The sequence below is a fragment of the Prevotella sp. 10(H) genome (assembly GCF_000711235.1).
Classification (GTDB): Bacteria; Bacteroidota; Bacteroidia; order Bacteroidales; family Dysgonomonadaceae; genus Dysgonomonas.
Genome location: NZ_JOMI01000003.1, coordinates 403,701 through 461,371 on the forward strand (window position 1 = coordinate 403,701; position 57,671 = coordinate 461,371).

At 40.3% G+C, this 57,671-nt stretch carries 50 protein-coding genes (2 of these 50 cut by a window edge); 35 read left to right on the forward strand and 15 right to left on the reverse strand.

All coding sequences use genetic code 11. The features are described from left to right. Positions 1-149: the 3' portion of a DUF1080 domain-containing protein gene (locus tag K348_RS0107265; protein WP_029904302.1), read on the forward strand. It extends 580 nt beyond the left edge of the window; the window shows 149 of its 729 coding nt (coding positions 581-729); the start codon falls outside the window, past its left edge; its stop codon occupies positions 147-149. A 60-nt stretch (positions 150-209) separates the two neighbouring features. Here the strand turns inward: K348_RS0107265 and K348_RS0107270 are convergent, their stop codons facing one another. Continuing rightward, positions 210-1,160, reverse strand: coding sequence for an NAD(P)-dependent oxidoreductase (locus K348_RS0107270; RefSeq protein WP_029904303.1), 951 nt, complete (start codon positions 1,158-1,160; stop codon positions 210-212). 551 nt (positions 1,161-1,711) lie between these two features. Between K348_RS0107270 and aldA the strand changes: the two genes are divergently transcribed. From aldA to K348_RS0107290, 4 genes are all read left to right on the forward strand, one after another. Then, a complete protein-coding gene (aldA, locus tag K348_RS0107275; RefSeq protein ID WP_029904304.1) occupies positions 1,712-3,148 on the forward strand; it encodes an aldehyde dehydrogenase in 1,437 nt (478 codons plus the stop codon). A 188-nt stretch (positions 3,149-3,336) separates the two neighbouring features. Continuing rightward, positions 3,337-4,077: a (Fe-S)-binding protein gene (locus K348_RS0107280; protein WP_029904305.1), complete on the forward strand. Its 741-nt coding sequence runs from the start codon at positions 3,337-3,339 to the stop codon at positions 4,075-4,077. Then, positions 4,074-5,450: a lactate utilization protein B gene (locus tag K348_RS0107285; protein ID WP_029904306.1), complete on the forward strand. Its 1,377-nt coding sequence runs from the start codon at positions 4,074-4,076 to the stop codon at positions 5,448-5,450. Before K348_RS0107280 ends, K348_RS0107285 begins: the two co-directional genes overlap by 4 nt. Positions 5,451-5,456: 6 nt before the next feature. Then, positions 5,457-6,035 carry an LUD domain-containing protein gene (locus K348_RS0107290; RefSeq protein WP_029904307.1) on the forward strand — a complete coding sequence of 193 codons (579 nt, stop codon included), beginning with the start codon at positions 5,457-5,459 and terminating at the stop codon, positions 6,033-6,035. A 91-nt stretch (positions 6,036-6,126) separates the two neighbouring features. Here the strand turns inward: K348_RS0107290 and K348_RS0107295 are convergent, their stop codons facing one another. Further along, positions 6,127-6,552, reverse strand: a complete 426-nt coding sequence (locus tag K348_RS0107295; RefSeq protein ID WP_029904308.1) for an organic hydroperoxide resistance protein — start codon at positions 6,550-6,552, stop codon at positions 6,127-6,129. Positions 6,553-6,716: 164 nt separating this feature from the next. Here K348_RS0107295 and K348_RS0107300 point away from each other — a divergent pair, with 164 nt between their 5' ends. Then, a complete protein-coding gene (locus K348_RS0107300; protein ID WP_156032813.1) occupies positions 6,717-7,196 on the forward strand; it encodes a hypothetical protein in 480 nt (159 codons plus the stop codon). 131 nt (positions 7,197-7,327) lie between these two features. Here K348_RS0107300 and K348_RS0107305 read toward each other — a convergent pair whose 3' ends face one another. Next, entirely contained in the window at positions 7,328-7,549 is a 222-nt protein-coding gene (locus K348_RS0107305) for a hypothetical protein (RefSeq protein WP_156032815.1), read from the reverse strand. 458 nt (positions 7,550-8,007) lie between these two features. Then, positions 8,008-10,551, reverse strand: coding sequence for a S9 family peptidase (locus K348_RS0107310; RefSeq protein ID WP_029904311.1), 2,544 nt, complete (start codon positions 10,549-10,551; stop codon positions 8,008-8,010). A 188-nt stretch (positions 10,552-10,739) separates the two neighbouring features. Here K348_RS0107310 and K348_RS0107315 point away from each other — a divergent pair, with 188 nt between their 5' ends. Further along, positions 10,740-11,720, forward strand: a complete 981-nt coding sequence (locus K348_RS0107315; RefSeq protein ID WP_029904312.1) for a hypothetical protein — start codon at positions 10,740-10,742, stop codon at positions 11,718-11,720. Between the two features lie 154 nt (positions 11,721-11,874). Here the strand turns inward: K348_RS0107315 and K348_RS0107320 are convergent, their stop codons facing one another. Together K348_RS0107320 and K348_RS0107325 are read right to left on the reverse strand one after the other, a co-directional pair. After that, entirely contained in the window at positions 11,875-12,201 is a 327-nt protein-coding gene (locus tag K348_RS0107320) for a hypothetical protein (protein WP_156032817.1), read from the reverse strand. 146 nt (positions 12,202-12,347) lie between these two features. Further along, a complete protein-coding gene (locus K348_RS0107325; protein WP_029904314.1) occupies positions 12,348-13,379 on the reverse strand; it encodes a glycerophosphodiester phosphodiesterase family protein in 1,032 nt (343 codons plus the stop codon). 459 nt (positions 13,380-13,838) lie between these two features. On the opposite strand from K348_RS0107325, the gene kbl reads away from it, so the two are divergent. Both kbl and K348_RS0107335 read left to right on the forward strand, forming a co-directional pair. Next, on the forward strand, positions 13,839-15,035 hold the full coding sequence (gene kbl / locus K348_RS0107330) for a glycine C-acetyltransferase (RefSeq protein ID WP_029904315.1): 1,197 nt from the start codon (positions 13,839-13,841) through the stop codon (positions 15,033-15,035). A 4-nt stretch (positions 15,036-15,039) separates the two neighbouring features. Next, entirely contained in the window at positions 15,040-16,005 is a 966-nt protein-coding gene (locus K348_RS0107335; protein ID WP_029904316.1) for an NAD-dependent epimerase/dehydratase family protein, read from the forward strand. Positions 16,006-16,061: 56 nt separating this feature from the next. On the opposite strand, the gene K348_RS0107340 is transcribed toward K348_RS0107335, so the two are convergent. The 4 genes from K348_RS0107340 to K348_RS0107355 are packed head-to-tail and all read right to left on the reverse strand — an operon-like array spanning position 16,062 to position 20,337. Next, positions 16,062-16,676: a porin family protein gene (locus K348_RS0107340; RefSeq protein WP_029904317.1), complete on the reverse strand. Its 615-nt coding sequence runs from the start codon at positions 16,674-16,676 to the stop codon at positions 16,062-16,064. Positions 16,677-16,707: 31 nt separating this feature from the next. Beyond that, positions 16,708-17,580, reverse strand: coding sequence for a TolB family protein (locus K348_RS0107345; RefSeq protein WP_029904318.1), 873 nt, complete (start codon positions 17,578-17,580; stop codon positions 16,708-16,710). Positions 17,581-17,612: 32 nt separating this feature from the next. Further along, entirely contained in the window at positions 17,613-17,861 is a 249-nt protein-coding gene (locus K348_RS0107350) for a hypothetical protein (RefSeq protein ID WP_029904319.1), read from the reverse strand. A 13-nt stretch (positions 17,862-17,874) separates the two neighbouring features. Beyond that, the gene (locus K348_RS0107355; RefSeq protein WP_029904320.1) at positions 17,875-20,337 is read right to left on the reverse strand and encodes an endonuclease MutS2; all 2,463 of its coding nucleotides are present in this window, start codon (positions 20,335-20,337) and stop codon (positions 17,875-17,877) included. Between the two features lie 651 nt (positions 20,338-20,988). Between K348_RS0107355 and feoB the strand changes: the two genes are divergently transcribed. From feoB to serB, 9 genes are all read left to right on the forward strand, one after another. Continuing rightward, entirely contained in the window at positions 20,989-23,472 is a 2,484-nt protein-coding gene (feoB, locus tag K348_RS0107365; RefSeq protein WP_029904321.1) for a ferrous iron transport protein B, read from the forward strand. A 438-nt stretch (positions 23,473-23,910) separates the two neighbouring features. Continuing rightward, entirely contained in the window at positions 23,911-27,072 is a 3,162-nt protein-coding gene (locus K348_RS0107370; protein WP_029904322.1) for a SusC/RagA family TonB-linked outer membrane protein, read from the forward strand. A 28-nt stretch (positions 27,073-27,100) separates the two neighbouring features. Further along, positions 27,101-28,576: a SusD/RagB family nutrient-binding outer membrane lipoprotein gene (locus K348_RS0107375; protein WP_029904323.1), complete on the forward strand. Its 1,476-nt coding sequence runs from the start codon at positions 27,101-27,103 to the stop codon at positions 28,574-28,576. A gap of 22 nt (positions 28,577-28,598) precedes the next feature. Then, positions 28,599-29,405 (forward strand): lipid-binding protein, encoded by an 807-nt coding sequence (locus tag K348_RS0107380; protein WP_081852535.1) that lies wholly within the window; start codon positions 28,599-28,601, stop codon positions 29,403-29,405. A gap of 145 nt (positions 29,406-29,550) precedes the next feature. Further along, on the forward strand, positions 29,551-29,694 hold the full coding sequence (locus tag K348_RS19185) for a FeoB-associated Cys-rich membrane protein (RefSeq protein ID WP_231496765.1): 144 nt from the start codon (positions 29,551-29,553) through the stop codon (positions 29,692-29,694). Between the two features lie 402 nt (positions 29,695-30,096). Continuing rightward, positions 30,097-30,726, forward strand: a complete 630-nt coding sequence (pyrE, locus tag K348_RS0107390; RefSeq protein WP_029904325.1) for an orotate phosphoribosyltransferase — start codon at positions 30,097-30,099, stop codon at positions 30,724-30,726. Positions 30,727-30,740: 14 nt separating this feature from the next. After that, positions 30,741-31,181, forward strand: coding sequence for an SRPBCC family protein (locus K348_RS0107395; protein ID WP_029904326.1), 441 nt, complete (start codon positions 30,741-30,743; stop codon positions 31,179-31,181). 3 nt (positions 31,182-31,184) lie between these two features. After that, complete coding sequence (argH, locus tag K348_RS0107400; protein WP_029904327.1) at positions 31,185-32,525, forward strand: argininosuccinate lyase; 1,341 nt, start codon at positions 31,185-31,187, stop codon at positions 32,523-32,525. Positions 32,526-32,556: 31 nt separating this feature from the next. Then, positions 32,557-33,777 (forward strand): phosphoserine phosphatase SerB, encoded by a 1,221-nt coding sequence (gene serB / locus K348_RS0107405; protein ID WP_029904328.1) that lies wholly within the window; start codon positions 32,557-32,559, stop codon positions 33,775-33,777. A 491-nt stretch (positions 33,778-34,268) separates the two neighbouring features. Here serB and K348_RS0107410 read toward each other — a convergent pair whose 3' ends face one another. Both K348_RS0107410 and K348_RS0107415 read right to left on the reverse strand, forming a co-directional pair. Then, complete coding sequence (locus tag K348_RS0107410; RefSeq protein WP_029904329.1) at positions 34,269-35,882, reverse strand: ABC-F family ATP-binding cassette domain-containing protein; 1,614 nt, start codon at positions 35,880-35,882, stop codon at positions 34,269-34,271. Positions 35,883-36,048: 166 nt separating this feature from the next. Further along, positions 36,049-37,485, reverse strand: a complete 1,437-nt coding sequence (locus K348_RS0107415) for a PDZ domain-containing protein (RefSeq protein WP_029904330.1) — start codon at positions 37,483-37,485, stop codon at positions 36,049-36,051. A 177-nt stretch (positions 37,486-37,662) separates the two neighbouring features. Between K348_RS0107415 and K348_RS0107420 the strand changes: the two genes are divergently transcribed. From K348_RS0107420 to K348_RS0107480, 13 genes are all read left to right on the forward strand, one after another. Continuing rightward, a complete protein-coding gene (locus K348_RS0107420; protein ID WP_051697693.1) occupies positions 37,663-38,550 on the forward strand; it encodes a VIT1/CCC1 transporter family protein in 888 nt (295 codons plus the stop codon). Between the two features lie 168 nt (positions 38,551-38,718). After that, positions 38,719-39,102: a nuclear transport factor 2 family protein gene (locus tag K348_RS0107425; RefSeq protein ID WP_029904332.1), complete on the forward strand. Its 384-nt coding sequence runs from the start codon at positions 38,719-38,721 to the stop codon at positions 39,100-39,102. Between the two features lie 182 nt (positions 39,103-39,284). Next, positions 39,285-39,884 carry a riboflavin synthase gene (locus K348_RS0107430; protein WP_029904333.1) on the forward strand — a complete coding sequence of 200 codons (600 nt, stop codon included), beginning with the start codon at positions 39,285-39,287 and terminating at the stop codon, positions 39,882-39,884. A gap of 22 nt (positions 39,885-39,906) precedes the next feature. Next, entirely contained in the window at positions 39,907-40,554 is a 648-nt protein-coding gene (locus K348_RS0107435; protein WP_029904334.1) for a DUF6624 domain-containing protein, read from the forward strand. A 19-nt stretch (positions 40,555-40,573) separates the two neighbouring features. Next, positions 40,574-41,119 carry a nitroreductase family protein gene (locus tag K348_RS0107440; RefSeq protein WP_029904335.1) on the forward strand — a complete coding sequence of 182 codons (546 nt, stop codon included), beginning with the start codon at positions 40,574-40,576 and terminating at the stop codon, positions 41,117-41,119. Between the two features lie 12 nt (positions 41,120-41,131). Next, entirely contained in the window at positions 41,132-41,737 is a 606-nt protein-coding gene (locus K348_RS0107445; protein ID WP_029904336.1) for a DUF2238 domain-containing protein, read from the forward strand. A gap of 69 nt (positions 41,738-41,806) precedes the next feature. After that, entirely contained in the window at positions 41,807-42,736 is a 930-nt protein-coding gene (locus tag K348_RS0107450; RefSeq protein ID WP_029904337.1) for a DMT family transporter, read from the forward strand. Between the two features lie 70 nt (positions 42,737-42,806). Then, complete coding sequence (locus K348_RS0107455) at positions 42,807-44,000, forward strand: hypothetical protein (protein WP_051697696.1); 1,194 nt, start codon at positions 42,807-42,809, stop codon at positions 43,998-44,000. A gap of 65 nt (positions 44,001-44,065) precedes the next feature. Next, positions 44,066-44,575 carry a hypothetical protein gene (locus K348_RS0107460; protein WP_029904339.1) on the forward strand — a complete coding sequence of 170 codons (510 nt, stop codon included), beginning with the start codon at positions 44,066-44,068 and terminating at the stop codon, positions 44,573-44,575. 10 nt (positions 44,576-44,585) lie between these two features. Beyond that, positions 44,586-45,671: a tRNA 2-thiouridine(34) synthase MnmA gene (gene mnmA, locus K348_RS0107465; protein WP_029904340.1), complete on the forward strand. Its 1,086-nt coding sequence runs from the start codon at positions 44,586-44,588 to the stop codon at positions 45,669-45,671. A gap of 112 nt (positions 45,672-45,783) precedes the next feature. Next, positions 45,784-46,419, forward strand: a complete 636-nt coding sequence (locus tag K348_RS0107470; RefSeq protein ID WP_029904341.1) for a trimeric intracellular cation channel family protein — start codon at positions 45,784-45,786, stop codon at positions 46,417-46,419. An 89-nt stretch (positions 46,420-46,508) separates the two neighbouring features. Then, a complete protein-coding gene (locus K348_RS0107475; protein WP_029904342.1) occupies positions 46,509-48,494 on the forward strand; it encodes an OmpA family protein in 1,986 nt (661 codons plus the stop codon). Beyond that, a complete protein-coding gene (locus K348_RS0107480) occupies positions 48,495-49,391 on the forward strand; it encodes a DUF4835 family protein (protein WP_029904343.1) in 897 nt (298 codons plus the stop codon). Between the two features lie 384 nt (positions 49,392-49,775). Here the strand turns inward: K348_RS0107480 and K348_RS0107485 are convergent, their stop codons facing one another. Together K348_RS0107485 and K348_RS0107490 are read right to left on the reverse strand one after the other, a co-directional pair. Then, positions 49,776-50,603: a tetratricopeptide repeat protein gene (locus tag K348_RS0107485; RefSeq protein WP_029904344.1), complete on the reverse strand. Its 828-nt coding sequence runs from the start codon at positions 50,601-50,603 to the stop codon at positions 49,776-49,778. Between the two features lie 126 nt (positions 50,604-50,729). Continuing rightward, positions 50,730-53,135 carry a BamA/TamA family outer membrane protein gene (locus K348_RS0107490; RefSeq protein WP_051697698.1) on the reverse strand — a complete coding sequence of 802 codons (2,406 nt, stop codon included), beginning with the start codon at positions 53,133-53,135 and terminating at the stop codon, positions 50,730-50,732. A gap of 113 nt (positions 53,136-53,248) precedes the next feature. On the opposite strand from K348_RS0107490, the gene K348_RS0107495 reads away from it, so the two are divergent. Next, on the forward strand, positions 53,249-53,641 hold the full coding sequence (locus K348_RS0107495; RefSeq protein WP_029904346.1) for a VOC family protein: 393 nt from the start codon (positions 53,249-53,251) through the stop codon (positions 53,639-53,641). A 5-nt stretch (positions 53,642-53,646) separates the two neighbouring features. Further along, positions 53,647-54,399: an RNA methyltransferase gene (locus K348_RS0107500; protein WP_029904347.1), complete on the forward strand. Its 753-nt coding sequence runs from the start codon at positions 53,647-53,649 to the stop codon at positions 54,397-54,399. Here the strand turns inward: K348_RS0107500 and K348_RS0107505 are convergent. Then, positions 54,396-55,583, reverse strand: coding sequence for a hypothetical protein (locus tag K348_RS0107505; RefSeq protein ID WP_029904348.1), 1,188 nt, complete (start codon positions 55,581-55,583; stop codon positions 54,396-54,398). The genes K348_RS0107500 and K348_RS0107505 overlap by 4 nt on opposite strands. 205 nt (positions 55,584-55,788) lie before the next feature. Between K348_RS0107505 and K348_RS0107510 the strand changes: the two genes are divergently transcribed. After that, a complete protein-coding gene (locus K348_RS0107510) occupies positions 55,789-56,424 on the forward strand; it encodes a peroxiredoxin (RefSeq protein ID WP_029904349.1) in 636 nt (211 codons plus the stop codon). 503 nt (positions 56,425-56,927) lie between these two features. After that, positions 56,928-57,671, forward strand: the 5' portion of a protein-coding gene (locus tag K348_RS0107515; protein WP_029904350.1) for a MalY/PatB family protein. The gene runs 438 nt beyond the window's last position; the window shows 744 of its 1,182 coding nt (coding positions 1-744); its start codon is at positions 56,928-56,930; its stop codon lies beyond the right edge, outside the window.

The following is a 57,671-nucleotide window of genomic DNA, read 5'->3' on the forward strand; positions in this document are numbered from 1 at the left end:
GGATATTGATACAGAACAATTATATCCTAAAAGGAGATACCCCATATATCGGTTTCCCTAAATATGAAGCTCACGGTCGTCTGCCGCTTATGTTGCAAGACCATGGAACGGGAGTCGCATTCCGTAATATATGGATAAGAAATCTTTAAGTAATTGCTTAATTATATAATAGAAGAAGGATGCTGTAAATTACGGCATCCTTTCTTTTTTCAGAAGAGTTCCATACCTTCTTTATATGTCCTGTATTTTAGTTCGGGTAGTAATTCTTCCCGCATACGATTGGTGTCGCCATAATAAGAAACCATTCCTATTTTGACAAAATCTACTGTTAGCGGGCTTCGTGTACCAAATATCGCAGAGAATAATTCAAATGCCCGTGCGGCTGTCATTATCATCCATACAGGCATGCGCCACGGCTTGTGGTTGCCTTTATATACAGTGATATCATCGAGAAATTGTTGTAATGTCTGCACACCCTCATCTCCTATATGATATATGCCTTTGATATCCGTCTTTAAAGCGGCAGCAATAGTTGCATCTACGAAGTCGGTTTTCGAAATCAGATGTATATAAGTCGGCTTCTTCCATATGCCCAGCAGCCAGTGACGGGCAAACCATTGTCCGGCGTCTATCATCAATATACCTTTCCCATAAACCATGCCTACACGCAACGAAACAGCCTCAAAGCCGTATTGATCGCCATACTCGAATAATAACTTTTCTTCTTCGAGCCGTGTACGGGCATGCATCGATTCTGGTTTTCCGCTGAGTATTCCGGTAGCGGGTTTTTCGGGAGTACATTCTCCTTCTACATGCGGAAAACTGATTAGGATAATGCGTTTTACCTTTTGCTTTACAGCGACATTTAACAGGTTGTTGAAATAACGGGTATTTGTTGTCGGCAGGAACTTTTCGGGATTCGCTTTGAATAAAATGCCTGCAAAATGTACGATTACATCGACATTTTCGACTGCGTCAGTAAGAGTTTCTTCTTTTGCTAAATCGACTTTAAAGACAGATATGCTTTCTTTGTTTTTAAGGTTATCCGCTACATACTTTTTGTGTATAAGCAGATTGAGATTCACATTCATATCCTTCATTCCCTGAGCCAGTATTCCGCCCAGATTACCGGCAGCTCCGGTTATTGCGATTCGTGTCATAGTCCTGTTTTAAGAGTGTAAATATAGGTATAATCTTTTTATATGGGCGATTGCGAATCAATAGTTCAAATTAATTGTTCCATCATTTTTCGCATGATTCCTATCCTGATTTATTACCGGAAGACTTAGCTCATGCCTGTCGCGCCCTTTCGGGCTTGCCCTTACTTTTGGCATTGCCCAAAAGTAAGCAAAAAGCTAGCGCTTCGCTTCTCGGCGACCCAAAACCGTTTTGTCGGTTGAATCAAACGACGAGCTATCGCTCCGTTTGATTCCATACCGTCTTCAACGGATTGGGTGCCCCGCCTGTGTCACTAATGCGCGGGAGGCTGACGCCAGACTAGACTTTGTCTGACACTATTCTCTAGACTTTTTGCGTCTTTGCGTCTTTGCGAGAGAATCACTTTATATTCAATACAGATTCGCTTTATTATAATCAATTATTAAAACTATAATATCAATTTGTTAAATACCTTCATATTGCTTTTTTGTAATTTTAAAATCCGATTTTGGCATAGAATACCTATATAATAACCATATAAAGATTAAAAACCATGAAAGATCTAAAAATGTTTATCGACGGTAAGTTCGTAGAAAACACATCCGGAGAATGGATAAACGTACTGAATCCGTCGACAGAAGAAGTTACTTCACGACAACCGGCAGGCACGGTCGAAGATGCCAGAAAGGCAATCGATGCTGCTGAAAAAGCACAGGACAAATGGGCGGCAACTCCTGCCGTAGAAAGAGCAAGCTACTTGATAAAAATGGCTGCAGGCATCCGTAAAAGAGAAAAAGAACTGACAGATATTATCGTTCGAGAGGGTGGAAAAACACAGGGATTGGCAAATGTAGAAGTCCTTTTCACTGCCGATTATCTTGAATATATGGCCGGCTGGGCGCGCCGCTATGAAGGTGAAATTATCCAGAGTGACCGTCCGCACGAAAGCATTTTCTTATTTAAAAAACCTATCGGGGTAACAACAGGTATCTTGCCGTGGAATTTCCCATTCTTCCTGATTGCCCGTAAAGCTGCTCCGGCATTAGTTACAGGAAATACGATCGTGGTTAAGCCTAGCCAGATTACACCGGAGAATGCTTATGTATTTGCACAGATAGTAGAAGAAACCGGTTTGCCTGCAGGTGTATTCAACCTGATTATGGGACGCGGTTCTGTTATCGGCCACGAACTCGCTGCTAATCCAAAAGTTGGTATGGTGAGTCTTACCGGAAGTGTAGGCGCAGGTATTCAGACAATGGAAGCAGCTTCTGCAAATGTTACTAAGGTTTCTCTCGAACTGGGAGGCAAAGCTCCGGCTATCGTTATGGACGATGCAGACCTTGATTTGGCGGTGAAATCGATAATTGCATCGCGTGTAATCAATACAGGACAGGTTTGTAACTGCGCCGAACGTGTGTATGTACACAAGAATGTGAAAGATGCCTTTGTTGAAAAAATGGTTGCAGGCATGAAAGCCGTTAAAGTGGGTAATCCGTCGGAAATAGCCGATCTGGATATGGGGCCTCTTGTAGAAGCCAATGCACTGAAATCGGTTGAGGAAAAAGTCGCTAAAGCAGTTAGCCAAGGTTGTAAACTTCTGTGTGGCGGTAAACGTATCGGTACTAAAGGATATTTCTTTGAGCCGACTCTTCTGGATAATGCCACTCAGAAAATGGATATCATACAGGAAGAAACTTTTGGGCCTGTACTACCGATTGTCGAGTTCTCCGATATAAACGATGCTATCGAATGGGCAAATGATTGTGAATATGGTTTGACATCGTCCGTCTATACGCAGAATCTGGATACGGCCTTCAAATTGGTGAGAGCGCTTAAGTTCGGCGAAACGTACATCAATCGCGAGAACTTCGAAGCTATGCAGGGCTTCCATGCAGGCTGGCGTAAATCGGGCATCGGTGGCGCAGACGGCAAACATGGTCTTGAAGAATATCTCCAGACACATGTCGTATATCTGGAAACAAAAGGCTGATAAGCTTAAGACAATAAGAAAACTCAAGGCCGGAAGGCTTTGAGTTTTTTATATTACTATTTTTATCGCATCAACTAAGAGTCTGTTTTTGTTTTATATTTTCTTTTAAACCTTTTGTATGGAAAATGAGTTAACAAAAGGAGTCCTGAAATATAGAACTGATTTTTTACCGATTTATTAATTAAAAAATGAAAGTAGGATTATTTATTCCCTGCTATGTAAATGCCATTTATCCCGAAGTGGGAGTGGCATCATACAAATTGCTCGATTATCTGGGGGTGGATGTAGATTATCCCATCGACCAGACTTGTTGCGGTCAGCCTATGGCGAATGCAGGTTTTGAAGATAAGGCTATTCCTTTAGCCAAACATTTTGAAGAACTGTTTGCCAGATATGACTACATTGTTGCGCCTTCGGGTAGCTGCGCCGCATTTGTAAAAGAAAATTATCCCCGCCTGCTGGAAAAAGAACAACATATTTGCCAGACAAGCGGTAAAATATATGACCTCACTGAGTTTCTCCACGATATACTGAAAGTTGATAAACTGCCGGGTAAATTTCCCCATAAAGTAAGTGTGCATAATAGTTGCCACGGAGTGCGCGAGTTGCATTTGTCTTCTGCCAGTGAACTCAATATTCCCCGCTACTCGAAAGTGAAGGATCTACTTTCGTTAGTCGAAGGTATTCAGATATTCGAACCGCAAAAGCTCGATGAATGCTGCGGATTCGGTGGTATGTTTGCTATCGAGGAACCCTCTGTATCGGTATGTATGGGGCAGGATAAGGTTAAAAACCATATGGCAACCGGAGCCGAATATATTACCGGAGCCGACAGTTCGTGCCTGATGCATATGCAGGGAGTGGTGAACAGGGAAAAGCTTCCGGTAAAATTTATACATGTTATTGAAATTTTAGCTGCAGGACTATGAGTACAAAACATGCGAAAGCGGCAGACCGCTTTATTGCCGATAAGAAGCAGGAAGAATGGCATAACGAAACCCTTTGGCTGGTGCGTGCAAAGCGCGACAATATGGCTATGGGAATTCCTGAATGGGAAAAGCTCCGGGAACTGGCTGCACAGGTAAAGATGCATACCATAACTCATCTCGACCGCTATATCGAACAATTCGCCGATAAAGCCGAATCCAACGGGGTTATTGTACATTGGGCGAAAGATGCGGCAGAACATAACCAGATTGTTTACGAAATTCTCTCAAAGCACGATGTGAAGAAGCTGATAAAGAGCAAATCGATGCTTACCGAAGAGTGTGACCTGAATCCTTATCTGCTGGATAAAGGTATCGATGTAGTCGAAAGCGATTTGGGAGAACGTATTCTTCAACTGATGCACGAGCCGCCGAGCCATATAGTAATGCCTGCCATCCATCTGAAACGTGAGCAGGTAGGCAAGCTCTTCGAAGAAAAACTGCATACCGAGAAAGATAACAGCGACCCTACGTATCTTACACGCGCCGCACGTAAATATTTGCGGAGCGAATTCCTTACTGCCGATGCCAGCATGACGGGTGCAAACTTCGGCGTGGCGGAAACGGGTGATGTTGTCGTGTGCACCAATGAGGGGAATGCCGATATGGGAACTTCATTGCCGAAAATACATATTGTATCCATGGGTTTAGAAAAGGTTATACCCAATCAGAAGGCATTGAGTATCTATACCCGTTTATTGGCGCGTTCTGCAACAGGACAACCTGTAACAACCTATACATCGCATTTCCGCAAGCCGCGGAAAGGATGTGAGATGCACCTTGTACTTGTCGACAACGGCAGAAGCGAAATAATGGCAAATAAGGAACATATACAGACGTTGAAATGCATCCGTTGCGGTGCCTGTATGAATACTTGTCCAGTCTATCGTAGGAGTGGCGGTTATTCCTATACCTATTTCATACCGGGGCCGATTGGGATTAATCTCGGCATGTTGAAATCGCCGGAGAAGTATTTCGATAATGTGTCGGCATGTTCCCTGTGTTATTCCTGCAATAATGTTTGTCCTGTAAAGATAGACTTGGCAGACCAGATATACCGCTGGCGGCAGAATCTCGATTCTTTCCATAAAGCCGATAAGATGAAAAAAGTGATGTCGACAGGGATGCGGTTCCTGTTTGTACATCCCGGACTGTATAATACCAGCCTGCGCTTTGCTCCGATTGTAAATCATCTGCCGCGCTTTATGTTATACAATGGATTAAATGATTGGGGTAAAGGCCGTGAACTGCCGCGTTTTGCCGGCGAATCGTTCACCCTGATGTGGAAAAGAGGAAAAGTAAAAACTAAAAAGTAAACGGGCATGAGTAATAAAAACGATATATTAGCAACTATAAAACAGCATATAACCGACAGGTACGAAATGCCGGATATCGATATACAAGGTATTCAATATCCCGATAAAATCGCACAATTTATGCATATCAGCAAATTTGTGGGAGGGGAAGCTGTTGTATTGAAAGAGAATGAAGATATAAACGATGTCATCAAATCATTATATACAGAGGCAAAAACAATAGCATCCAATCTGCCGGAGATTTCTATTGCTACCATTAATCCTGATAATGTAGACGACCCCCACGAACTGAACGGGATAGACTTAGGTGTGATAAAAGGTGAGGTAGGCGTGGCAGAGAACGGTTGTGTGTGGATACCTCAGAATGTGAAAGAAAAAGTATTGTATTTTATTTCCGATTACCTGGTGATAATACTTGATAAAAGCAATCTAGTAAATAATATGCATGAAGCTTATGATAAACTGACTTTCAGTGAACTCGGCTTCGGAACGTTTATTTCAGGCCCTTCAAAGACTGCTGATATAGAGCAGGCATTAGTAGTAGGGGCGCACGGAGCAAAGGGAGTTTCGGTAATACTCGTGTAATGATCTCAAAATAAAAAGTGTGAGCCGACGGCTCACACTCTTATCCAAAAAATCAATCCATATGTAATAATAAATAGGCAGTTGTACTGCATTATTTATCGCTGACCGTCACGTTTAATGTTACTTCAACATTTCCTCTCGTTGCATTCGAGTAAGGGCATGTCTGATGTGCTTCTTTTACCAGTTCTTCCGCTTCCTGCTGGCTCATACCTGTCATATGTACGTCCATTTCTACGGCAAGCTGGAATCCTCCGCCTTCTTTTTTACCGATAGATACCTTAGCTGTTACTTCGGGGCGTATATGTATTTTCTTTTCCAGCGATACATGGCTCAAAGCGCTGCCGAAGCATGCTGAATAACCTGCTGCAAACAGTTGCTCTGGGTTTGTATAGTTTCCGCCTGGGCCGCCCATTTCTTTTGGTGGTCTTACTTCGAGATCCAAAACTCCGTCCGAAGACTTTACATGTCCGCTTCTTCCACCTGTAGAAGTAGCAACCGCAGTATATAATTTTTCCATACGAATGTTTTTATAATTTGCTTTAATACTAATTTTAACAATAAGAAGAGCAGAATTGTTCAAGGATAATAATATTCGGTTATATACCACGTTTTCCTTATCAAGAATAGAATATATTTTTAAAAAGCTTATCTTTGCGAAGTTAAAAAGGCAAATATCACTATATGAGAACTGTAAAGCTATTGTGCGTTTTAATTATTTTCAGTTGCGTATCTTTGACGGCATCTGCCCAGCTACTCGGTGCCGGGGCACAAATGACAGAAAAAGGAAAATTCGAGTTTGCCATAAATGCACATTCCCGTTATCTTTTGAATAAAGGCGCAGTAAATTTCTTCTTGTTTGGTGCTGTAGACTATACAAGTGGAAGCACAAAACTTTCAGGATTGAATATCAAACCTGTTTCTGCGACTTTAGATTTTGCTGGATTAGTTTTCGGAGATCATGCGGATAAGGGCCTTTTGTGGCTGTCATGTGATGCCGGATATCTTTTGAATTTCTCTAAAAAGGATACGGACGGGGTTGTTATAACTCCTAATATAATGTGTTCATATAGTTTGTTTTATGTAAAAACAGGTTATGATTTCAATGTAATGGAGAATAATAGGCAGTTTTTTGTGCGCCTGGGACTGATACTTTCGCTATAATATGGTTTAAAATATAAGAAGAAAGCTCCGGATGAATTTATCCGGAGCTTTCTCTTTAAAACAATAGTTTTCCGTTCTTAAAATTGTAAACAACTATAGGAAATGGTAGTTATTGTTCTATAATTTAATGACTATTTCTTTTTGTCATCTTTGCTTTCGAAACGTCCTTGAGAATCTCTCTGTTCGTTTTTCGCATTCTCACCCCTGTGAGTACTTGATTGAGAATGTGAAGAAGACTGAGAAGAAGAATGCTCATTTTTAGCATCTTTTTTCTCTAATTTGCCCTCAGCATCTCTTGGTCCGTTTTCGGCATAACTGCCACGGGTGTGAGATTGATTACCGCTTGATTTCATACCTTGGCTCTGATCTTTCGATTCAAATCTACCCTGAGAATCTCTTGATTCGTTACGAGCATTTTCGCTCCTTGAATCATGTGAATTGCTACTTTTCATGATTTCTTTTTTTTTAATTTGTAATAATTTATTTGGGACCTATTTCTCTTCCTTTTACTTAAAATAGTGATTGTATAAAAATGGTGGGGGAGGGTAATCACTCAAAGCTTAAAGCTTTTGTATATAAACGAATAGCGGTATATTTAGTTCTCAGGTAAATTCGGATTATAATAATTTTTAAACTCTTTTGCTTAAAGTGCTTCGTTTTTTAAGGCTTTATTAGAAATTTTATCTTAAAACGCTTTGTTAATGCCCGATTCGACCGAACTAATAAAAAGAAATAATGCATGAGAGTTGAGATAATAGAATAAAAATAGCCGGAAGAAATCTTCCGGCTATTTAATTATATAAATCGTTTATTATAGTTTACTTTCAGGATAAAGGCCTTTCCACCAGCCGTTGTCATCTTTCAGCCATTTGGCGAACCATGCCATTATGGAATTATTCCATTCCACACGGCGCTTGTAGTTCATCACACCATGGTTTTCATCCTTTACCTGAATAAATTCGGTAGGACGGCCTAATAGCTTCAAGGCAGTATACATCTGGATACTTTCACCGATAGGTACATTTGTATCTACTGTTCCGTGTGTGAATAGGATAGGGGTGTGTACCTTGTCGGCACTGAAGAGCGGACTTTGTTTTACGTACAGATCATGATTATTCCATGGATAGCTATGTGCACTCGCTCCCGAACTGTAAGTATAGCCCCAATAACCTTCACCCCAATAACTGCTTATTGAACTGATACCTGCATGTGAAACCGCAGCTGCAAACATATCGGTCTGAGTTTGCAGGTACATAGTCATAAAACCGCCGTATGAAGCACCGATACATCCGATTTTCTTATCGTTTACATAAGAATGCTCCTGTGTAAATTTTTTCACTCCTTCAATGATATCTTCTGCAGTACGTTTACCCCATGCATTTACATGCAGAGCGGCAAATTTCTGCCCGAATCCTGTTGCGCCGGCAGGTTGTATGACATATACCACATAGCCTTGCGAGGCAAATACCTGTGCCGGGTAAGGGCCTTCGAAAGTGCGGGATGTAGGGCTTGTACCACCATAGTAATATACAATCATAGGATATTTCTTCGAAGCGTCGAAGTTTGGTGGCAGATAGTAAGTTCCTTTAATTTCTGTACCTACAGAGTTTGTGAAATTCCAGTCTTCTGCTTTTCCCAAAGTCATTTGGGATAGCCTATCATTGTAAGGGTCTGCAATCAGATTTGATTTTTCGCTTTTAAGGTCATACAGGTATGCGCGGGTAGAATTTGACTGGCTCACACCGAAATATACGGCTGACAGCGCATTGTCTGCTATGGAGAAATTGCGGATAACTTCTTCGCTCAACGGTAATTTAGTGAATTTCTTATTCGACGGATTATAGCTGTACATATTTACATAATCCTGATCTGTAGTGCGGAAATAGATAAGATTATCCTTTTTGTTCCATAGACTGTTGTCAATGCTCGGATCGAAATCTTTTGTTATTGCTTCTACTTTTTTAGTGGACAAATCCATAATGAAAGCCAAGCCGTTATAGCTGTTTGCTATCTGTCCCGGATCGATATTCTGTCCTATACCGCCGAATGCTTCACCTGAACCGGAAACAAGGAGTTTCTTACCATCAGGTGAAAATGAAGCGCCATGTGCAAAACTCTCATTTGACCATATGGTATCTATTGTCATTGTCGCTAAATCAAGTTTCAGCAAGGTGTTTTTACGGAAAGGACGTTCGGTCAGCACTTCATCGGAATAGGAGAATAATATTTGCTTTGAATCCGGACTGATATCGTTCAACCATGTGGAATGAGAGCCATAAGTCAACTGCTGGCTCAGGCCTGTCCTCACATCATATTTGTAGATAAAAGAGCGGTTTGTATATCCCGGTTGGCGGTCTTCGGGTGAAAGCAAAAGCTTGAGATCGCCTTTTCTTTCTTCTCCATTTTCCTGTTTACTGTAAAAGATTGTACGTTCGTCGGGAGAGAAAGTTATGTATTCATCGGGAATATTTTTGGCGAATACGCTTTCTTCTAATGTAGCCGGATCGATAGTTATCAGGTCGGTACCGTCTTCCGTTTTAAATCGGTAGAACAGTTTTTCGCTTAGCGGCATCCAACTCAATTGCTGTTTGCTTCCTTCTTTGTCGATAAGAACTTGTTTACCTGTAGACGTATTATACAATTCAGTCGTGGAAATGCCTTTTTCGGGGAATGTATTTCTGTAGGATATCAGCGCATACCGGCCGTTCGGGGACATACTCGTATTTGTTACCCGTTTCCCTAAAAGCATATCGGTGAAGTTGACTGTTCTTTTATTTGTATTGAGTGTTGTGTATATTGTCTGTGTATCGTTTTTCTCATTTTCCAGTTCGATTTTGAATATCGGCGAAGCTTTGTAATTAGCCGAAGCCAGCAGCTTTATTACTACACGGCTCGAAATCGGGTAGGGGGCAAAAGTGGCAGTGACTTCTTTCTCGTTACGGAAGTTTTCTTCCTTTGTAGTTTTTGAAGTACTGAGTTTACCGTCTACATATAATTCAAACATATTAGGCGAAGTTATCTTCAAAGATAATTTTGCATATCGGTTTGCTTCCACATAGAAAGAAAAAAGTTGCAGTGTATATCCGTTCTGAGGTTTTTCGGCATAGAAGTATCCGGCTGTGTCGGATTTTAACGGTCTTACGAATGCTGATTGTTCGGGAATTGTCAGATTCATTTTCAATAAATCTTTTTCCGAGTATTTCTCTCCTTTCAGGTTGGCAGAGTCTACAATTACCGGATCGGTAATGGCAACGGGCGGCGCGGCAAATATCTGTGGTAGTTTTTGTTTGGTCTGGGAGTGCAAACAAAGTACCGAGATAAGACAGATAATGAGGGCAGATAGTCGTGATTTCATATTATTTTAGAAAAAATTTAGTTTAGGGAAGTAAAGATATGAAATCTGATACACACGGGCTACAATAAATATGAAAAGCTTTTATTTAACATTATGTTTTATAGCAGTCGCCATTTTGTTTAAGGATAAAGTATTATCTTTGACCATATAAACTAAACATCGAACAGAAATCTATCTATAATCACACGATGAAACTACTGGTTTACTGCGTAATATTTGCCCTCACTATAACATCTTTTTCATGTTCAGGGGATGATGTGATGCTTTATCACGAAAAAGAAGAGGATCCCGATCCGGGGCCACCCACTCCGCCCGAACCAACCTATTACTGGCTGCTTGAGAGTGTCGATTATCCACAACTGAAAGGTAATGACAAACTTAATATGCAGGAACGGGATGATTTTGTTCTTACATATAACGAAGCTGATTCTATCATTGTTATTGATAACGACGGTGGCGACTATATCAAAATAGATTATAAGGGAAACAACTATATGGCTTTTTCGCGTATAAGGAGTGGTGCCACAGCCAAACAGCGGACAGTCGATAGCTTATTGATATACCTGAATGAAAACAGGCAGATAGATTATGCGCTGCATGTGACGCATACCGAAACTTTTTCGCAGGACGGAGACTTGACTTCCAACAGACAGACATGGAATGATTCCACAGCATTTAAATACGATGCGGAAGGATATATGACCGATATGTTGCATTATGACTATAGCGGTAATAATAATTCATTGTCTTACAGCGAGAAATATACTATTGTCGACGGCAATATAACGGAGGCGATTTCGGCTGATTATCATCATATTTATACTTATGATGATACTGAAAATATCAAATCGTCCAGTTATGTGTACGAAATGCCGCTTAATACAATCAGTATAAAGAGTCGTGGTGGTTGCTGGTTCATGTCGAGCCTGCCGTTTTTATCGGCGAAGTATCTGGGTAAAGCCAGTAAAAATAACGTAGTAAAAACAGTAATAAAGAAGATCGATCCGAAAGGAGGAGATTCTTATGACTATGCAGATATAAATTATGAGTATACACTCGATGAAAATGAAATGCTGAGTGAAGTAAAACTTAAGGGAACAGTGAATGGGAAAGATATACCTGACGATTTTATTTCCTATTTCAGTCATTTCAAAAAAGAGAAGAAATAGAAAAAAGTCCGGTGATTCCGGACTTTTTTATTTTCATTAGTTTGTAAATAAAAACCCCGGCTCTGTTAGGGGCGATGAAGAAGAATAGAGAGATAGTCATCATCCGGTAAACCGAGCCGGGGAGGCTAAGGGGGCAGCCTTAGGTCTTTTAATGTTATCGATTTCGGGTAGCCTCCAACACTTCACCCGTTGCTTTACTTATATTGATAATCCTACCCTCCGTTCCTGTTACCGACCAGATTCCGTTATGGAGGTTAACCGACAATAATTTCTCCCCTTTTAATAGTGGTTCAGCTAATGCAACGGCTGACATAATAGTCGGTGTGGCATCTTTATTAATGATTTTCGTAGATTGTCCAAATCGGGCAGGCACTTCAATCTTGTAACCTACTTTATCTCTCGGATTGCCTTTGACTTGATACAGAATAGCCGAGACTATCATCGATACCAGACAAATAGGATATATTACAGTCTTGCTCATAATCGTCAGTTTTTATTGGTTACACTATATAGAGCGATCTGTAATAAATATTCCATAAGCGGAATTAATTATTTTTCTTGAAAAAATAAAAAGCGCTGAAACATAAGTGTTTCAGCGCTTTTTAGGCTATTTGGCTATTCTTTATTTTATTTTAGGTTCGCTATTATTTTCATCAGCAATTCCGGTTCATCTGTTGTAATATAGTCCAGACCTTGACGAAGCATAGTTTTCATATCTTCTTCCTTATTTACTGTCCATGCATTCGTAAGTAGTCCGGCAGCTTTCGCCTTATTTACCAGTTCGGTATCTTTCAGGAAATTGCTATAGTGATAATCAATCCCTGACATTTTTGCCTCTTTCACTTCTTCGATGCTTTTATCAGCTTCGAGATATAGAACTTTTGCAGTAGGATCGAGTTCTCTTATTCTTTTTGCTGCATCGAAACTGAAAGTAATGTAATCCGTCCATGCCTGAGCTTTCATCCTGTGCACTATTTGTACACACGAGTCGGCAACCGCTTCACTGCGAGCCTTTCCCATTCTGGATGTTTTTACTTCCAGTACAAGGCGTGTTTTATTTTGCTCTTTAATGCATTTTATATATTCTTCGAGGCTGGGGAGGTGGTCGCCGTCTTTCAACTCTATTGTGAACAATTCGGCAGCCGTTGTTTCCTCCACTGTTTTTCCTCCGATAGTAGGATCATGTGATAGCACCACCTTATTATCAGATGACAACCATACATCGAATTCCGAGCCTTCACAACCTGTTTCTATTGCTTTCTTCAATGCTTTAAGCGAATTCTGGCTGGCGCTATGGTTTTTCCATGCGCCGCGATGGGCAATGACCTTATTGCGGATAAAATCGTCTTTGACCAGTTCGAATGATTTTTCACCGTCTTTGGTTTTTAAAGTGATTTCGTATCTGTATGGAGATGAATCGTTTATTGCGGCATCTTTTTTCAACGATATATTTCCTTGCTTGTCGATAGTGAATAATTTCGAATTATCTTTTACCAGTGACACTTTTTCTCCTTTGGGAACTATGACCTTACCGATAACGGCACCTTTTTTATTTTTAGGAATGAGGTAATTGTCCAGTGTCAATAATTCTTTACCGGATTGAGAAAACATAACGGATGTAACTAATAGAGTTAATAATAAAAAAAACAGCTTTTTCATGATTACATTTTTAGACGTTAATCGTATATAATATAAGGCAGGATAAACAGGAGAAATTATAATGATACAGCAAGCTGAAAAATGTATATTCCTACAGTGTTTTTATCTATGCTTTATAAAACAAGTACATTAAGAATTCAAAGATAAGGAGTATGAATAAAAAACATGTGTAGAAAATGTTACTTTTGTTACTTTTTTGCAGATATTTGCCGATCGGTCTGTATTACAGATTTTTGTAATTTATATCATTATATCGGACGAATGAAAATATCTCTGAAAAGTGTAACTTTTGTTACCTTTTTTGATTATTAACATACTATATATTACACTAAGTTGAGATACTTTTACACTTTCATTTTCCGGTATATTTTCCGGATATTTTGAGAGAAAAATATTTCCATTTAAACACTCTTTTATCTTTTGGCATTTTAGTACCTTTACGTCAAAAAATTAAAAACTATGAACACCTATTCTACTTTTCAGGAATACCTACAAAAAGAATTGGCTGATATCAAATCGGCAGGGTTATACAAAAGCGAACGCATAATAGTTTCTCCGCAAGGGGCTGCTATCCGTGTAAGCACAGGTCAGGAAGTATTGAACTTCTGCGCCAATAATTATCTGGGATTGTCAGATAACAAAGAGTTGATAGAAGCGGCAAAAGAAGCTATGGATTCCCGCGGGTTCGGTATGTCTTCCGTACGCTTTATTTGCGGTACGCAGGATTTACATAAAGAACTGGAAGCTGCTATCGCTAAGTTCTTCGGTACAGAAGATTCTATCCTGTATGCTGCCTGCTTCGATGCTAACGGTGGTGTTTTCGAGCCGTTGCTGAGCGATCAGGATGCAATAATCTCCGATTCGTTGAACCATGCTTCTATTATCGACGGTGTGCGACTGTGTAAGGCCGTGCGTTACCGTTATGCAAACGCGGATATGGAAGACTTGGAAAAACAACTTAAGCTGGCACAATCGCAGCGTTTCCGCCTGATTGTGACCGACGGTGTATTCTCTATGGACGGTAATGTGGCTCCGATGGACAAGATTTATGAACTGGCACAGAAATACGACGCCATGATTATGATAGACGAGTCGCACTCGGCCGGAGTAGTAGGAAAGACCGGACGCGGAACAACCGAACTGTTCAACCTGAAAGGAAAAGTAGAAATCATTACTGGTACATTAGGTAAGGCTTTCGGCGGTGCTATCGGCGGATTTACTACCGGTAAGAAAGAAATTATAGATATGCTTCGCCAGCGTTCTCGCCCTTATCTGTTCTCTAACTCTATCCCGCCTGCCATTACAGCTGCCGGTATTAAGATGTTCGAGATGATGGACAGAACAAACGAGTTACAGGATAAACTGCATGCAAATACAGACTACTTCGTAGAGAAAATGAAGGCGGCAGGATTCGATATCAAGCCTACGCAATCGTCTATTTGTGCAGTGATGCTTTACGATGCGAAACTTTCGCAGGATATGGCTGCAAAAATGCTGGATGAAGGCATTTATGTGACAGGCTTCTATTATCCTGTGGTGCCTAAAGATTTGGCGCGCATCCGCGTACAGATTTCGGCAGGACACGAGAAGGAGCATCTCGACAAGTGTGTGGCGGCATTTACGAAAATAGGTAAAGAATTAGGTGTAATAAAATAAATAAATGAAAAACATTCTTATCGTAGGTAGTACGGGCCAGATAGGCTCTGAACTAAGTATAAAATTGCGCTCTATTTACGGAGACAGTAATGTAATCTGCGGTTACTACAAGCCACCATATCCGGAAGGATTCTTCGACTGGGGGCCAACTGTGGAAATAGATGCGACCGATGCGCAACAAATTGCAGAAGCAGTTAAGAAATATAAGATTGACACTATTTACAATTTGGCGGCTATATTGTCTGCTACAGCCGAAAAGAACCCGAAGCTGGGTTGGGATGTAGGTGTAGGCAGCCTCATGAACTGCCTCGATGTAGCCCGCGAATATAACTGCGCTGTTTTTACACCAAGCTCTATAGGTGCTTTCGGGCCTAATACGCCGAAAGATAAAACGCCACAGGATACTATTCAGCGCCCGAAAACGATATATGGTATTACCAAAGTAATGGGCGAAATGCTGAGCGATTATTATTACAATCGCTGGGGAGTTGATACCCGTTCGGTACGTTTTCCCGGTATTATTTCCAACCTGACGCTTCCGGGTGGAGGAACTACCGACTATGCTGTAGAAATATACTATAATGCAGTAAGGGAAGAGAAATTTGTATGCCCTATCAAAGCGGGTACATTTATGGATATGATGTATATGCCTGATGCGCTGAACGCAGCCATAAATATTATGGAGGCTAATCCTGATACACTGATACATCGCAATTCATTTAATATTGCGTCTATGAGTTTCGATCCGGAAATGCTGTATGCTGCGATTAAGAAGCATTACCCTAACTTTGTAATGGAATATGACGTCGATCCGTTGAAACAGGCAATTGCCGATTCATGGCCGAATTCACTGGATGATACCTGTGCCCGTCAGGAATGGGGCTGGGCTCCGGAATACGATCTGGAAAAGATGACGGTAGATATGATCAAAGTATTGAAAGGCAGAGAAGTTCATCTTGCTGAGAAATAAATAAGAAAGGACGGATTCAGAGCGAATCCGTCCTTTCTTTTATGCACTTATCAGTATTATATTATACGGTAACCTATTGTCAGATAGAGGTTATTGTTATAAGAAGAAAACTCGGTTCTGGAATAGTCGATAAGTCCGAAATCATATCCTATATTTAAGAGGCATCTTCTGTATTCTACGCCGACGTTTCCGGATAATCCCATATCGAAGCGTTTGTACGTATTATCAGAGAAGGTATCCACATCGATAGTATTTATCTTTCCCCCGACGCCCAATCCAAAATAAGTACCGAATGACAGATTCATTCTTACATCATCCGATACGGAAAGTCTGTATCCCCCTCTTAAAGGCAGGATGAGATATGACATCTTTGTCTTGGTTTTTTTCGCTATAATCATCCCTGTTACATCGGATATTGCTATATCGCTTTTTGTTCCTTTCGTTGCAAAATCCAATCCCGTTTGGATGAAGAATTTTTTAGGCAGATTGAATTCAACACCCACACCACCTCTGTAGCTGAACAGGGGATCCGTTTTAAGATCTTGCGCATCTATCTCGGAAATACCTACTCCGGCGTGTGCTGTTATTGAAAATGTGAGGTCCTGAGCATAAAGTTGACTTCCTGCGATAATAAGAGAAATGATCAGGAACGCTTTTCTTATTGTTTTCATAACGGTAATTATTAGGTGGTTAATAAGTTACTTATTCTTCTATGGTATAGCTGACAAATGCGAATCGACTGCTGTCGGGCGCCCATGGGTTTACATTAAAACTCCCTTGCCCGCCAAATAGTTCAACCAGAGTTTCGGGTTTACCTCCTGAAGCGGGCATTATTCGTATCTCTACATGCTTGTAGCGCAGATGTTCATGAGGCTCGACATCACCCTTTTTGTAAGCGATATATACAACATGTGTGCCGTCAGGCGACAGATGAGGAAACCACGAGTTACGGTCTTCGTCGAATGTCATTTGGGTTTGTTCGCTTCCATCGGTTTTCATTCGCCATATCTGCATCAGTCCTGTACGCATGGAATTAAACCAGATATATTTCCCGTCAGGGGAATATTCAGGCCCGTCATTCAATCCCTCGGCTGTTGTGAGGCGCATTTCACCTATTCCGTCGATAGATATCGTATATACATCCATTTCACCGTTGCGGTTAGCGCAGTAGGTGAGGTGTTTCCCGTCAGGGCTCCATCCGTGCATGTAGCTGGGTTGCGACGGGGTTAGCTGTTTTGGCTCACCTCCTTCGGCAGGAAGCACAAATATGGTCGGGCGTCCTTCGGGTAAAGAGCGGTGGCTTACGGCTAGCAGTTTTCCGTCGGGGGAAATCAGGTGGTCGTTGTTGCATCTTGTCGCGAAACCTGTATCGATAAGTTCGGATTCACCGAAAGAATCTGTAGAGAGCTTATAAATCAGACCTTCGCTGTTATATACCAGATATTTGCCGTCGGCAGTCCAGTCGGGTGCTTCCATTAGATAGGGGAATTTTTTGACTACCGTGCGTTCACCGGTGATAATATCAAATATTTCGAGGATGCTGGTCACTTTGGATGGTTCTTGTTGTAGGCTCATCTTTTCCGGGCTATTTTGTTCAAAACCTAAAGTTATGATAAATACAGCAGCTTTATTAATAAATAACAAAGAATTATTATCAGAGCATATATTATAGGTGTGGTAATAATAGTGGCTAAGGCTATAAGCAGTTTGTTAGGTTTATGCGGTTTTGCTCTTTCTCTGAATACACGCCAGCATATAAACCATACAGGTATGGCAATTACCAGCAGGGCTATAATAGTGCCATAACCGAAACTTAAAGACAATATTCCTCCGTCAGGGTCTATGTTTATATCCATAATACCTGTTTGTTTAGTCTAAATCGACAACTGTAATTCCCGTTCCGCCAAATTGCACATGCTCATCCTGATAATTCCGTACACCGGGAACTGTACGAAGATAGTCGCGTATGATCTGCCGCAATGCTCCTGTTCCTGTCCCGTGCAGAATACGCACACGCGACATTCCTACTAAGATAGCATCGTCAATGAAATACATCACCGCCTGTAAAGCCTCGTCGCCACGCATCCCGCGCACATCGATGTCCTGTTTGAAGTTGAGTTTCTTCTCGCGTACATCGTCGCTCGCAGCTGCGCTAACGCGGGTGCTTTTAGTTTCGCGTTTTATCTGGTTCCTGCTCACATATTCCAAGGTCGCCAATTTAGCAGTTGATTTTATCATACCGAAAGCTACCGTTGCATTGCCTTTTTGTATATCCAATACTTCACCTACAGAAGTTTGCCCTTTGATGCGGACATTATCTCCGATAGATATTTCAGGTTGTTTTGCCTTTTCAGGAGTTTTCTCTTTCTGCTTTTTGTTCTTCTCTTTGTCTTTTAGCTTCTGTATCTTGCGGGCAATTTTATCATCCGTTTGATTGGCTTCGTTTTCCAATCCGGCTTTGAATTCACTTAAAGACTGTCGAGCCAGCTTGGTCTTTTCCTTATCGGCCTGTGCTTCGCGGATAGTCCGTATCGTATTTTCTATCTTGGCATTAGCTTCTGCAAGAATGCGTTCGGCATCCGCTTTTGCTTGCTTAAGGATTTCTTTTCGTTGCTTACCAACTTCCAGTAGGTCGGTTTCGTATGTTTCGGTAATTTCTTCGAGGCGTTTTTCTTTTTGGCGGATATTCTGCCTTTTGCTTTCCCAATAACGTTTATCGCGGACGATATCCTGCAGATATTTATCCATATTGATATAATCGCTGCCTACTATTTCGGAAGCATCCGCAATGACATCTTCCGGTAAGCCGATTTTACGTGCAATTTCTATCGCAAACGAACTTCCCGGATTTCCGATGGAAAGGGTAAATAGCGGTTGCATCAGATGGCGGTCGTAAAGCATGGCACCATTGATAACACCTTTGTTTTCATTCGCAAAATGTTTCAGATTCTGATAATGGGTAGTAATAACGCCGAAAGCTCCTTTTTCGTTGAAGCGTTTCAATAGTGATTCGGCTATCGCTCCTCCGATCTGAGGTTCCGTTCCTCCTCCGAATTCGTCGATCAGCAGGATGGTTTTTTTATCGCAGTTCCTGACAAAGAACTTCATATTTGTCAAGTGGGAACTATATGTACTCAGGTCGTTTTCGATAGATTGCTCATCACCTATGTCGATAAATATCTTATCGAAGATGCCGACTTTCGAATTCTCGTCTAATGGGATAGGCATGCCGCATTGCACCATATATTGCAGCAATCCGACCGTTTTCAGACATACAGATTTTCCTCCGGCATTCGGCCCGGATATGATCAACAGGCGGTTGTCTTCTTCCAACTCGATATCGAGAGGCACAATCTGCTTATTCTGCTTGCGATGAGAAATAAACAGGAGCGGATGCTTTGCCCTGTACCAACGTATCAGCTGTTTGTCTTCGAGCGACGGCTTTATAGCATTGATATCGATAGAGAAAGTGGCTTTAGCCCTTATAAAGTCTATCGTAGCTAGGAATTCATAGGATTGCAATATTTCCGGTACCAGTGGACGTAGAATATCTGTAAAAGCAATAAGTATTTTGACTATCTCGCGCCGTTCTTCGCTTTCCAACTCACGAATATGATTATTTGCTTCCACAACTTCGGCAGGCTCGATGAAAACTGTTTTACCAGATGCCGATTCGTCATGTACTATACCCTTTATTTTCCGCTTAAATGCTGGTGCAACAGGAATGACAAGCCTTCCGTCGCGCATAGTCGGACTTACATCTTTTTCTACCAGCCCTTCACTTTGTGCCATGCGCAGGATAGCATTCAGGCTTTTGGATATGCCGCCCGATACACGGGCTATTTCTCTGCGTATACGGCTGAGTTCGGGTGATGCATTATCTTTTATCCGACCAAACTTATCGAGTATAGCATCAATTTTTGTTATGAGCTGAGGAAATACAGCGACTTCGCCCGCCAACCTGTAAAGGTGCGGATATGGCGTATTGTCTTCATCTTCCTTTTTCAGGAAAGAGACTATGTCGCGGATTGTCTGCAAGGAACGTCTGAGATCGAAGAGAACCGGCTCGTCTATCCATGTACCTACTACTTTGATACCGCGCAATGAAGGACGTACATCGAGGAAATAATTTACAGGGAAATTATCTTCCTCCTGTGTGATGCGGATGAATTCCTCTGTCTGTGAAAGACTTTCAATAATATATAAATAGTCGGAAGAAAAAACCATATCTTCCACTTTTTCTTCTCCGAGCGGGCTCAGGCATCGCGCCGAAAGCAACTCACGTATTTTGTCGAATCCTATTTTCGATTCGAAATTTTCAGGATAAATCACTCTGTATTTGTTTTAGAATGCAAAGATAATGATTTGAACGACACATGTGAGGAATTGTTTTTTAGAAATATAGGCTTAAAAATTTGTCAGATTAAAACAAAATTGTAATTTTACCGCTGGAAGAAATATCAATTGACGTAAAGTGGTTGATTATTTTGTATTTAATTAAAAATATACTGTATCAAACTAAACATTATTAACATCCTTAGCGAATAAATTTGCCCGAAAATAAGATGTGTATCTTTCTACAAAATTACTAAAGTACTATTTGAATTGTATCTGTAACCAGATATTGTGATTTTGTTGTGCGAAGCGGGCTCTGAGGATGTTGTTGATAATTTTAGGAAAAGATAGTTGATATAATTGTATACAAAACCAATGCGGCAGAGAAACAATCGGATATATTGGGCATTTATTACTCCGACGATGGTTTTATTCTAAAGATATAATTTCTTGTTTTTGCTTGTGAAAGTAGTTACATGAAATCCAGCCATTGAAGTATAACCTCTAATGCATTGGTTTTTGTTATGTCTATACCTCCCGTTTTTTTATCCTTTTTTATATTCATTCTAAATAATAAGTGCGAAAAATTTCTTCTGTGTGCTAAAAAATACGCATCTTTGTATCCCTAATTAATTAGAATATTGCTGTATGTTTTTATCTGATCTTAAGACAGGAGAGAAAGGTGTAATAGTCCGTGTAAACGGTAGCGGAGCTTTCCGCAAACGTATTCTCGAAATGGGATTTATAAAAGGAAAGACCATAAAAGTAATACTGAATGCCCCACTTAAAGATCCTATCAAATATAAAATAATGGATTATGAAGTTTCGCTTCGCCGCAGTGAAGCCAGACTTATAGAAGTGGTATATTCCGATCCTGCTACAGAGATAGATTTGCCTGACGAATCCCATTATGATCGGGAATCACCGAAAGAAACAATAACAGAAGAACAATCACCGGCGCACAAAAATCATACGAATAATAAAAAAATCATTACAGTTGCATTGGTCGGGAATCCGAATGCAGGAAAAACATCCTTGTTTAATATTGCATCGGGAGCCCATGAGCATGTCGGTAATTATGGAGGGGTAACTGTAGATTCGAAAGAAGGGCGCTTTAAGCACAACGGATATACTTTCCAGATTGTTGACTTGCCAGGTACCTATTCATTGTCGGCATATACACCGGAAGAACTTTTTGTGAGGCGACATATCGTTGAAGACAGGCCGGATGTGATAATAAACATAGTGGCAGCTTCGAATTTAGAACGTAACCTTTACCTGACAACGGAACTGATAGATATGGAAGTTCCGGTAGTGATGGCCCTGAATATGTATGACGAGTTGAAAGACAGCGGAAGTGAATTCGATTATCAGCGGCTGTCTAAAATGATCGGTATACCGATGGTACCCACTGTAGCTAAGACAGGGGCGGGAATAGACGAACTTTTCGATACAGTCATACGTATGTATGAAGATCGCGAGCCTGTTGTGCGCCATGTAAATATTTATTATGGCAACACAATCGAGAATTCAATCAGTAAACTGAATATACAACTTGAGAAAGATAAAGACCAGCAACTCGTTTTCCCAAGACGTTATATTTCTGTCAAATTAATTGAGAAAGACAAGGATATTGAGTCTTATGTTTCTACTTTCCCTAATAATAAGGAATTGTTTGAAACAAGAGATACGGAAATAGAATATATTGAAGAAACGCTTAACGAAGATACTGAATCTGCATTAACAAATGCCCGTTACGGATTTATAGCCGGAGGACTGAAAGAAACTCTGAAAGAGAAAACAAATGAATCGGATATAACACGCGTAATAGATTCTATCGTTACAAATAAATATGTGGGCTTCCCTATATTTTTCTTTTTCATGTGGATCATGTTCGAGTGTACATTCCGCTTTGGCGAATATCCGAAGGAATGGATCGAGAGTGGGGTAGGGCTTTTGGGTGATTTTGTACGGGGAGCAATGTCGGAAGGAATGCTCAAAGATCTAATTGTGGATGGTGTTATCGGAGGGGTAGGAGGTGTTATAGTTTTCTTACCTAATATACTTATATTATATGCATTCATTTCATTTATGGAAGATTCGGGCTATATGGCCCGTGCCGCATTTATAATGGATAAGGTGATGCATAAGATGGGATTGCATGGTAAATCCTTTATCCCGTTGGTAATGGGATTCGGTTGTAATGTGCCTGCTATAATGGCTACGCGCACTATCGAAAGCCGGAATAGCCGTATGATTACGATGCTGATCAATCCGTTTATGTCATGCAGCGCACGTTTACCTGTGTATCTGCTTTTTGTCGGAGTATTTTTTGAGTCATATGCAAGCTTTGTGCTTTTCGGGCTTTACTTTACAGGGATCCTGATTGCGGTTATATCAGCCCGGTTATTCAAGAGGTTTTTGTTTCCTAAAGAGGATACGCCATTCGTTATGGAGTTGCCGCCTTATCGTATGCCTACACTGCGTGCGGTGACGATACATATGTGGGATAAGTCACGTCAATATTTGCGTAAGATGGGAGGGGTGATACTTATTGCATCTATCATTATCTGGTTTCTGGGCTATTTTCCGATGAATAATGAAAAGAATGAATCCTTTAATCAGCAAATAGCGCAAATTGAATCGCAGTATGAAAGCAAAATAATAAGTGAAGAGCAAAGAACGGGACAAATAGAAGAAATAGAAGAGCAGCGCAATATAACACATCAGGAAGATTCCTATATCGGACGTATAGGTAAAACCATCGAACCTGTAATGCGTCCTTTGGGCTTCGACTGGAAAATAAGTGTCAGTTTGCTTTCGGGTATGGCAGCTAAAGAAGTGGTAGTAAGCACGCTCGGAGTATTGTATACCGGAAATTCCGAAAATCAGGAATCATTGGAAACACGTTTAACTGCAGAAACAAACGCAGATGGAACACCTCTCTTTACACCATTGGTAGTTGTCAGTTTGTTACTTTTTGTATTAATTTACTTTCCTTGTGTCGCCACTATTGCTGCAATTAAAGAAGAATCGGGCTCATGGAAATGGGGGATATTCAGTATCATTTATACTACCTTGTTAGCATGGGTTGTTTCATTTTTAGTTTATCAAATTGGAAATATTCTTTAATCTTTTTATTTTTTATTTCATATTGATACATAATTAAAGGTTTATATATGTTAATATCAAAAAGGGTAACTTGTGTTATCCTTTTTTTGTTTATGCGAAAACGAGAAGCAAAAGTGTTAAAATGGAGATTTTAGATATATAATATCGGTTCTTTTTCAACATGTAATAAGTTCTTAATGGCATATTATCTTTCAAAATGTAATTGTTGAAATCAAAATTAACATATTTTTCCTATTTTTCCAAATTAGTTATCCTCAATTCATTGCATATTGTCATATTTTATATAATTTAATTCAAAATTTTTTTTTTCGTGAAAAATGCCTAAATTTGCAAGTCAAAAATCAAACTGATGCTAAATTGCCCAATAAAGTGTTAATTTGTTAAATTGATAGTATTAGATTAAATAAGTTGTTTTAATTTTAATAAAGTAGTGTTTGTATGAAGAAAAGAGTGATGTTAATTCTATCCTGCTTATTTCTAAGCATAGGATTTATCGTAGCACAAACAACTAGAATTTCCGGTGTTGTCGTTGACAATAACGGAGAGCCTGTTATTAGTGCTTCTGTAGTGGTGAAAGGGACTACAGTCGGTACTGTTACCGGTCTGGATGGAGAATTCTCTATTAACGTACCTAGTGGAAACAATACATTGGTGTTTACACTGGTAGGTATGAAACCTGTTGAAGCAAAGCCTGTGCAAGGTATGAAGGTTGTAATGGAGAACGACGAGCAGATATTGGCAGATGTTGTAGTTACCGCATTAGGTATCTCAAGAGATGCTAAAGCTTTGGGTTATGGATCAACAACCATAAAAAATGATGAAATAACTGCTGCCAAGTCCGGATCATTGATGTCTGGTCTGGTTGGTAAAGTAGCGGGTGTAAATATATCTACAACCGGGGCTACAGGTACATCCCAGAAAGTAATTGTACGAGGATTTTCATCTTTTTCTGAAAATCAGCCTTTGTATATTGTAGATGGTGTGCCTATTCAGAATACTTTTTCTGGAAATAAGGATACAAATAATTCTGTTGACTTTGGTAACCTTGCAGGTGATATTAACCCGGATGATGTTGAATCTGTAACAGTGCTTAAAGGTGCATCGGCAACTGCCTTGTACGGTACACGTGCAGCTAGTGGGGTTATTATGATTACCACTAAAAAAGCACAGAAAAATCAAAAGCCGACTATTACTTATTCAGGTACATTCTCTGCTTCGAATGTATTGCGTGCTCCTCAGACACAGGATATGTTCGGTCAGGGTTGGCCATTATGGGATAATGCAGAGAACGGTTCATGGGGACCTAAACTCGATGGCAGAATGCATGAGTGGGGTGCCGGTATCAATGGCGTTTTGAGAGAAAAGCCTTTCACATATGTAAAAGATAATGTGAAGAAATTTTATGAAACAGGTTTTGAAATGAATAATAATATTTCTTATGCAGCCAGTGGGGAGCATACAGGTATTATGATTTCTTACGGAAACCTGACGTCTGATGGCATTATCCCGTCTAATGCAGATAAATATACGCGTAATACAATTTCGTTCAGAGGTAATACTGTATATGACAAATTAAACCTAAGTTACAATATAAATTATTCGCGCAAGCATATCAAAGCGGTATCTGCAGGACAGGGTAGTGATGGAGCAGCATTATTTCAGGAAGTTTTACAAAATCCTGTAGATATTAACTTGCAAGATCTGAAAGATTTGAATAATCCGTATAACAGCCCTGATAATTATTATACATGGTATGCTGAAAATCCGTATTGGGTTATTGCAAATAATGGCAATGAATATACAGACAACCATACATACGGAAATATCGATGTCAGCTATGAACTCATTCCGGGATTGAAAGCAATCGGCCGTTTAGGAGGTGACTTTAATGATTCACGTCGTAAGGCATGGAATGGTGTAGCCCGTTTTGCTCCGGGTTCTTACAGTTATGGACACAAATCGAATGCCGAAGGTTCTTATCTTGAACATAATGAGTCAAGGACACAGTTGGAAGCAACAGGTTTACTGGATGCCAATTATACTCTCAGTGAGGACTTTAGTCTATCAGGTATGGTGGGATGGAACTATAACTACAGAGATCTGAACCTCATCGATTCATATTTGTATGGTTTGAACGTACCGGGATGGTATAGTCTGGAAAACGGTAGTACCGATCCTGCAACATATTCCCGAAAATATCAACGACGTTTGTACGGAGCATTAGCTCAGGCTGAATTAGGATATAGAAATTACTTGTATTTGACATTGTCAGGACGTAATGACTGGTCATCTACATTACCGAAAGATAACCGTAGTTTCTTTTATTGGGGGGCAAATGCCAGCCTCATCGTAACAGATATGGTTCCTTCTATAAAGAATGATATATTGAATTATCTCAAGGTTAGACTTGCTTATGGTAAGACCGGTAAGGATGCTAACTGGTATCTGATTTCAAATGAATATCAACCGACAAAGATTATTCTTGGTTTTGGTAACCTGAATTTTCCATTAAACGGAGTGCCGGGACTTACAATGGGTAATACCCGTGGTAATGATAATCTGAAACCAGAAATTACCCGTGAAGCAGAATTTGGATTCGACCTGCGTCTGTTCGATAGCCGTCTGACAGTAGATTTTGCATATTATGACAGAAATACCAAAGATCAGATTATCGCTGCTACACAGCCTTTCGAAACCGGATATAGTTTATATACCCGAAATGTAGGGGAAATACAAAACCGTGGAGTTGAAGTATCCTTAGGGATAGTACCTGTCCGCACAAAAGACTGGAACTGGAACCTTGGTGTTACTTTTGCTAAGAACAATAGCGAGGTGAAAAAACTTTGGGAGGTTGACGGTAAAAAGATTAATGAATATGTTCTTACATCTGCATATCAAGTAGACTTTGTAGCCGAAGTAGGAAAACCTTTGGGAGTATTTAAAGTGCCGAAAGTACAACGTTCCGAAGACGGAAGAATTGTAGTAAGCAGTAGTTCTGGTTTACCGTTGATCGTAAGTGGAGAAAAAGAAGAGGTAGGAACATCTGCTCCGGATTTTACAATGGGTTTTGTAAACCGTGTAACATGGAAAAATCTGACATTCGGTGCCGTAATAGACTGGAGAAGCGGAGGCGAATTCTGGAGTAATACAGCTGAAATGATGACATGGAACGGTAATGCTACCGCAACAATGTATAACGAGCGTCAGCCGTTTGTAGTGCCGAATTCGGTAAAACTTGTTGGTGGCAAATATGTCGATAATGATGTGCCGGTTACCTGGGAAAATACATATGCCTATTATAATCACTCAAGTAACTATTATATGTACAGGGATTTCATATTGCCAAAAGGATATGTGAAATTGAGAGAGGTAAGCCTTACATATAATTTCCCTAAAAATCTTATATCGAAACTTGGAATAGTAAAAGAACTTGAAGTAGCCGTTATAGGACGTAACCTTCTGATGTGGACACCAAAGGCAAATAATTTCGTAGACCCTGAAGCTACAAACTATGGTAATGATATTACTTCAGAATTAGGTGAGTTTACTGCAGCTCCTACAACCAGAAGTATTGGTGGAAGCATCAAAGTTACTTTCTAAGTGTATACAACTAAAAATAATAAGAAAAATGAAGAAACTTATATATAAATACCTAATCGCTGCTTCTCTGATATTTTCAGCAACATCCTGCGATTTGGATATAAATGAAAATCCGAATTTTCCGAAAGATGCAGATCCTTCGATGCTGTTATCTTCGGCAATGGCCTGGTCGGTTTCTGCTTTTGGAGTAGAAACACAGATCACAACTAGCATGTGGGCTCAGTATTATGCTCAGAATAATGCATCGAACCAGTATACAAATTATGATAGGTATAATATTTCCAATACATCTTTTAATAGACTGTGGCAGCACGAATATGCAGGTGCATTGCAAGACTTATATCTTGCGCGTTCTAAGTCAGAAGCTCAGTCGGAATGGCAATACTGGATTACTTCACAGGTATTGATAGCTTTCGACTATCATATTCTTAACGATTTATTTGGTACTATACCTTTCACTCAGGCTGTAGATTTCGATAATCATCCTGCGCCAAAATATGACGACAGCAAGACTGTAAATGCCGGAATAATAGCCATATTAGATGCAGCTATAGCAAAACAGGCAGATGCAGCCGATAAATCTTCTATGGGAAGTAATGATTTAATCTATGCTGGTAATATCGATAGATGGGTTGAATTTGCGAAAACACTGAAACTCAAAATCCTTATGCGTGATTTCGAGACAAATAAAAATGAAATCCAGGCTTTGCTCACAGCAGGCGGTTTACTTACTGCTGATGCAAGTGTTAAAGGTTTTGAGGACAAAGAAAACAAATCGAATCCGTTGTATGAATTCGACCGCCGTAAACTGAATACACAGGAAAATATTAAAGCGAGTGCAACTATGATAACTTTCCTCAAGGAATATAATGATCCGCGTATCGAAGCATATTATGAACCGAACCAAAGCGGTGAGTATCAAGGTTTACCTCAGGGGGGATATAACATAACGCAGAAAGTTATTCCATCTGCATCGCTTTCGAGAGCACGTCTGGCAGCAACTGATCCTGTATATCTTATGTCGGTAGCTGAGAGCCATTTCTTGCAGGCAGAAGCTTATGCCCGTCTTGCGAATGAAGCTGGTGCTAAAGCGTCTTATGAGGCCGGAGTAACTGCGGCATTCGATCGTTGGGGATATGATGCTTCAAGCTTTATTGCAGCAGGTGGTGCCTACGAGTTTAAAGATACAGATCTGGAAACAATGATTAAATGTATCATTACTCAGAAATGGGTAGCTGCAGTTCGTTGCCAGGGATTTGATGCTTTCTTCGACATCAACCGTACAGGATATCCAAAACTGGGTACAGAATATACAGTTGTACAGGATCTTTGGACTCTGCCAAATGCAAATTATGTTGTGGGTGAACTTACACCAAGTGCCACTTCGGTATTGGGCAAAGGTGAATACCCAAAGAGATTTATATTACCAAAGAATTCCACTGATAATAATCCGAATGCTCCGGCAGTTATAAATATAACTGAAAAAATGTGGTGGCATAAATAAACAATAAATAAATATACTGATTATGAAAATTTATAAAATATGTTTGTTACTTTTTTGCATAACTGCAGCTTTCTCTTCATGTGAAACATATGGAGATGCCGACGTAGATCACTCATCGGTCTTTCCTCTGGCAGGAGAATGGGTTGTGCAATTGAAAGATGTAGCTACAGGAGAAATATTCAATGTGCCTACAGTAAGAGATGATAGATTAAATATATACACATATAATACATCAAAAGAAAGTACAACTCAGATGTGGTTGAGGATTGGCGGTGTTTCAGTTAGCAGCACAAGTCCTTATGTCTCTTTTGCAGTGAAAGGTATTGTAGATATTGATTTAGCAAATAAAACATTCAATGTAAAAGACGCAACTAATGATTTTTACACAGATGGTAAAAAGTTTAGTATCTCTGAAGGTAAAGTAGTTCTAGACGGAACCACAACGGCATCTGGAGGAAAAGCCGATTTTATTTCTTTCAAGCTGACTTCAGACCTGCATCCAAACCTGACGTATGAAGTGTTCGGTTACAGAAGAACTGGTTGGGCGGAAGATGAGCCTAATCCGGCAAATACTATTTCATTGTCTCAAACAACTGCCTCGTTAGCTGTAGGAGAGAAAGTTACTATAGATATTAGGAGAGGAAACGGTCAATACACAATTACATCAGATGATCCGACTATAGCAACTGCTGTTATAGATAGTGAAATAGATGATGATAATGTATATCCGGGCAAGCTAACTATCACTGCTCATAAGGCAGGTGGTACCAAAGTAGTGCTTACAGATTATGAAGGCCGCTCTGAAAATATTGTTGTAGCTGTACAATAAAAAACATACATAATTTAGAAAAAACCTCCGGACTGATGTCTTGGAGGTTTTTCATTTCTTTTAACCGCAATTAACGCTATGTTCCCGATTTCTTATGTAACTTTGATATCAGAAAAGGAGGAACTATAATATGTTTCAGGAAATAATGGTGGGATTGATTGGTTTGGTAGTAGCCACATTGGTTATTTACAAAATTTACGGATTTTTCTTTTCCAAAAATGAACAAAAGAGAAGCTGCGGATGTTCAAATTGCGGATGTAGCACAAAACATAAGTCAGTTAAATATTAAAATATTTGTTGCATATTCAGATAATTCTGTATATATTTGATATAAATATTTACTGAGAGCAAGTTTAAGTCGTGTTGGTCGATTGGGAAGCTCATCAATTAATAAAATATCCGAGACACGCGTTTGTTTCTAATGGCGGGCCACACCTCCGGGTTGCATAGCACAGTGGATTACAAAGGAATCAAAGCACTCAAATCCTGTTTTATGGAGTTTCGGCTATATCCACCAATACGACTTTTATATACAAAGGGGATTACTTCACAAAGTGATTCCCTTTGATTTTGTATTGGTCTTTTCTCTTTTATTCACATTTTCTTTCCCCTCTCTTTTATTTAATTATACCTATTTAATTGTATATTTGTAACCGAATATATTGATTGTTATTATTTAGAAAAGATAAAAATGAACACTTTAGAAAAACTGACAGCTGAGAAGCTTCTTAGTATCAGAGCCATCAAACTGCAGCCGTCTAACCCTTTCACATGGGCGTCGGGATGGAAATCACCCATCTATTGCGATAACCGGAAACTGATATCCTATCCCAAAATACGTACATTTATAAAGATAGAATTATCACGTCTTATTATAGAAAATTTTACAGATGTAGATGCTATTGCCGGAGTGGCTACAGGTGCTATTGCGCCGGGTGCATTGGTTGCCGATGCATTAGGCTTGCCTTTTGTATACATCCGCGCGACACCGAAAGATCACGGTTTGGAAAATCTGATTGAAGGAGAACTTAAGCCGGGAAGTAAAGTGGTCGTTGTAGAAGATTTAGTTTCGACTGGTTCCAGCAGTCTAAAAGCAGTAGAAGCAATCCGCAGGGATAGTTCTGAAGTTATAGGTATGGTGGCCAATTTTACATACGGTTTCCCTATAGCTACTGAGAAATTCAAAGCTGCCGACGTTAAATTATTAACATTGACTAATTACGATGCCGTCCTCGATGAAGCATTACGTATCGATTATATAGCAGAATCTGATCTGGAAACATTGCAGGAATGGCGTAAAGCTCCTGCAGATTGGAAATAAACTAATAAGTGCCCATGACAGAATTTGTTAGTGAAGTAAAAACTATTCCGCATTCGGATGCGGATGTATATGCCGTGCTTTCCGATTTGAATAATTTGGAATTGGCCAAAGGAATTATCCCGGAAGATAAAATTAAAGATTTTACCTTCGATACCGATTCATGTACCGTTTCGGTTGATCCGGTAGGTAAGATCCGTTTTGTAGTAATAGAGCGCGAACCTAATAAGACAATTAAGTTTGAGGCAGAGCAATTACCATTCGGTGTCAATATGTGGATACAACTGGTATCGAAAGGCGAAGCCGAAACAAAGATGAAACTGACAATCAAGGCAGACCTCAATCCGTTTATCAAGCCGATGGTGGGTAAACCCTTGCAGGCCGGACTCGATAAAGTTGCAGAAGGATTAGCGGGATTGCCATACGATAAAATTTTGAATAAAGGAACTATAGAATAGCCGATGAAACTTTGGGAAAAAAGTGTTCAGGTAAATAAAGACGTAGAATCTTATACAGTAGGGAAAGACCGTGAGATGGACTTGTATCTCGCTCCCTATGACGTATTGGGTTCTATGGCCCATATCACGATGCTCGAATCGATAGGGCTGCTGACAAAAGAAGAGCTAAATATCCTTCTGAAAGAACTGAAAGAAATATATAAGGTGACTGTCAGTGGCAAATTCGAGATAGAAGAAGGGATCGAAGATGTACATTCGCAGGTAGAACTGATGCTTACCCGCAAACTTGGCGATGTAGGCAAAAAAATTCATAGCGGACGTTCGCGTAACGATCAGGTACTGGTCGATTTGAAACTATTTACCCGCGATCAGATACATGTACTTGTGGATACTGTATCTAAATTGATCGATGTCCTTCTATCTCAGAGCGAGAAGTACAAAGATGTACTTATGCCCGGCTATACTCACTTGCAGATAGCTATGCCGTCTTCGTTCGGTTTATGGTTCGGAGCGTATGCCGAAAGCCTTGTGGATGATTTGCAGCTATTGCTGGCAGCATACAAGGTTTGTAACCGTAACCCGTTGGGTTCGGCTGCCGGATATGGCTCGTCATTTCCGCTCGATAGGCAAATGACTACCGATCTGCTGGGTTTCGACTCAATGGATTATAATGTAGTTTATGCCCAGATGGGACGCGGAAAGATGGAGCGTGTAGTTGCCTTTGCTATTGCAGGAATTGCAGGAACATTATCCAAACTTTCTTATGATGCATGCCTCTATAATAGCCAGAACTTCGGATTTATTAAACTTGCCGACGAATATACTACCGGATCGAGCATAATGCCTCACAAGAAAAATCCTGATGTTTTCGAACTGACACGTGCCAAATGTAATAAACTGCAGGCATTGCCGAATGATATAACATTAATCATTAATAATCTGCCTTCGGGTTATTTCCGTGATTTGCAGATAATCAAGGAATTATTTATTCCTTCGTTTGAAGAGATGGACGACTGCCTGAATATGGTAACACGTATGATGGCAGAAGTGAAAATAAATGAGCACATTCTTGACGATCCTAAGTATATGCTGATATTCAGTGTCGAAGAAGTTAACCGCCTTGTACTACAGGGAGTACCGTTCCGCGATGCATATAAACAGGTGGGACTGGATATAGAAAAAGGTAACTTTGTTCACGATAAAAAGGTGCATCATACGCATCAGGGAAGTATAGGAAATCTTTACAATGATCATATAGATCTGCTCAGGCAGCAAATTATAGGACAATTTAATTTCGATAAAGTAATGCGAGCCCAGAATGCATTACTCGATTCTGTTTATTAACCTTCATATTATAGAAACAAGTTCTCTTTGTATGGAAGATTCAGAAATAATACTAGCCAGTCTGTCCGGAGAGGACAAGCCGGGTGTAACTGCGGCACTTACCGCAGTGTTGGCAAAGCATAATGCCAATATTCTTGACCTTGGACAAGCAAATATACATCACTCATTGTCGCTGGCAATAATGTTCGAGGCAACCAATGCCGGAGAAGTAATCAAAGACCTGTTGTTTAAGGCGACGGAAGTAGGGGTGATCATCCGCTTTTCACCTATCAGCAAAGAAGAGTATATGCGTTGGGTTTGCCTGCAGGGGACAAAGAACCGCTATATTGTTACCATGCTCGGTCGCACTTTAAAGCCCAGCCAGATATCGGCCGTTGCGGAAATCAGCCAGAAGTATAAACTGAATATAGAAAAAATAATACGCCTCACCGGGCGTGTGCCCTTGGAAGCAGAAGAACGTCCGAGCCGTTCGTGTATAGAGTTATCGATCAGGGGAACTGTAGACGATGTGCAGCAATTGAAGCACGACTTCATGAAAATGGCTGACGAACAGTGTATAGATATAGCTTTTCAGGTAGAAAGCATGTATCGCCGTATGCGTCGCCTTGTCTGCTTCGATATGGATTCTACGCTGATTCAGACGGAGGTAATCGATGAACTGGCAGAACGCGCCGGAGTAGGAGAGGAAGTAAAAGCTATTACCGAATCGGCTATGCGTGGAGAAATCGATTTTTCGGAAAGCTTCAAAAAGCGTGTAAGCCTCTTGAAAGGCCTTGATGAATCGGTAATGAAAGAGATCGCAGAAAATCTGCCGATAACAGAGGGCATGACACGCCTTATCCGCATATTAAAAAAGAGTGGTTGTAAGCTCGCTATCCTTTCGGGTGGATTTACATATTTCGGTAATTATCTGAAAGATAAATATGGCTTCGATTACGTATATGCCAATGAGCTCGAAATCGTAGACGGAAAGCTTACCGGAAACTATATAGGAGATATTGTCGACGGTAAACGCAAGGCCGAACTGCTGCGCTTGCTTGCTCAGGTAGAAAAAGTAGATATGCGTCAGACCGTAGCAGTAGGTGACGGGGCCAACGACCTGCCTATGCTGGGAATAGCCGGTCTCGGTATTGCTTTCCATGCCAAGCCCAAAGTAAAAGCAAATGCTAAGCAATCATTATCGACAGTGGGATTGGATGGTATCCTTTACTTTTTGGGATATCGCGATTCTATGCTGGTCGGTGAAGAATGATATAAATTTCGTGAACAACCGCCTATTATTAAGATTCAATAATAGGCGGTTATTTTATTAATAAATAAATATCGTAAAACGTTAGTATATACTCGGTTTAATATCTTAAGGAGGAGCTATTTTCCAATAACCATATTGATCAATATCAACTTTCGCAAGCAAATGATTGAACTGTAAGATCGGTAAAAAGTAAGGAGACTTACATGGTTGTTGGCGGTTTAAATGCCCAGAACACCCTATGAATAACTCCTCCTTGATATTAATTTTTTTGTTATATTTGTACTGTGAAGTTGATTTAGTTTTATAAATTAAAAAATAAATGTTTCGCTAAATTCATGTTTTATAGTGTAAATATAACACAATAAATTGATTAATCATAATTATTGAGTGATAATAATACAGATTTTAACTATTTATTGTTAAAATAAATAACGTACAGAGATAAAAAAACGGGAGTGTAATGCTCCCGTTTTCTTTTTATATGAAAAGAATTATTTATACATTTTTTCTCTCAATGCTTTCACTTCATCGGAGGTAATATAATCATCATAATCCATGATTTTATCAATCGTGCCGTTCGGTGTGAGTTCGATTACCCTGTTACATACAGTCTGGATAAATTCGTGGTCATGCGATGACATCAATATATTTCCTTTAAACTGGATGAGTGTATTGTTAAATGCCTGTATCGACTCAAGATCGAGGTGATTGGTCGGTGAATCCAATATCAGGCAGTTTGCACTCTTCATCATCATGCGGGCAATCATACAGCGCATTTTCTCTCCTCCTGAAAGCACTTTGGTATTCTTAAGCACTTCTTCACCTGAGAACAACATCCTACCCAAGAATCCTTTGATGTATATCTCACTCGTATCGTCTGAGAACTGCGAAAGCCAGTCGATAAGATTAAGATCGTCTTTGAAATAATCGCTGTTGTCCAGCGGAAGATAGGCTGAGGTAATGGTCTGCCCCCAGCTGAAAGTTCCGGCATCGGGCTGCATATAATCATTAATAATCTCAAAGAACGCAGTCATGGCACGCGGGTCTTTCGACAGGAAGACAACCTTGTCGTCTTTTTCTATATTGAAGTTTACATTATCAAATAATACCTTTCCTTCTATGGATTTACTCAGCCCGTTAACTTCGAGTATCTTATTACCCGGTTCGCGGTCGGGAGTAAAGATAATTCCCGGATATTTACGAGACGACGGCTTAATCTCTTCGATGTTGAGCTTCTCAATCATTTTTTTACGGCTGGTAGTCTGCTTCGATTTAGCAACATTGGCACTGAAACGGCGAATAAATTCTTCCAGCTCCTTTTTCTTTTCCTCGGCCTTTTTGTTCTGTTGCTGTTGCTGGCGGAGAGCGAGTTGGCTGGATTCGTACCAGAAGCTGTAGTTACCCGCAAACATTGTTACCTTACCGAAATCGATATCTACGGTGTGTGTACATACCGAGTCGAGGAAGTGACGGTCATGCGAAACTATCAGGATTGTATTTTCTGCATTAGCCAGATAGTTTTCCAGCCACATTACGGTTTCTATATCGAGGTCGTTGGTAGGCTCATCGAGTAGCAGGTTGTCAGGATTCCCGAACAGTGCGCGTGCAAGCAGGATACGTACTTTCTGTTTCCCGCTAATATCACCCATTATCTGATAATGCAGGTCTTCGGATACTCCTAGCCCGCTTAAAAGCATGGCTGCATCGTTCTCTGCATTCCAACCTTCCAGTTCTGCGAACCTCTCTTCCAGCTCGGAAGCCCTGATACCGTCGGCATCGGAAAAATCTTCTTTAGCATAGAGTGCATCTTTTTCTTTCATTATTTCCCACAAGACAGAATGCCCCTGCAATACTGTGTCCATTACAGACTGGTCGTCGAATGCAAAGTGATCCTGTGCCAACACAGAGAGCCGTTCGCCCGGGCCGAGAGAGAATGTTCCGCTTGTAGCATCTTTTTCTCCGCTTAATATTTTAAGGAGTGTAGATTTTCCTGCGCCGTTGGCACCGATGATGCCGTAGCAATTACCGCTTGTAAATTTCAGATTCACATCTTGAAACAACACACGTTTACCAAACTGAATACCTAAATTAGAAACTGTTATCATTTTTATGTCTTTATATATCAATAGATAAATCAGTTACATAGCGTAACCGTAAATCGGGCGCAAAGGTACGAATTTTTAGCCTGATTTTGAGTGGAATTGTAATAAAAAACAAGGCCGGAAATATAACATCGATTTGCCGGAAAGTTTAGAGGGGTAAGCTTACCGTTTACAAGGTTTTCACGGTAACTGATTTGCGTATTTCGGGGATAACGGTAAAGATGCGTGTCTGCATACCGTCCCATGCCTCTATGGTTATCCTGTTGTCGGCATGATTGCCAACATAGTTGCGGAAGCTATAAAGATAAGAAAACTGCGACTGATACCGAGGCTTTGCTATTTCCTTAGCTATTTCGGGATAATAGCCTACGTTCCAGTACATGCAGTCGTAGTAGCCTTCTGCATTGGTAAAACGGCTAGCCTGATCGCGGAATACCATTGTTTCGTCGATAAAGCGTTTGTAGCCTTCCGACAATTTTTCTTTGTTCTGGTCAAATTTCAGATTATTAATCTTCTTGATAACATAACCCGGGCGGATGCCGGCTTTGAATGCCGGAGAATCGGCTTCTACTTCTTTTACTGTAGCCAGATCATTGGAATCATAATAGATTCCGGTATAATTATACCGATTGAAATCCACTTTATACAGCGCTCCGTTTTTAGGCGTAGAATAGGGGAATTGTTTCAGCATAAGCGGGGTATGGAACCGTACATATTCGTCCAGTGAATACTTCGAAGAAAGGTAGTCCTTTATATTGCAGTCCCAAATCTGGGTCATTCTTGTCGAATCAATATATTTTCTGTCATAGAAACTGAACCCGTATTCAACAATATATTGTGATACTTTGTCGATATTCGGCTCTTCCGGACTGAATATCGGCAGCAGGGATACCTGTTGTTTGTCTACATCGAAGCGCCAGACGCCCGGTGCATAGTTGGGATTGCTCAATCCTGTAAATTTAGGATTGGGTTCGTAGCTGTAATATGCCTGAACGATAATATCGGGATCGTTGGTATCCCGCACTAAGCCTTTTGCCTGCAGGTCTTTTTCAAGTAAGGCAGTTATTTGTTTATCTATAGCCGGAACGGGCTTATCGTCCTTATAAAAATCGTAGGTATGATAATCGTAAAAGTCAACATCTTTGTCAATTTCCGTATTAATTGGTAAAGAAAATATACGCTCGTTGGTATCTTCGAGGCTGTAAAATGAAAATATCCTCGATAATTCCCTTTCGCTGACCGAATTGGTAGGAATGCATTTTCTGGATAATGTATATTCTTTGAAATATGCATTCATATTTCTTATCGTAAAGTTGACAGTAGGAGCGTACATGTCTTCGAACAACCATTTGGCAATGGTTTGATTATCGCGCAGATATGTAGCATTTCTGTTGATTTCCATAATGATGTCACCTACACGTATACCAGCCTTCTCGGCAGGGGAGTTAGGTTCTACATCGGTAATTATCAGTTCTCCGTAGCCCCAGTTTTTATTGTCGCTGACATCGAAGCTAAAACCGAAATAACAGTTCTTGTTGTAGTCCTGTGAATAAATAAAAGGAGCAAATATTGTAAGTAGTAAAAGTGCTAGTGCTGTTTTTTTCATTTTAAGTTATTAAGTTGAAAAACTGTGACGCAAATATATAATTTTTTTATTGATTTTCTCATTTACAATTTGATAAGGTGTATATAAATAGTAAGAGAATGTTACAACAATACCGATTGTAAAAGTGTTCATTATATGAAACTAACAAGGTATTATCTAAATTGAAAACTTTATCCTATGAGAGATCAAAACACACTCAGCCCCGAAATAAAAAATAAATTGCTGATAGCCCAGTGCAATGAAATAACCGAATCGATAGTCTATCGCAAAATAGCGACTATCATCAAAGACGAGGATAACCGCAAAGTAATAAACCGCATTGCCGATCAGGAACTGTATCATGCCAAAACTTGGAAATCGTATACCCAACAGGATGTAGAGCCGAATAAATTCAAGGTATGGTTTTATGTCACCGTTGTTAGAGTTCTCGGGCTTACTTTCGGAATTAAACTCATGGAAAGAGGCGAGCGCAATGCCGTGATCGATTATGATAAACTATCGGAGTTTATCCCTGAAGCTAAAGCCATACAGAAAGACGAAGAGGAGCACGAGTCGCAGCTTATCGCCATGATTAAGGACAAGCCGCTCGATTATCTCGGGTCTATTGTTCTCGGGCTTAACGATGCACTTGTGGAACTTACCGGTGTGCTTGCCGGGCTTACTTTCGGTTTGCAAAACGTAAAGATTATTGCATCGGTGGGTATTATTACGGGTATATCGGCAGCTTTTTCGATGGCAGGCTCGGAATACCTCTCTACCAAGACCGATGGTGACGGGCGGGTGAAGCCTCTTACGGCTTCGGTATATACGGGGATAGCTTATATCCTTACTGTTGTGGCGCTTATTCTTCCATATCTGTTGTTGAGCAATGTATATATGGCATTGGCAATCACGATTTCGGTAGCCATTATAATTATTGCCGTATTCAATTTCTACACGGCTATTGCAAAAGATTACTCTTTCAAATCGCGTTTCTGGGAAATGGTTGCAATCAGTCTTGGTGTGGCATTTATCAGTTTTATTATAGGAATAGTTGTGAAAGAAATATTTAATATCGAAGTGTAATTCATTCCCGTTAAAGCTGCGGCACGAAACAAAAGTGATATCTTCCGGCAGGTGTTTATTAAGAACAGGCAATACGATAATCTGAATCAGGAGAAATTCACTATGCTTTTTAAACAATTCAAATTTTATTAACTTCGCAAAAACAAAATTAATAAAGAGGAATAAGTTATGAATCGGAGAACAGTGTCGGCAGAAGAGTATAATGAAGTTATTAATGCGGCTGCTAGATATGTAGAAGCAGTAAGAACAGGTAACATAGATATGCTGGGCGAAGTATTCCATGAGGATTGTGTAACTTATGGTACGGTCGACGGTAAGCTGATGGGTGGTGGAAAAGGAAATCCAACTGCCGATTTTATTAAAAATTATGGTCCATCAACTAAAATTGTTTCTCATATTGATGTGCTCGACATTACCCCAACCACCGCAATTGTTCGAATTGTTAGTGAAAAGGATGCTGTGGACTCTGATTGCAACGACTATCTATCGTTTATTAAACTCGATACCGGATGGACTGTTATTGCTAAGGTTTTTCACCAGTTCGATAAATGATTTTCTTTAACTCCCAATATAAGTTCGCTTTCCTATTCAACCTATAGGCACATTTATCTGTTATTGAGGTAAAAATCAGATAATACAGAGGCTTTGAAATTATGCAAAACCTCTTCTTTTATCGAATAAATACGTACCTTTGTAGCGCAAAAATAATTGAAACAAACTAAAATATAAATATCATGTTTTCAGGTATAGTTGAAGAAGCTGCAACAGTGGTTTCGTTGCGTAAAGAAGCAGAAAACCTGCATCTTACAATGAGTTGCTCGTTTTCTCATGAGTTGAAAATAGACCAGAGCGTTGCGCACAACGGCGTTTGCCTCACTGTTGTAAGTCTGGACGATGATAAATATACCGTTACAGCTATTAAAGAAACTTTAGACCGCTCGAATCTCGGCCTGCTGAAAGTGGGGGATAAGGTAAACCTTGAACGCAGCATGCTGATGAACGGACGCCTCGACGGGCATATCGTACAGGGACATGTTGACCAAACTGCAAAATGTGTGGAAGTCAGAAAAGCGGATGGTAGCTGGTATTTCAAATTCGAGTACGAATTTGACCGCGAAATGGCGAAAAAAGGTTATCTGACAGTGGATAAAGGTTCGGTTACAGTGAACGGCGTGAGCCTTACCGTAGTTGCACCGACAAATAATACGTTTGAAGTGGCCATTATTCCTTATACTTACGAGCATACTAACTTCCACCAGATAAAACCCGGAAGTGTGGTTAATATCGAATTCGATATTATCGGTAAATACATCAGCCGTATTACGCAATTATAATCCGATTATAAAATACTTTCATATGAAAAAATATCTGCTTTTTCATATCCTGTTTCTAAGCTCTGTAATTTCATGGGCTCAGAATCCTTCCGATAATAATCTGGAAGAAAAATTATCAGAGATGTATGCTAATGATCAGGCTGTACGTCAGGATTTAATGGAATTGAATGTACAGTGGGCAGGAAAACCGGAATTTAACGCCAAGATGGACAGTATAACGACTGTTATGCTTCGCATAGATAGAGAAAATCAGCTGTTCGTTGCAAATCTGCTTGATTCTGTAGGCTGGCCGTCCGGTTTATCTTTTGAGGCGAATATGGCTATATTTATGGTTATACAGCATAGTGCACCTGAGTATATGAGTAAATATGCAGATATGGTGGAACAGCAATACACCAAAGGTGTAATAATACCCAGCCTTTATGCAATATTTAAAGACAGGATGCTGATGCGCGCCGATAAGCCTCAATTGTATGGTTCACAGATATTCAATGGCTATGTATGGCCTATCGAAGACGTCGAAAATGTAGACGAGAGACGAAAGCAGATGACTTTACCATCTATGGAGCAGTATCTGGATATGATGAAAAACGGAGGGAACTCTGTTGTGTGGGAAAAGGATATCACAATAGAAGAGATAAAAGAGCTGATAAAACAAAAACGAAACTAAATTACCTATACAACTTGATATGGATTTCTACGAACTGGTCAAGAAGCGCCAGAGTACACGCGCTTTTGATACTTCACGCACAGTCGACCGCGAAATAATCGGCCGTATTCTTGAAGCTGCACGCCTTTCACCCTCTGCTTGTAATGCTCAGCCGTGGCATTTCATTGTAGTGGACGAACCCGAATTGAAAAATAAGGTGGCAGATGCGGCATCGGCACGTCTGCTGGGTATGAATCACTTTACAAAGCAGGCTCCTGTACATATTATTGTAGTAGAAGAAAAAGTAAATATCACTTCGGGTATCGGCGGAGTGGTAAAGGATAAGCATTTTGCTTTCCTCGATATCGGTATCGCTGCAGCGCATATTTGTCTGGCAGCAGAGGCTGAGGGGCTGGGAAGTTGCATACTGGGCTGGTTTGCCGAATCAAAGATGAAGAAGCTACTGAATATTCCGGACAACAGGCGCGTGGTACTCGATATTCTTATCGGTTATCCGGCACAACCTTTGCGTGAGAAGAAGCGTAAAAAGACAGAAGAGATTATCTCATATAACACTTACAAATAACAAACTACATACATGGAAAAGAAACACTGGATTTTCCTTATCATATTCTTTATTGTAGGCATATGGTCGGGAATCAATCCTTACGAAACGGGCTTATGGTTTCTAGAAGCGGGAATGTGCCTTGTCGGCGTCGCCATACTGGCATTGACCTTCAAAAAGTTTAAGTTTACGGATATGACGTATTTCTTTATACTTATCCATTTGATTATCCTGTTTATAGGCGCGCATTATTCTTATGCAAAAGTGCCTGCGTTCGACTGGATAAAGGAAGCGTTCGACCAAAGCCGGAATAATTACGATAAGGTCGGTCATTTTGCACAGGGATTCATTCCTGCCATGATAGCCCGTGAATTGCTTATCCGTCTGGATGTGATAAAGAGAAAAGGCTGGATTCCGTTCCTTGTGGTATGTATTTGTCTTGCCATCAGTGCCTTCTACGAACTGATAGAATGGTGGGTAGCTGTCCTGTCGGGTGACGGGGCGGATGACTTCCTCGGTACGCAGGGGTATGTATGGGATACTCAATCGGATATGCTTATGGCGATGATAGGGGCAATCTGTATGCTTATATTCTTCTCTAAGTTGCAGGATAAGCAAATAAATAAAATAATGAAATAATATGCCAATGTGCCAATTCGTAAATAGAAAATTGGCATATCGGCACATTAAATAATTGGCAAATTAATAATGGCTCTCTCCCAAAAGCAACAAGGACATCTCATCATGCTATTTGTGATGAGTATATTCGGTCTGAATATTCCTATAAATAAATATTTATACTCAAGTGAGTTGTTGTCGCCAATGGCAATGACGCTTTTGCGTATGGGATTTGCCGCCATTGCTTTCTGGATAGTTTCTTTATTCACGAAGAAAGAAAAGGTAGAGAAAAAAGATTTATGGATACTTATTGCCGGCGGATTGAGCGGCATGCTGATAAACCAGACTCTGTTTGCCATAGGTCTCGGACAAACTTCATCTGTAGATGCATCGATAATAACAACAAGCGGGCCATTGTTTGCCATGATTCTGGCAGCCATTATTTTGAAAGAACCGATAACGGCAAAGAAATTCGGCGGTGTAATCGTAGGCGGAGGGGGAGCGATATTTCTGGTTTATTCGAGTCATCAGGTATCTACAGGGCAAGGTTCGGCATTAGTCGGTGACCTCTCAGTACTATCGGCACAGATGTTTTACGCTTTTTACCTTGTAATTACACGTCCCTTATCTACGAAGTATTCCCCGATAACCATGATGAAATGGATGTTCCTTTTTGCTACATTAATTGATTTGCCGATAGGATTTAAATATGTGGCTGAGGCTCCGATGTTTTCTCAGACAGACATTACACCATACCTTTTACTATCCTTTACACTGATAGGCGCTACCTTTATTACATATATGCTGATTCCTTTGGCACAGAGGAGAATCAGGCCTACAACCATATCTATGTACAACAATATGCAGCCGTTGATAGCTTCCGGCGTTGCTATATTTATGGGTATGGACAAGTTTACAATCGAAAAGCTGATTGCTGCCGTTCTGATATTCGGAGGCGTATACCTTGTAACGGTCAGTAAGTCCAGAGCTGACGTTGAAGAAGAAGCGAAGACAGCATAATCATAGGCTAACAGTCTGCTTTTCTTAAAAATAAACCGTAATTTTACGCATATTTTATTAAATATACACGATGGATAAAGTGAGTAACCGCATTAAATATTGCTGTTTTGGTATCGTATTACTGGGACTTGTGTTCAGGCTCTTTTTATTTGATAACCACTCTCCGGATTACGGTGGCTTTCTCAGTCATTGGATTAACCATATAAAAATGTACGGTTTTCCCGGCTTTAAGGATGACTTTTATAATTATACGCCTACTTATATTTATCTGTTGGCGATTGTGGCAAAATCAGACATATACCCCCTTTATGGGATAAAGATTATCTCGGTTATATTCGACTTTATAGCCGCTTATTTTATGGCTCAGATAGTTTTTCTGGTTACAAAAAAACAATCATTTAAGTGGATATCTTTTGCCTTGGTATCGATACTTCCGTCCGTTATACTGAATGGCTCTTTTATGGCACAATGTGATTCCGTCTATGTTTCCGTTATATTAGCCAGTATTTATTTCCTGTTGAAACGTAATAATCTGGTATCGGTTATTCTTCTCGGGCTAGCATTTGCATTGAAAGCACAGACAAGCATTGTACTGCCGTTTTTCTTTGTCTATATGCTCAGGGGAGGGATCAGATGGTATTATTTCCTGATGATTCCCGTGATATATATTATTACTATTATACCGGCCTGGATTGCCGGCCGGCCATTTCTCGACTTATTACTGATCTATAAGATGCAATCGGAATATTACGAAAGTGTAGTAGCCTTTTTTCCGAATATCTATGTATGGATTCAACGGCTTATAAATTATGATAAGAATATCGGTATGATATTCACTGTAATATTAACGTTGACGGCAGGACTTCTTTTATGCAGAAAAAAATATATATTCTCTTTGCAATCATGGATACAACTTCTCTTTATAAGTGCTATCGTATGTCCATTCTTTCTTCCGGGGATGCGCGAACGTTATATGTTTTTGGGTGATATATTAGCTATTGGATACATGTTTATGTATCCGAAGAAAATATACCTGCCTCTAGGCATTATTTTCATATCTTTTTATTCATATATCAGGTGTTTCCATTATTTTACGGCATATGCAGATTATCCACAGGATACATTCGTCTTCTTCGAATTTATACCATGGAGATTGATGGCATTGGCTTATTTTGGCATTATAGTACTGACTATAATTAATTTTGTGAAAACATTAAAAGATAATAGGCCGGAAGATGAATTCCGGATAAAAGATAAAGCTTAGAAGATTTATTACAATCTGCGAAATAAAGTGTACTTTTGTACCCTGATTAGAAGCTTTTACCGATAATGAAAAAAATAAAGATAATATTCTTATTATTGCTGTTTCCTTTTGCCTGTTCTGCCCAGTTTCTGGGAATAGGAGCGCAATATGCCACTCCGCAGGAGGGAGGCAATGCTATACAGTTTGCAGCGAATGCATCTTTTCCTGTATGGCATAAGAAAAATCCGTTCAATTCATACATTGCCAGCGGAATAGATTATACCGGAGGAAGTACGCCCGTATCGGGTCTCAACCTGAAACCGATACAGTTGACTTCATTTTTGAGTGAGTCGTTATTCAATAATAACAAAGCGACTATTCTTGTCGGCTGTGATGCAGGTTATCTGTTCAACTTCCGGCATGGAAAGGACGGTATAGTTATCACTCCGAATGTTTACTTCGATTATAAATTCTTTTTTGTGAGGGCCGGATATGACTTTAATGTAACAGGCAACGAGCAGCAGTTTTTTGTCCGGACAGGCTTCTCTTTCGGTATGGGTTCTATAAAGTCGTTCGTGAAAACGAAAATCTGGTAGGAAAATAATAATGAAAATAGCAGCATTGGTATCCGGTGGGGTAGACAGTTCGGTAGTTGTACATCAACTAAAGGAACAAGGCTATGACCCTACGATATTTTATATACGGATAGGCATGGAAGACGAGCAGGGCTACATCGATTGTCCTGCCGAAGAAGATATTGAAATTACAACCTATATAGCAAAGAAATACAGTTGTAAGATGGAAGTCGTATCCCTGCACGAAGAATACTGGGAAAATGTAGTGAGTTATACAATAGACGCCGTTAAGCGCGGACTGACTCCGAATCCCGATATGATGTGCAACAAGATGATTAAATTCGGATGTTTTGAACAGAAATGGGGGCACGAATTCGATAAGATTGCCACAGGCCACTATGCCACCACAACCGAGTTGAACGGTAAGACATGGCTGTCTACAGCAAAAGACCATGTAAAAGACCAGACCTACTTCCTCGGGCAGATTGATTACCTGCAGGCATCCAAACTGATGTTCCCTATCGGCGATTTATTGAAGAGTGAAGTGCGTGCTATAGCTGCGCAACAGGGGTTACCTTCTGCACAGCGAAAAGACAGCCAGGGAATATGCTTTCTCGGAAAAATCAATTACAACGATTTTATCCGCCGTTATCTCGGTGAACGGAAAGGTAAAATTGTGGAACTCGAAACCGGTAATGTACTGGGAAAGCACGACGGCTACTGGTTCCATACTATCGGACAGCGCAAAGGGCTGGGGCTCAGCGGTGGGCCGTGGTTTGTGATAAAGAAGGATACAAAACGGAATATAGTCTATGTATCCAATGGTTATGATCCTGAAACACAGTACGGGAAAGTAGTTAATCTGGCCGGATTCTCTTTTATCACGGAAGATATATGGGGCGATTTTGAAGGGCGTAAGGATATTACTTTCAAGATACGCCATACACCCGAATTTACGCACGGCTATATCGAAAAGATAGGCGACCTGTACCGTATTCATTCCGATGAAAAGATACAAGGCATCGCTGCCGGACAATTCGGTGTGGTATACGATGCCGATTCGAAACTGTGTATCGGTAGCGGCATGATAGCTAATGACGAAATTGTCGACAAATGAAGAAACTAGCTAAGCTTGAGGCTGTCAGGGGATTTGTCGCAGTGTATGTGATTTATATGTAAAGGATAATAATTATCTTATGTCTAAACTTTTCAAAAAATAACTCATTGACATGTTTCTCTTTGACGACCTCGCCGATATCCAGTTTGTCGATATAATCGAGTTTCTCGGAACAATTGCTTTTGCTATCAGTGGTATCCGTTTGGCTTCAGCAAAGCGCTTCGACTGGTTTGGAGCCATAGTGATCGGTTTTGTGACGGCAACAGGAGGCGGGACACTTCGCGATCTGCTGCTCGATGTTCCTATATTCTGGATGCAGGCAAGCCGTTATATATGGTGTACACTTTTTGCATTCCTTATTGTGCTTTGCTTCCGGAAGTATCTGGTACATCTGAATAATACGATATTCTGGTTCGACTGTATCGGGTTGGGATTATTCGTGGTAGTAGGATATGAAAAAGCACTTGCATTGGATTATTCGGTATGGGTATGTGTGTCGATGGCCACTATAACAGGTATAGTAGGAGGTATGATCCGCGATATCCTGATAAATGAAGTACCGATTATTTTTACGCAGGAACTGTATGCGGTAGCCTGTATACTGGGAGGAATCCTGTTCAGTATTCTGCATTACCTGAATGTAGAATTGACGGTAATAGAAATAGCTACAGCCTTATTTGTTGTTTTAATTAGAATATTAGCGACAAAATATCGCCTTAAACTTCCGATACTCAAGGGTGAGGACTAGCTTATTTGCTACCGTAAAAGGCAATATTCTTAGCATAAATGAGTTATATTTGTGTATTAAATGCATTTGCTGAGCAATATAAGAAAATCTTGAAAAAATATATTTACTATACATTAGGTTCGATACTGTTTCTGTCTTATCTCTTTTCGTGCAAATCGGTTAAACTGGAAGATGCCGATAAAAAGTTTGCACAGGGAGAGTACTTTGTCGCAGCCGATATGTATCGTAAGATTTACAGGAAAACCTCTGCAAAAAAGCGTGAGTTAAGAGGAGAGGTAGCTCTTCGCATGGCGGAAAGCTACAGTCTGATAAACTATCCGGTACGTGCCAATGCTGCTTATGCCAATGCCATACGATATAAAGTAAACGACAGTACTGTAACGCTACAATATGCACGTTCGTTACATAAAGCAGGCGATTACAAACAAGCTGCAAAGTATTACGAAGAATTTCTCAAATTATATCCCGATAACAGGTTTGCCCTGAACGGGCTCGAAGGAACGAGGCTGGCTCCCCAGTGGAAAGCTAAGCCGACGCTCTATAAAATCCAGCGGATGGATTTGTTCAATTCCAACAGGGGAGAATTCAGCCCGATGCTTTTACCTCCCGATTATGACCAGCTTTATTTTTCATCGAACCGAAAAGAGGCTACAGGAGATACTATCAGCGGCATTACCGGGGCGAAGCTTAACGATATCTTCATGTCGCGGAAGGATGAAAACGGGAAATGGATGAAAGTAGAGCATGTAGAATCGGCTCTTAATACCGAGTCGGATGAGGGTACACCTTCCTTTACTACTACGGGAACAACGATGTACTATACCCATACTCCGCTTCCCGATTCTGTGGGAATATTTTTTCCTGCTATCTATGTATCGCAACGTACGGGCGGCTCGTGGAGTAACGGTACCAAGCTGGAAATAAACAGGCGCGATACAATGAGTGTATATGCGCATCCCACAATAAATTCGACAGGAGATGTCCTGTATTTTGTGTCCGACAGGGCAGGAGGGCATGGCGGTAAGGACATTTGGCGTGCGGTGCTGGTAGGTGACCTTGTAGAATCGGTAGAAAATCTCGGTACGGATATAAATACGGCAGGCGATGAAATGTTTCCCTATCTGAGAAATGACTCCACGCTGTATTTTGCTTCGGACGGCCATGTGGGAATGGGTGGGTTAGACCTGTACAAAGCTGTATATAATTCGCAAACTAAACGCTGGAATATAGAAAACCTGCAATGGCCGATAAACTCTCAGGCAGACGATTTCGGAATCACTTTCGACGGGGATAAGGAAAGTGGATTCTTCAGCTCCAACAGGGGCGATGGCAGAGGTTTCGACCATATTTATTCTTTCGAATATCCTGTTATTAAAACACAGGTCGAAGGTTATATAGTAGATACTGACGATGAATTTGTTACTAATTCGACTATCAGGGTTGTCGGACGCGATGGTACTAATAAGAAGTTTCCGGGTAAGATCGACGGCACTTATACACTCGATGTGAATCAGGGGGTGGATTATGTGTTTCTTGCCAGTGGAGAGAATTATCTGAATACCCGCATGTCTTTGAAGACGGTTGAAATGGAGAAAGATTCCACCTATCTTGTCGACTTTATTCTGACACCGATAAATAAGCCTGTGGTATTGGAGAATATTTTCTACGATTTCGATAAGGCAACTTTACGACCCGAATCGAAAGAAGAGTTGGACGGGCTTATAGATCTCTTGACGCTCAATCCGAATGTAACTATCGAGTTATCGGCTCATACCGACCGTAAGGGATCAGAAGAATATAATATAGGACTTTCACAACGCCGTGCACAGTCTGTAGTCGATTATCTGATTGCTCACGGAATCGCTCCTGACCGCCTCACGGCAGTAGGTAAAGGTAAGAGTGAAGCCAAGACGGTGACAAAAGCCGTAGTGAAGAAATATGATTTCCTTAAAGAAGGCGAAGTATTGACACCGGAATTTATCGAACAACTTCCGCCCGAACAGCAGGATATGGCCGATCAGGTAAACCGTCGTACAGAGTTTAAAGTATTGAGTATAACTTATAACCTTGAGTAAATGAAACGCTTTATCTGGACAATACTATATTTACTGGTGTCCGCTTCTTTTCTGCAAGCGCAGGAACTTAATGCCAAACTGACGATTAATACACAACAATTGCCATCTCCTAATACACAGCTGATTTCTTCATTGGAATCGCAGGTGAACCGCTTGCTGAATGAACAGAAATGGACTGAGGTAACATTCAGTAAAAATGAACGGATAAACTGCAACGTAATAATAACTTTATCAGGTCAGACTTCCGAAAATAGCTTCTCAGGAGAGATTCAGGTAACATCTCAACGCCCTGTCTACAATTCTTCATATGTGACCTCTCTTTTTAATTTCAGGGATACACAATTCGAGTTTAGTTACCGTCAGGGAGAATCGCTCGATTATAATAATATATCGGTCGATAACAATCTCGTAGCCGTTATTTCATTCTATGCCAATATCATTATCGGTCTCGATTTCGATTCTTTTTCTTTAAATGGTGGCCGCCCCTATTTCAGTAAGGCTATGGACATAGCCAATATGGCGCAATCTCTAGGCACAAAGGGTTGGGAGCCTTTTTCGGGCAGAAACAATAATCGTTACGATCTGGCAATGGCACTTACCGAAGAGAGCTCTTCGCCGTTCCACACTTTTTTCTATAATTATCACCGCACGGGATTGGATGAAATGTCTGCAAATGCTTCCCGCGGTCGTATACGTATTATCGAATCTCTGAACGAACTTCCGAATCTGTATAGTGCGCGTCCGTCTTCGGTCTTGTTCAGTGTCCTTGCCGAAACTAAAATAGATGAGATTGTAAGAATCTCTTCACAGGCTACCGAAGAAGAGAAACAAAGTGTAAAGAAAATTCTCCTACCTATATTCCCTACCAAAAGCTATAATATAAACCAGTTGAAATAAGGTTAATATAGCGGAATTATTTCATAGAACTTTATCTATATAGTTTTAGCTTTTAGCCATTAGCTGATAGCTTTTAGTTCTTTGAAATAATATAGTTACGGGTTACTTCGCCCTACGGGTAGTTACGAGTTACATGTTTTGTTTTTGCACTGTCAATTGTCAACTTTTCATTGTACATTGAAAACGTTACTTTCGTTACTTTTTAACCAAATACAGTTAATAAATGTTTATTTCACAATTAGATACAAGTAAACGAGTAAACAAGTAGACGAGTCTATAGCTCGTATCTCGTATCTTGTTTACTTGTTAACTGAAATTTCCGTTACTTTCGTTACCTTTTAACTATATTTGGTTAATAGATGTAAACATATCAAAGATTGTAGATTATTTGCAAAGCCTGAGAAATTCCTCTACAATACTTTCTTCCGCACCCAATTCCTTAGCTTTCACAAAGTCTTCTTTGGCAAGTCTCTTCTCATATTGGGCAAGCCGTAGCTGACCTCTTAAAATGTAGATAGAAGCGTCGTCGTAGCCTAACTCCAACGCCTTTTTTATATCAGTATCGGTACTTGAAAGCTTGTTCATACGTAAATAACATTCTGCCCTGTTGTAATATAATGCGGCATTCGGATTGGTGCGATGCTTATATATTAAATCAGAATACATTTCTTCGGCTTCTTTCCATTCCAGCCTGCGCTTCTTGATGGCTGCTATACCCATTTTTGCATTCAGATGCTCTGGATATGTCTCTAAAATCTTTTCGAAATCATCTTCTGCCGTAAAGTAATCCTTATTAGTAACATATATGAGCGCCCTGCGGTATAAAGCTTCTAAGTCTTTAGGTTCAGCAAGAAGAATAGTATTATAATCTTTCAGCGCATCATCGAAACGGTTCATTTCGCAGTATAATGCGGCCCTGTTATGACGTATAAATATAGCATCCGGGTAGTTCTCTATCGCTACATTATATGAGATTAAAGCTTCATCCAGATTTCCGAGATTGCGTTGTATTGTGCCCAGATTTACCATCAGCATCGGATTGTTCGGATTGGTGGGTTCTTTTCTTAACGCTGCTTTCATAGCCTGTTCGGCTGCCGGATAATCATTCTGATCGACATAGTCCATTGCCCTGTTTACCATTTCTTCATATGTTTGGGCTGTCGTGTTAAGAACCGGGTAGATAAGAAGAAGGAATAGAAGGATTTTTTTCATCAATCAATACACTGTTAGTTATTCAGGAACAAATTTACCTTTAATAAACTGATTTGGTTAAAACATATTGTCTAAAAAGATTTAAAAGAAGCCATTCCGTAGTTATGAATTGTAAACGAAAAACTCTTAGAACGGATATCCTACGGCTATATGCCATGCAGTATTCTTGCCTATCTTGTAAGGCTGACCAATAGGCCATCTTTTTGTATTGGGGTCGTTCGACGGGTCATATGCTTTCCATCCGCAATCGAGACGGATAAGAACGAAGTCGAAGTCGAAACGGAATCCAAGACCCCATGCAAAAGCAATCTCTTTGTAGAATCGGTTGACCTTTAAGCTGCCTTTTTCCTGCTTGTCATATTCTTTTACTGTCCAGATATTTCCTGCATCGATAAAAGCGCCCAGTTCGAGTACCCAAAAAAGTTTACTACGGTATTCTATACTGGCATCGAAACGGATGTCTCCCGAATGGTAATAGAAGTTGTCTTTATCGTCGACACTCTTGCCATCTTCATTCCTGAAGTAGTATGAACCGGGCCCCAGTTCGCGGATACCCCATCCTCTTACACTATTAGCCCCTCCCGAGAAGAATCGCTTTTGTATAGGTATTTGCCCGCTGTTGCCGTAAGGATATGCTATACCGCCGCCGACATGCCATGCAATGGAGTTCTTTTCATCTACCTGATATGTCTTACTGTAGTCAACTGTACCTTTCACATATTGGGCAAAGTTGGTGCCGAATACCTGCCGCGACCCCATTTCGTTCTTCTTTGAATTCGCAATGGCGGTAGCAAGAGCAAGGACATTTCCGGCTGTTTCTACGGAAGCCCTCAGGGAATATATCGGTCGGCCCCGTCGGGTAGGACTGGCTATATTAGAACGGGAGAATGTATAACCCGTGCTCATGATAAAGTGGTCATTGAAACTATATTGCTGGGCTGCAGCAGACAAATCAGCGTAAAATGCCGAGTCAAGCGAATTTTTAGGTAAATGTACGTAGCTTATATCAATCAGGTCGAAAGTGTGCCTGTTTAGAGACAAACGCCTGTCCTGCCATATATATTTTACGCCTGTAGCCAATACAGTCCGGGTAAAAAAGCCGGGCCTGCGCTGGAATGTATAGCTGGTATTGAACTGCGTAGAAGCATGTATACTTCTTCTGAAGTCCCTTTTCAGAAACGGAAACATGAAGCGGGGGAAGGTAAGGGATGTTTCTCCTCCTATCTCGAAGTAGTTATCCTTAAAGCTGGTAAAGCTTGGTGTAATAGCCTCGTATGCACCTCTCAGACGGACATTGAAAAGCTCAGACCCCTTAAATGCATTGCGGTGAAGATAGCCGATACCCGCACCAACACCGAAATAACCCCCGGAGTTAGTACCTTCTACATCTGCCGATATCCCCTGTTTCTTGTCAGGCACACAGGTTATAATACAGCGCAGATCGGTAGAATCGCTTTCCCATGCTATATTTACGTTTTTAAGTATTCGTAACTGAGAAAGCGCGCTATATGTCATGGTAGTCATAGTTTCATTATAAAGACTACCCGGTGTAATGTAGCAGTTATTTAAGATGACATTCGGTTTTATATACTGTCCGCGCGGACCATACTTTATAATATAACCGTCTTTCTCATATACTTTGGTTTCCTGATACTGGCTCAGGTCACCGTCCTCCAGTGGATTATAGTCAATATATAATTCAACAGATTTTACGGTGTACTGACGATGTGGAGAAGAAACTGTCTGACCATTAAGTCCTGTAGATGAAACATAAGGGTATATTGTCAGATCCAGATCTACCTTATTCTTACCCACCGTAGTATCGGCTTCAAAACCTATGTATTCCTTATCGAATGCGTAATACCCTGCCCGGCGGAATATGGATGTTATACGGTCGCGTTCCATGTCGAGCATATCGAGATCGAACACTCCATTTCTTTTCACATAAGTATTCCTTTTTAATATGGAATCGATACTGAAGGTAGGCAGCATATTGTTTCTGTTTCGGCTCCTTCTGCTAGGAAACAGTATTTTAGGATTGGAAAGGATACTGTCGTTTACATCTATTGTATAGCTGGTTATCCTGTAAGGATCTCCGGCTTTTATATTATAGGTGATCTTTGCTTTCTTGTTTTGCAACTCGACATCAGGGGTAACCTCGGCATTCAGGTAGCCTTTGTTGGTCATTATCCGCTCAAAATTTGTTACCGTCTGGCCGACCATCGTACTATCGTATAATACGGGAGCATCTCCTGCATGAATAAGTGTACGGTTGATCCATTTAGTGGTATCTTTTCCTGCAAGATTATATATGAATAGCGGCAGCTTAAAGATCGAAAACGTCTTGTAATTGGGCCGCTGCTTTATATAAGTTTCCATCTCGTAGGAAGGCATGACCTTCTTATCACTTTTTACAGTGGTGCTTGTCAAAAGATATTCTCCGTCGGGTACAAATTTGGTAGAACTACACGACTGTATCAGAATAGCGAAGATGCCTAAAATTATTATTGCAACTAGTATTTTATACTTCATTGGTAAACAGACAGTATGCGAATTATAAAATGAACGACAAATTTAGGGTTTTAATTGTTTCTTTTTGTAGTTTTGTGCTAAAAAGAATCAGAACTAACTTCTAAAAAGATCAAATGTTACTACATCACGTGGCCATATGGGTTAGCGACCTAGAAAAAATCAAAGAGTATTATGTCAATCATTTCGGTGCTACAGCAAACGAATTGTATACAAATAAGACGACCGGTTTCAGAAGCTATTTCCTTACATTTGCATCAGGAAGCCAACTGGAAGTAATGCACAGGGATGATATTCCCGACAATGCGAACAATACTATTACCCAGTATAAAGGATACATCCATCTGGCATTTGCAGTAAACTCAGCTGAAGAAGTTGATAATAAACTCGAAGAACTTAAAGCTGCCGGATACCCCATATTGAGAGGCCCAAGAGTAACAGGCGACGGCTACTACGAGTTTGAAACGCTTGATCCGGAAAATAACAGGCTGGAAGTCATTTTCAAATAAGGGCTATGAGTCTAAGCAAAAACAAGCTCAAGTATATCCGCTCGCTCAAGGAAAAGAAATTCAGGGAAGAGCATAAAGTCTTTGTAGCCGAGGGCAATAAGCTGGTAACAGACCTACTCCCATATATGAAATGCCAGTTGCTTGTAGCTACTTCCGATTTCTTGTCAGACCTCGATATATCCGCTATCGAAGAAGTAGTAGAAGTGAATTATAGTCAGCTATCACAAGCCAGTTTCTTACAGAATCCGCAACAGGTATTAGCCGTATTCTATCAACCGGAAGAACTGCATAATATCGATATCGATAACCAACTCGTACTTGCCCTCGACGTTATACAAGACCCCGGAAATCTGGGAACTATAATCCGCCTTGCCGACTGGTACGGCATAAAGCATATATTCTGCTCTGCAGATACTGTAGATGTTTATAATCCCAAAGTAGTACAGGCAACTATGGGTGCTCTGGCCAGAGTAAATCTGCACTATACGGATTTAAAAGCTTTTCTCTCCAATCACCAAAATATGCCTGTATACGGAACTTTACTCAGTGGTGAAAATATGTACGTCAAAGAACTCAGCCCTAACGGGATTATCATTATGGGTAATGAAGGTAACGGCATCCGACCCGAGATAGAAAAGCTCATTACCAATAAGCTTTACATCCCTAATTATCCAATAGGTCAGCCCACCTCCGAATCGTTGAATGTTGCGATAGCCACCGCTATCGTATGTGCCGAATTCAGGCGGAGAAGTAATTAGCTTTCAATAATTATATACGCCCAATATCGGGAATCCTGATTTACAGGGCAAAGTGGCATATAACCTTTTCTTAATCTCCCGTTCTCGAAGGAAGCAGGGTATTGTTCTTTTGCTTGTATATGTCGCATATGGATTTCACCTGCTTTAGCACTGAAATCGAGATAAAACTTCCCGAACGATTTTTGGGATATATACTTCTCATAAAGTTTCAATGCCAGAAACCCCATATTATAACGCATATTTATCTCGACGCATGGCTGTATTTTGTACTCGTTATTCTCTTTATAGATCATCATATCTACACCTATACATCCTTTATAAACCGAAGCATACTTTTCTTTTAATATTTCTAAAAGCGCTGCTCTTACTTCGTTCAGTATAGATAAAGTTATCAGAGATATCAACTCTCCCTCAATATATTCCTGTGAACCTATAAAGTTACTCTCATACACTCCCTTCTTATTCGTATAAAACAGAGAGTAGCCCTCGAACTGCACATTACCCTTACCATCACACATAAACTCCATTGCAAAATCTGTCTGCTTATCGAGCACCTTTTCTACAGTGACGCAGTTTTGCTTCTTCAATATACCGTGCAAAATCTGCCTTTCGGTGCGTGTCAGTCCTGTTTGAGGCAACCAGAGAAGACCTCTCCCCGATGAAGAATAAGGAGCTTTTGCTAACAACTGCGTATCGGTACTCTTTACTGCATTCTCTATTTCTTCTACATTTGTATAAATTTGAGGTATGATATAAGGCTGTATTACGTCTATTTTATATACAAGCTTTTCCAGACAATCTTTTGCTGCTAAACGGCTATTCAGATAGGAGTATTCCTCTTTCCATGCCGGTATAATAAAGCCTGTTTCATATTCACTATTCAACTCGTTGAAAAAATGGATTGCCTGCGGTGATATTCCCCATAATGAGATTTCAGACCCGCAGTAATCCGATAATTGTTCTTTTATTACAGCCTTTGGCGCCTCTGACAGGTTTGCATGCAAAAATGAACAATAATCCGCATCGAGAAGCCTATTTAAGAGTGTGACATCATCTTTCGTCCCGTACCATGCCGGTAGGTAACCTAGCTCGTTTTGCATGGAAACAACATTAGCGGGAGCCATATAATAAGGAGACGCATTTATAACGGCAGTTTCATGCCCGGGATTGAAATAGAGGATCATTCAGATATTGTTTATTCCGACAAAATTAATGAATATATATTTAAGTTGAGGCTATACTTGTTCTTCGATACATCTGTCTATAAAGGATTTGTTAATTCATATAAAGGATATCGATATTAACATAACAATTATCTATTTGACTTATTAAAAAGAACGATTTATCTTTGTGTCAGATTTATAAATTTAACTCAAAAACCAATTCATTATGTCAGTATTAGTAGGAAAACAAGCACCGGAATTTAAAGCTAGCGCAGTAGTTAACGGTAACGAAATAGTAGAGGGCTTCTCCCTCGATCAATACAAAGGAAAGAAATATGTCGTATTCTTTTTCTATCCTGCCGATTTTACTTTTGTTTGTCCAACAGAAATAATCGCTTTTCAGGAAAGGATTGCAGATTTCGAATCGCGTAATGTTGCTGTCGTAGGCGCATCTACCGACTCTGCAAATGCTCACTGGAAATGGCTTCAGACAGAACAAAACGAGGGTGGTATCAAAGGTGTACGCTATCCTTTAGTGGCGGACCAGTCATTAATGATATCTACAGCTTATGATGTATTAGCAGGTAACTTCGACTATAACGACGAAGGAAATGATGTGTTCAACGGTACACCTCAGGCTTATCGCGGATTATTCCTTATCGATAAGGACGGAATTGTACGTCATCAGGTAGTAAACGATATGCCGCTCGGCCGTAGTGTAGACGAAACGCTACGTCTGATCGATGCTCTTCAGTTCACAGAAGAAAATGGTGAGGTTTGCCCTGCCAACTGGAAAAAAGGAGATAAAGCGCTGAAAGCAACTCAGGAAGGAATTTCTGATTACTTATCTCATAAGCACTAATTTTAGACTCTTGTATTAGTAAAATATTTTTAGGTTAATTTAGTTCTTAAAGCTGTTGTCGTGGGATAACGGCTTTTTGTCTTTTTTAACGATAAAGTGTTAAAAAGTAACGAAAGTAACGGAAATTTCAGCAGACAAGTAAACAAAATACGAGATACGAGTTGAAAGACTCGTCTACTTGTTTACTCGCTTACTTGTATCTAATTTTGAAATTTACATTAATTAACCATATTTGGTTAAAAGGTAACAAAAGTAACGTTTTCAATATACAATGGAAAGTTGACAATTGACAGCGCAAAAACAATACATGTAACTCGTAACTGCCCGTAGGGCGAAGTAACTTGTAACTAACATATCATTTCAAAGAGCTATCTGCTAACAGCTAAACGCTATCAGCTAAAACTATATAGATAAAGTTTCCAACAATATATTTCCTTTTCCGCTAACCTTTATCTCCGTTTAATTTCCTACTTTTGCAAATTGAATTTTAAGCAGTGCAATATATGAAATACAATTTTGACCAGATAATCGACCGTCGAGGAACAAACGCGATAAAGACAGATGCTTTAGCCGAACGTTATGGCAATGCCGATGTAATACCGCTGTGGGTAGCAGACATGGATTTCCTTTCGCCTCCGGCAATAGGTGAGGCTATTATAGAGCGGACAAAGCATGGAATCTTTGGTTATACCAGCCCGTCGCAGGCATATTACGATTCAATTATAAACTGGATAGATAAAAAGCATAACTGGAAAATAGAGCAGGAATGGCTTACATTTATTCCGGGAATAGTAAAAGGAATAGCCTTTGTTATCGATTGTTTTACAACAAAAGAAGATAAAGTAATTATTCAGCCGCCTGTTTATCACCCTTTCCGTATAGTACCTGAGCACCACCACCGTACGGTTGTGGATAATCCGTTGGTTCTTGAAGCGGGACAATACCGCATGGATCTCGACGGACTAAAAAAAGTAATAGAACCTTCTGTAAAAGTATTGATTCTCTGTAATCCTCATAATCCGGCAGGACGTGTATGGTCGCGGCAGGAACTGATCGATATCGCCGAAATCTGTTATGATAATAAGATACTTGTTATTTCTGACGAGATACATTCCGACCTTGCTTTTACTCCTCACACTCACGTGCCTTTTGGCAGCGTATCGGACAAAGCGGCACAAAACAGTATCACATTCATGGCGCCTAGCAAGACTTTCAATATTGCTGGGATTGTAAGTTCACATTCCATA

Bases quoted from the DNA above. Each gene is read 5' to 3' on its own strand.
- K348_RS0107270 (WP_029904303.1), bottom strand. From the start codon at position 1,160: ATGACACGAATCGCAATAACCGGAGCTGCCGGTAATCTGGGCGGAATA.
- aldA (WP_029904304.1), top strand. From the start codon at position 1,712: ATGAAAGATCTAAAAATGTTTATCGACGGTAAGTTCGTAGAAAACACA.
- K348_RS0107280 (WP_029904305.1), top strand. From the start codon at position 3,337: ATGAAAGTAGGATTATTTATTCCCTGCTATGTAAATGCCATTTATCCC.
- K348_RS0107285 (WP_029904306.1), top strand. From the start codon at position 4,074: ATGAGTACAAAACATGCGAAAGCGGCAGACCGCTTTATTGCCGATAAG.
- K348_RS0107290 (WP_029904307.1), top strand. From the start codon at position 5,457: ATGAGTAATAAAAACGATATATTAGCAACTATAAAACAGCATATAACC.
- K348_RS0107295 (WP_029904308.1), bottom strand. From the start codon at position 6,552: ATGGAAAAATTATATACTGCGGTTGCTACTTCTACAGGTGGAAGAAGC.
- K348_RS0107300 (WP_156032813.1), top strand. From the start codon at position 6,717: ATGAGAACTGTAAAGCTATTGTGCGTTTTAATTATTTTCAGTTGCGTA.
- K348_RS0107305 (WP_156032815.1), bottom strand. From the start codon at position 7,549: ATGAAATCAAGCGGTAATCAATCTCACACCCGTGGCAGTTATGCCGAA.
- K348_RS0107310 (WP_029904311.1), bottom strand. From the start codon at position 10,551: ATGAAATCACGACTATCTGCCCTCATTATCTGTCTTATCTCGGTACTT.
- K348_RS0107315 (WP_029904312.1), top strand. From the start codon at position 10,740: ATGAAACTACTGGTTTACTGCGTAATATTTGCCCTCACTATAACATCT.
- K348_RS0107320 (WP_156032817.1), bottom strand. From the start codon at position 12,201: ATGAGCAAGACTGTAATATATCCTATTTGTCTGGTATCGATGATAGTC.
- K348_RS0107325 (WP_029904314.1), bottom strand. From the start codon at position 13,379: ATGAAAAAGCTGTTTTTTTTATTATTAACTCTATTAGTTACATCCGTT.
- kbl (WP_029904315.1), top strand. From the start codon at position 13,839: ATGAACACCTATTCTACTTTTCAGGAATACCTACAAAAAGAATTGGCT.
- K348_RS0107335 (WP_029904316.1), top strand. From the start codon at position 15,040: ATGAAAAACATTCTTATCGTAGGTAGTACGGGCCAGATAGGCTCTGAA.
- K348_RS0107340 (WP_029904317.1), bottom strand. From the start codon at position 16,676: ATGAAAACAATAAGAAAAGCGTTCCTGATCATTTCTCTTATTATCGCA.
- K348_RS0107345 (WP_029904318.1), bottom strand. From the start codon at position 17,580: ATGAGCCTACAACAAGAACCATCCAAAGTGACCAGCATCCTCGAAATA.
- K348_RS0107350 (WP_029904319.1), bottom strand. From the start codon at position 17,861: ATGGATATAAACATAGACCCTGACGGAGGAATATTGTCTTTAAGTTTC.
- feoB (WP_029904321.1), top strand. From the start codon at position 20,989: ATGTTTTTATCTGATCTTAAGACAGGAGAGAAAGGTGTAATAGTCCGT.
- K348_RS0107370 (WP_029904322.1), top strand. From the start codon at position 23,911: ATGAAGAAAAGAGTGATGTTAATTCTATCCTGCTTATTTCTAAGCATA.
- K348_RS0107375 (WP_029904323.1), top strand. From the start codon at position 27,101: ATGAAGAAACTTATATATAAATACCTAATCGCTGCTTCTCTGATATTT.
- K348_RS0107380 (WP_081852535.1), top strand. From the start codon at position 28,599: ATGAAAATTTATAAAATATGTTTGTTACTTTTTTGCATAACTGCAGCT.
- K348_RS19185 (WP_231496765.1), top strand. From the start codon at position 29,551: ATGGTGGGATTGATTGGTTTGGTAGTAGCCACATTGGTTATTTACAAA.
- pyrE (WP_029904325.1), top strand. From the start codon at position 30,097: ATGAACACTTTAGAAAAACTGACAGCTGAGAAGCTTCTTAGTATCAGA.
- K348_RS0107395 (WP_029904326.1), top strand. From the start codon at position 30,741: ATGACAGAATTTGTTAGTGAAGTAAAAACTATTCCGCATTCGGATGCG.
- argH (WP_029904327.1), top strand. From the start codon at position 31,185: ATGAAACTTTGGGAAAAAAGTGTTCAGGTAAATAAAGACGTAGAATCT.
- serB (WP_029904328.1), top strand. From the start codon at position 32,557: ATGGAAGATTCAGAAATAATACTAGCCAGTCTGTCCGGAGAGGACAAG.
- K348_RS0107410 (WP_029904329.1), bottom strand. From the start codon at position 35,882: ATGATAACAGTTTCTAATTTAGGTATTCAGTTTGGTAAACGTGTGTTG.
- K348_RS0107415 (WP_029904330.1), bottom strand. From the start codon at position 37,485: ATGAAAAAAACAGCACTAGCACTTTTACTACTTACAATATTTGCTCCT.
- K348_RS0107420 (WP_051697693.1), top strand. From the start codon at position 37,663: ATGAGAGATCAAAACACACTCAGCCCCGAAATAAAAAATAAATTGCTG.
- K348_RS0107425 (WP_029904332.1), top strand. From the start codon at position 38,719: ATGAATCGGAGAACAGTGTCGGCAGAAGAGTATAATGAAGTTATTAAT.
- K348_RS0107430 (WP_029904333.1), top strand. From the start codon at position 39,285: ATGTTTTCAGGTATAGTTGAAGAAGCTGCAACAGTGGTTTCGTTGCGT.
- K348_RS0107435 (WP_029904334.1), top strand. From the start codon at position 39,907: ATGAAAAAATATCTGCTTTTTCATATCCTGTTTCTAAGCTCTGTAATT.
- K348_RS0107440 (WP_029904335.1), top strand. From the start codon at position 40,574: ATGGATTTCTACGAACTGGTCAAGAAGCGCCAGAGTACACGCGCTTTT.
- K348_RS0107445 (WP_029904336.1), top strand. From the start codon at position 41,132: ATGGAAAAGAAACACTGGATTTTCCTTATCATATTCTTTATTGTAGGC.
- K348_RS0107450 (WP_029904337.1), top strand. From the start codon at position 41,807: ATGGCTCTCTCCCAAAAGCAACAAGGACATCTCATCATGCTATTTGTG.
- K348_RS0107455 (WP_051697696.1), top strand. From the start codon at position 42,807: ATGGATAAAGTGAGTAACCGCATTAAATATTGCTGTTTTGGTATCGTA.
- K348_RS0107460 (WP_029904339.1), top strand. From the start codon at position 44,066: ATGAAAAAAATAAAGATAATATTCTTATTATTGCTGTTTCCTTTTGCC.
- mnmA (WP_029904340.1), top strand. From the start codon at position 44,586: ATGAAAATAGCAGCATTGGTATCCGGTGGGGTAGACAGTTCGGTAGTT.
- K348_RS0107470 (WP_029904341.1), top strand. From the start codon at position 45,784: ATGTTTCTCTTTGACGACCTCGCCGATATCCAGTTTGTCGATATAATC.
- K348_RS0107480 (WP_029904343.1), top strand. From the start codon at position 48,495: ATGAAACGCTTTATCTGGACAATACTATATTTACTGGTGTCCGCTTCT.
- K348_RS0107485 (WP_029904344.1), bottom strand. From the start codon at position 50,603: ATGAAAAAAATCCTTCTATTCCTTCTTCTTATCTACCCGGTTCTTAAC.
- K348_RS0107490 (WP_051697698.1), bottom strand. From the start codon at position 53,135: ATGAAGTATAAAATACTAGTTGCAATAATAATTTTAGGCATCTTCGCT.
- K348_RS0107495 (WP_029904346.1), top strand. From the start codon at position 53,249: ATGTTACTACATCACGTGGCCATATGGGTTAGCGACCTAGAAAAAATC.
- K348_RS0107500 (WP_029904347.1), top strand. From the start codon at position 53,647: ATGAGTCTAAGCAAAAACAAGCTCAAGTATATCCGCTCGCTCAAGGAA.
- K348_RS0107505 (WP_029904348.1), bottom strand. From the start codon at position 55,583: ATGATCCTCTATTTCAATCCCGGGCATGAAACTGCCGTTATAAATGCG.
- K348_RS0107510 (WP_029904349.1), top strand. From the start codon at position 55,789: ATGTCAGTATTAGTAGGAAAACAAGCACCGGAATTTAAAGCTAGCGCA.